This is a genomic window from Azospira sp. MPR-E4 (genome assembly GCF_058809645.1).
In genome coordinates, this window is the sequence record NZ_JBXAST010000007.1 from 56,067 (window position 1) to 96,814 (window position 40,748).

At 65.6% G+C, this 40,748-nt stretch carries 40 protein-coding genes (1 of these 40 only partly in view); 14 read left to right on the forward strand and 26 right to left on the reverse strand.

Annotated elements, in window-relative coordinates; all coding sequences use genetic code 11:
• A protein-coding gene (locus tag AC1RTA_RS03870; protein ID WP_287874349.1) for an ABC transporter ATP-binding protein crosses the window boundary here: on the forward strand, positions 1–531 show its 3' portion. Its footprint begins 234 nt before the window's first position; the window shows 531 of its 765 coding nt (coding positions 235–765); its start codon lies beyond the left edge, outside the window; it ends in the stop codon at positions 529–531.
• A gap of 107 nt (positions 532–638) precedes the next feature.
• Here AC1RTA_RS03870 and AC1RTA_RS03875 read toward each other — a convergent pair whose 3' ends face one another.
• A complete protein-coding gene (locus tag AC1RTA_RS03875) occupies positions 639–2,579 on the reverse strand; it encodes a sigma-54-dependent Fis family transcriptional regulator (RefSeq protein WP_492784000.1) in 1,941 nt (646 codons plus the stop codon).
• 300 nt (positions 2,580–2,879) lie between these two features.
• Here AC1RTA_RS03875 and adh point away from each other — a divergent pair, with 300 nt between their 5' ends.
• From adh to AC1RTA_RS03890, 3 genes are all read left to right on the forward strand, one after another.
• On the forward strand, positions 2,880–4,400 hold the full coding sequence (adh, locus tag AC1RTA_RS03880; RefSeq protein ID WP_014236560.1) for an aldehyde dehydrogenase: 1,521 nt from the start codon (positions 2,880–2,882) through the stop codon (positions 4,398–4,400).
• Positions 4,401–4,598: 198 nt separating this feature from the next.
• The gene (locus AC1RTA_RS03885) at positions 4,599–6,599 is read left to right on the forward strand and encodes an FIST N-terminal domain-containing protein (RefSeq protein WP_492784001.1); all 2,001 of its coding nucleotides are present in this window, start codon (positions 4,599–4,601) and stop codon (positions 6,597–6,599) included.
• 158 nt (positions 6,600–6,757) lie between these two features.
• On the forward strand, positions 6,758–8,254 hold the full coding sequence (locus AC1RTA_RS03890; RefSeq protein ID WP_492784002.1) for a protein adenylyltransferase SelO: 1,497 nt from the start codon (positions 6,758–6,760) through the stop codon (positions 8,252–8,254).
• A 139-nt stretch (positions 8,255–8,393) separates the two neighbouring features.
• Here AC1RTA_RS03890 and AC1RTA_RS03895 read toward each other — a convergent pair whose 3' ends face one another.
• The gene (locus AC1RTA_RS03895) at positions 8,394–8,981 is read right to left on the reverse strand and encodes a hypothetical protein (RefSeq protein ID WP_492784003.1); all 588 of its coding nucleotides are present in this window, start codon (positions 8,979–8,981) and stop codon (positions 8,394–8,396) included.
• A gap of 113 nt (positions 8,982–9,094) precedes the next feature.
• Entirely contained in the window at positions 9,095–9,850 is a 756-nt protein-coding gene (locus tag AC1RTA_RS03900; RefSeq protein ID WP_492784004.1) for a hypothetical protein, read from the reverse strand.
• Between the two features lie 219 nt (positions 9,851–10,069).
• On the opposite strand from AC1RTA_RS03900, the gene AC1RTA_RS03905 reads away from it, so the two are divergent.
• A complete protein-coding gene (locus tag AC1RTA_RS03905) occupies positions 10,070–11,026 on the forward strand; it encodes an IS110 family RNA-guided transposase (protein WP_492784022.1) in 957 nt (318 codons plus the stop codon).
• Between the two features lie 67 nt (positions 11,027–11,093).
• Here AC1RTA_RS03905 and AC1RTA_RS03910 read toward each other — a convergent pair whose 3' ends face one another.
• The 3 genes from AC1RTA_RS03910 to AC1RTA_RS03920 form a co-directional block, all read right to left on the reverse strand.
• On the reverse strand, positions 11,094–11,858 hold the full coding sequence (locus tag AC1RTA_RS03910; RefSeq protein WP_492784005.1) for a hypothetical protein: 765 nt from the start codon (positions 11,856–11,858) through the stop codon (positions 11,094–11,096).
• Positions 11,859–11,969: 111 nt separating this feature from the next.
• Positions 11,970–12,431 (reverse strand): hypothetical protein, encoded by a 462-nt coding sequence (locus AC1RTA_RS03915; RefSeq protein WP_492784006.1) that lies wholly within the window; start codon positions 12,429–12,431, stop codon positions 11,970–11,972.
• Positions 12,432–12,537: 106 nt separating this feature from the next.
• Positions 12,538–12,975: a hypothetical protein gene (locus tag AC1RTA_RS03920; protein WP_492784007.1), complete on the reverse strand. Its 438-nt coding sequence runs from the start codon at positions 12,973–12,975 to the stop codon at positions 12,538–12,540.
• Between the two features lie 288 nt (positions 12,976–13,263).
• Between AC1RTA_RS03920 and AC1RTA_RS03925 the strand changes: the two genes are divergently transcribed.
• Genes AC1RTA_RS03925 through AC1RTA_RS03935 form a run of 3 tightly spaced genes read left to right on the forward strand, consistent with a single transcriptional unit; the run spans position 13,264 to position 17,033 of the window.
• Positions 13,264–14,424, forward strand: coding sequence for an ABC transporter permease (locus AC1RTA_RS03925; RefSeq protein WP_492784008.1), 1,161 nt, complete (start codon positions 13,264–13,266; stop codon positions 14,422–14,424).
• A 2-nt stretch (positions 14,425–14,426) separates the two neighbouring features.
• The gene (locus tag AC1RTA_RS03930; RefSeq protein ID WP_014236563.1) at positions 14,427–15,605 is read left to right on the forward strand and encodes an ABC transporter permease; all 1,179 of its coding nucleotides are present in this window, start codon (positions 14,427–14,429) and stop codon (positions 15,603–15,605) included.
• Positions 15,606–15,653: 48 nt separating this feature from the next.
• The gene (locus AC1RTA_RS03935) at positions 15,654–17,033 is read left to right on the forward strand and encodes an NYN domain-containing protein (protein ID WP_492784009.1); all 1,380 of its coding nucleotides are present in this window, start codon (positions 15,654–15,656) and stop codon (positions 17,031–17,033) included.
• A gap of 212 nt (positions 17,034–17,245) precedes the next feature.
• Here AC1RTA_RS03935 and panD read toward each other — a convergent pair whose 3' ends face one another.
• The 11 genes from panD to AC1RTA_RS03990 all read right to left on the reverse strand — a co-directional run bounded on the left by panD (position 17,246) and on the right by AC1RTA_RS03990 (position 26,176).
• The gene (gene panD, locus AC1RTA_RS03940; RefSeq protein WP_268907599.1) at positions 17,246–17,614 is read right to left on the reverse strand and encodes an aspartate 1-decarboxylase; all 369 of its coding nucleotides are present in this window, start codon (positions 17,612–17,614) and stop codon (positions 17,246–17,248) included.
• A 90-nt stretch (positions 17,615–17,704) separates the two neighbouring features.
• Entirely contained in the window at positions 17,705–18,529 is an 825-nt protein-coding gene (panC, locus tag AC1RTA_RS03945) for a pantoate--beta-alanine ligase (RefSeq protein ID WP_492784010.1), read from the reverse strand.
• 56 nt (positions 18,530–18,585) lie between these two features.
• Positions 18,586–19,398 carry a 3-methyl-2-oxobutanoate hydroxymethyltransferase gene (panB, locus tag AC1RTA_RS03950; protein WP_014236567.1) on the reverse strand — a complete coding sequence of 271 codons (813 nt, stop codon included), beginning with the start codon at positions 19,396–19,398 and terminating at the stop codon, positions 18,586–18,588.
• 4 nt (positions 19,399–19,402) lie between these two features.
• Positions 19,403–20,077 carry a deoxynucleoside kinase gene (locus AC1RTA_RS03955; protein WP_492784011.1) on the reverse strand — a complete coding sequence of 225 codons (675 nt, stop codon included), beginning with the start codon at positions 20,075–20,077 and terminating at the stop codon, positions 19,403–19,405.
• 118 nt (positions 20,078–20,195) lie between these two features.
• On the reverse strand, positions 20,196–21,320 hold the full coding sequence (locus AC1RTA_RS03960; RefSeq protein ID WP_492784012.1) for a methyl-accepting chemotaxis protein: 1,125 nt from the start codon (positions 21,318–21,320) through the stop codon (positions 20,196–20,198).
• 105 nt (positions 21,321–21,425) lie between these two features.
• Positions 21,426–21,785 carry a DMT family protein gene (locus AC1RTA_RS03965; protein ID WP_130460104.1) on the reverse strand — a complete coding sequence of 120 codons (360 nt, stop codon included), beginning with the start codon at positions 21,783–21,785 and terminating at the stop codon, positions 21,426–21,428.
• Positions 21,782–22,255, reverse strand: coding sequence for a 2-amino-4-hydroxy-6-hydroxymethyldihydropteridine diphosphokinase (gene folK, locus AC1RTA_RS03970; RefSeq protein ID WP_130460103.1), 474 nt, complete (start codon positions 22,253–22,255; stop codon positions 21,782–21,784). The genes AC1RTA_RS03965 and folK overlap by 4 nt, the downstream gene beginning before the upstream one ends.
• A 15-nt stretch (positions 22,256–22,270) precedes the next feature.
• Entirely contained in the window at positions 22,271–23,656 is a 1,386-nt protein-coding gene (gene pcnB, locus AC1RTA_RS03975; RefSeq protein WP_492784013.1) for a polynucleotide adenylyltransferase PcnB, read from the reverse strand.
• A gap of 70 nt (positions 23,657–23,726) precedes the next feature.
• Positions 23,727–24,389 (reverse strand): histidinol-phosphatase, encoded by a 663-nt coding sequence (locus tag AC1RTA_RS03980; protein WP_130460101.1) that lies wholly within the window; start codon positions 24,387–24,389, stop codon positions 23,727–23,729.
• Between the two features lie 19 nt (positions 24,390–24,408).
• Positions 24,409–25,080 carry a DnaA regulatory inactivator Hda gene (gene hda, locus AC1RTA_RS03985; protein ID WP_043798932.1) on the reverse strand — a complete coding sequence of 224 codons (672 nt, stop codon included), beginning with the start codon at positions 25,078–25,080 and terminating at the stop codon, positions 24,409–24,411.
• 16 nt (positions 25,081–25,096) lie between these two features.
• The gene (locus AC1RTA_RS03990; protein ID WP_130460100.1) at positions 25,097–26,176 is read right to left on the reverse strand and encodes an AI-2E family transporter; all 1,080 of its coding nucleotides are present in this window, start codon (positions 26,174–26,176) and stop codon (positions 25,097–25,099) included.
• A 75-nt stretch (positions 26,177–26,251) separates the two neighbouring features.
• On the opposite strand from AC1RTA_RS03990, the gene purM reads away from it, so the two are divergent.
• A complete protein-coding gene (purM, locus tag AC1RTA_RS03995; RefSeq protein ID WP_492784014.1) occupies positions 26,252–27,301 on the forward strand; it encodes a phosphoribosylformylglycinamidine cyclo-ligase in 1,050 nt (349 codons plus the stop codon).
• An 86-nt stretch (positions 27,302–27,387) separates the two neighbouring features.
• Complete coding sequence (locus AC1RTA_RS04000) at positions 27,388–27,705, forward strand: c-type cytochrome (protein WP_492784015.1); 318 nt, start codon at positions 27,388–27,390, stop codon at positions 27,703–27,705.
• 72 nt (positions 27,706–27,777) lie between these two features.
• Here AC1RTA_RS04000 and AC1RTA_RS04005 read toward each other — a convergent pair whose 3' ends face one another.
• The 3 genes from AC1RTA_RS04005 to AC1RTA_RS04015 form a co-directional block, all read right to left on the reverse strand.
• Complete coding sequence (locus AC1RTA_RS04005; protein WP_492784016.1) at positions 27,778–28,251, reverse strand: TssQ family T6SS-associated lipoprotein; 474 nt, start codon at positions 28,249–28,251, stop codon at positions 27,778–27,780.
• Positions 28,248–29,582, reverse strand: a complete 1,335-nt coding sequence (locus AC1RTA_RS04010; protein ID WP_492784017.1) for a serine/threonine-protein kinase — start codon at positions 29,580–29,582, stop codon at positions 28,248–28,250. The genes AC1RTA_RS04005 and AC1RTA_RS04010 overlap by 4 nt, the downstream gene beginning before the upstream one ends.
• 131 nt (positions 29,583–29,713) lie before the next feature.
• Positions 29,714–31,156, reverse strand: coding sequence for a DHA2 family efflux MFS transporter permease subunit (locus AC1RTA_RS04015; protein ID WP_492784018.1), 1,443 nt, complete (start codon positions 31,154–31,156; stop codon positions 29,714–29,716).
• 64 nt (positions 31,157–31,220) lie between these two features.
• On the opposite strand from AC1RTA_RS04015, the gene AC1RTA_RS04020 reads away from it, so the two are divergent.
• A complete protein-coding gene (locus AC1RTA_RS04020) occupies positions 31,221–31,724 on the forward strand; it encodes a MarR family winged helix-turn-helix transcriptional regulator (RefSeq protein WP_492784019.1) in 504 nt (167 codons plus the stop codon).
• An 87-nt stretch (positions 31,725–31,811) separates the two neighbouring features.
• On the forward strand, positions 31,812–32,819 hold the full coding sequence (locus AC1RTA_RS04025; protein WP_130460096.1) for a sulfate ABC transporter substrate-binding protein: 1,008 nt from the start codon (positions 31,812–31,814) through the stop codon (positions 32,817–32,819).
• A gap of 73 nt (positions 32,820–32,892) precedes the next feature.
• On the opposite strand, the gene AC1RTA_RS04030 is transcribed toward AC1RTA_RS04025, so the two are convergent.
• The 6 genes from AC1RTA_RS04030 to AC1RTA_RS04055 all read right to left on the reverse strand — a co-directional run bounded on the left by AC1RTA_RS04030 (position 32,893) and on the right by AC1RTA_RS04055 (position 38,767).
• Positions 32,893–33,090 carry a hypothetical protein gene (locus tag AC1RTA_RS04030; RefSeq protein WP_014236614.1) on the reverse strand — a complete coding sequence of 66 codons (198 nt, stop codon included), beginning with the start codon at positions 33,088–33,090 and terminating at the stop codon, positions 32,893–32,895.
• 636 nt (positions 33,091–33,726) lie between these two features.
• Entirely contained in the window at positions 33,727–33,936 is a 210-nt protein-coding gene (locus tag AC1RTA_RS04035; RefSeq protein WP_014236615.1) for a hypothetical protein, read from the reverse strand.
• Between the two features lie 165 nt (positions 33,937–34,101).
• On the reverse strand, positions 34,102–35,541 hold the full coding sequence (locus tag AC1RTA_RS04040) for an ATP-binding protein (protein WP_416243095.1): 1,440 nt from the start codon (positions 35,539–35,541) through the stop codon (positions 34,102–34,104).
• Positions 35,528–36,238, reverse strand: a complete 711-nt coding sequence (locus AC1RTA_RS04045) for a winged helix-turn-helix domain-containing protein (RefSeq protein ID WP_014236617.1) — start codon at positions 36,236–36,238, stop codon at positions 35,528–35,530. The genes AC1RTA_RS04040 and AC1RTA_RS04045 overlap by 14 nt, the downstream gene beginning before the upstream one ends.
• A gap of 31 nt (positions 36,239–36,269) precedes the next feature.
• The gene (locus tag AC1RTA_RS04050) at positions 36,270–36,557 is read right to left on the reverse strand and encodes a hypothetical protein (RefSeq protein WP_492784020.1); all 288 of its coding nucleotides are present in this window, start codon (positions 36,555–36,557) and stop codon (positions 36,270–36,272) included.
• Positions 36,554–38,767 (reverse strand): putative bifunctional diguanylate cyclase/phosphodiesterase, encoded by a 2,214-nt coding sequence (locus AC1RTA_RS04055; protein ID WP_416243094.1) that lies wholly within the window; start codon positions 38,765–38,767, stop codon positions 36,554–36,556. The genes AC1RTA_RS04050 and AC1RTA_RS04055 overlap by 4 nt, the downstream gene beginning before the upstream one ends.
• A gap of 146 nt (positions 38,768–38,913) precedes the next feature.
• Here AC1RTA_RS04055 and AC1RTA_RS04060 point away from each other — a divergent pair, with 146 nt between their 5' ends.
• Positions 38,914–40,128: a DesA family fatty acid desaturase gene (locus AC1RTA_RS04060; protein ID WP_492784021.1), complete on the forward strand. Its 1,215-nt coding sequence runs from the start codon at positions 38,914–38,916 to the stop codon at positions 40,126–40,128.
• A gap of 76 nt (positions 40,129–40,204) precedes the next feature.
• Positions 40,205–40,696, forward strand: coding sequence for a disulfide bond formation protein B (locus AC1RTA_RS04065; RefSeq protein WP_416243092.1), 492 nt, complete (start codon positions 40,205–40,207; stop codon positions 40,694–40,696).
• Positions 40,697–40,748 lie beyond the last annotated feature (52 nt).

Genomic DNA, 40,748 nt, shown 5'->3' on the forward strand with positions numbered 1-40,748 from the left:
GGCATCGATCGGCCCGACTCCGGCACCCTCAGCGTCGCCGGCCAGGACATCGCCGCCCTGGAAGAGGCCGAGCTGGCAGCCTGGCGGGCGGAAAACGTGGGCTTCATCTTCCAGTTCTACAACCTGATGCCGGTGCTGACCGCCCTGGAAAACGTGGAACTGCCCCTGTTGCTGAAAAACCTCGGCAAGGCTGAGCGGCGGGAGCGGGCCGAACTGGCCCTTTCCATGGTGGGCCTGGCGGACCGCATGGACCACACGCCCAACGAGCTTTCCGGCGGCCAGCAGCAGCGGGTGGCCATCGCCCGGGCCCTCATCACCGACCCGACCCTGATCGTGGCCGACGAACCCACCGGCGACCTGGACCGGGAGTCGGCCGGCGACATCCTGCACCTCCTGCAGCGCCTCAACGACGAGCTGGGCAAAACCATCGTCATGGTCACCCACGACCAGCGGGCGGCGGAATCGGCCCACGCCATCATGCATCTGGAAAAGGGCGAACTCTCCGCCCGCCAGGAAATCCGTCCGCGCTGATCCCCGCACCGGGGCCTGCCCCGGGAGCCAATGAAAACGGGCCTGTCCGGCATGCCATGCCGCACAGGCCCGTCCTTATTGGGTGTCAGGCCGGCCGTCTTGGGCGTCTACGAAACTTCCCCCGTGGCGCCGGCCTTCAGCTTGCGGTACAGGGTATTGCGGCTGATGCCCAGGCGCCGGGCCGCTTCCGACAGATTGCCCCGGGCCGCGGCCACGGCCCGCTGGATGGCCAGGCGGGAGACTTCCTGCAGCCGGTCCGGCGCCGGCTCCGCCATCGTCGCGGCGGCGTCGGCGGCAAGGGGGCGCTGCTGCAGTTCCTCCGCCAGGTCGTCCGGCAGGTGGGGCCAGTCGATGCATTCCTCGTCCGCCTCGAGCAGGGCGGTGGCGGTGCGCAGGGCGTTGGCCAGTTGCCGCAGGTTGCCCGGCCAGGCGTAGTCGGCGAAGGCCCGGGCCACTGCCGGGGCCAGGGCCAGGCTGCGCCCGGGGGCCATTTCCGCCAGCAGCCGCGCCACCAGGGCGGAAAAGTCGCTGCGCTCGCGCAGGGCCGGCAGGGTCAGGGTGAGACCGTTGAGGCGGTAATACAGGTCGGCGCGGAAGCGGCCCGCTTCCACCTCCTGGCGTAGGGGCCGGTGGGTGGCGCAGACCAGGGCGAAATCCACCGCCACCGGCTTGCCGCTGCCCAGGGGCGTCACCTGGCGTTCCTGCAGCACCCGCAGCAGGCGGCTCTGCAGGTTGAGGGGCATGTCGCCGATCTCGTCCAGGAACAGGGTGCCGCCGTGGGCTTCGCGCAGGCGGCCGGGGCTGCCTTCCTTGCGGGCGCCGCTGAAGGCGCCGGGGGCGTAGCCGAAGAGTTCGGCCTCGATCAGGTTTTCCGGCAGGGCGGCGCAGTTCACGGCGACGAAGGGGCCCTCCCGGTGGGGGCTGCTGCGGTGGATGGCCTGGGCCAGCAGTTCCTTGCCGACCCCGGATTCGCCGTGGAGCAGGAGGGGAATGGGTTTGCCTGCCACCTTGCGGGCCTTGTCCAGGGCCGCTTTCAGCCGGGTATCGCCTGTATCCAGCGCAGCCAGGGCATCCTGGGGCGGGGTGCTCGCCGCGGCAGTGCCGACGGGGATGGGCGCCTTGCCGGCGTGGATCTGCAGGAACAGCCTGCCGCCGCGCCGGGTGTTCACCAGCAGGGCCTGCTGGCCCTGGCGCCGGCCCCAGTCGAGCAGGTCTTCGCTGCGGCTGTCCAGCACCCGCTCCAGGGGCGTCGCCCCCAGGTCCGCCGGCTGCAGGCCGAGCATGGCCAGGGCGGCCCGGTTGGCGCCGACGATCCAGCCGTCTTCCGAGAGGGCCAGCACCCCTTCGGCCACGGTGCCGATGCCTTCGGCCCGGGGATGCAGGTGCAGGCGGATGTGGCGGCGGTGGCGGGAGAGCAGCAGCCGGTTTTCGATCATCTGGGCGGCGGTGCGCACCAGGCCCTGGGTGTGGGGGTGGTGGCTGCGGTGGTCGCCGGAGATGTCCAGGGCGCCGAGGAGCTTGCCGGACGGATCGAGGATGGGGGCGGCGGCGCAGGTGAGGAAGGTGTTGCGTTCGAGGAAGTGCTCGGCGCCGTGGATTTCCACCGCCGCACCTTCGGCCAGGGCGGTGCCGATGGCGTTGGTGCCCCGGTGCTGCTCGTGCCAGGAGGCGCCGGGGGCCAGGGCCACCCGCTCGGCCTTGCCGAGGAAGTCCGGGTCCCCCAGGGCATGCACCAGCAGGCCCCGGTTGTCGGCCAGCACCACCATGCTGTGGGAGGCCTGGACCTGGGCGTAGAGGTATTCCATGACCGGCTCGGCGTGGGCGACGAATTCCTGGTGGCGCTCCAGGGCCTGGCGCAGGTGCTGTTCGGAGAGGCGCGGCGTTTCCGGGTTGCGGCCCACCGGCTCCAGGCCGGCGCCGCGACTGCGGTGCCAGGAGCGCAGCAGGCGCTCGTCCACCAGGCCGGGGGGGAGCTCGCCCTGCTCGAGAAACAGGCGTCGGGCCTGGCGCAGCAAGGGAGCGCCAGCCCGCGGGTGCGGATGGTTCATCAATGTCTCCTTCGCTCCGGCCTCTTACGGGTCGGATGGTGTGGTCCGGCGAGTATAGCCCTCTGTTTCCCCGGTGCAATGCTTTCCCCGGAAGTGTCCGACCGGGTGTGTCATTTTGGTACAGCTGTGCCGGGACGGGACGTGCCACGGGGCGGCGGCCGCCGCCGGCGGCAGGGGGCGGTGCCATAGGAATCAATGGCTTGGGCTTGGGTGGCGGCGCTGGCACGGCCCTTGATAAGGAGAAGGCGGGCTCCCTTTCTGGAGCCTTGTTCGATCCCCATAAAAACGGAAGGAGACACCATGCTTTACGCGACCCCCGGCAGCGCCGGCGCCAAACACCAGTACAAGGCCCGCTACGACAACTTCATCGGCGGCAAGTGGGTGGCCCCGGTCAAGGGCCAGTACTTCGACGTCATCACCCCCATCACCGGCAAGCCCTACACCCAGGCCGCCCAATCCGGCGCCGAGGACATTGAGCTGGCCCTGGACGCCGCCCACGCCGCCGCCGACAAGTGGGGCAAGACCTCCGCCACCGAACGCTCCAACATCCTCTTGAAGATCGCCGACCGCATCGAGGCCAACCTGGAAATGCTGGCCTACGTGGAGACGGTGGACAACGGCAAGGCCATCCGCGAAACCCTCAACGCCGACATTCCCCTGGCCGCCGACCACTTCCGCTACTTCGCCGGCTGTCTGCGCTCCCAGGAAGGCTCCATCAGCGAGATCGACGAAAACACCATCGCCTACCACTTCCACGAACCCCTCGGCGTGGTGGGCCAGATCATCCCGTGGAACTTCCCCATCCTGATGGCCGCCTGGAAGCTGGCCCCGGCCCTGGGCGCCGGCAACTGCGTGGTCTTGAAGCCCGCCGAATCCACCCCCATCAGCATCCTGGTGCTGGCCGAGCTGATCGCCGACCTGCTGCCCCCGGGCGTGCTCAACATCGTCAACGGCTACGGCCGCGACGCCGGCATGGCCCTGGCTTCCAGCAAGCGCATCGCCAAGATCGCCTTCACCGGCTCCACCGCCACCGGCCGGGTCATCGCCCAGGCTGCCGCCAACAGCCTCATTCCCGCCACCCTGGAACTGGGCGGCAAGTCCCCCAACATCTTCTTCGCCGACGTGGCCGCCGCCGACGACGACTTCTTCGACAAGGCCATCGAAGGCCTGGTGCTGTTCGCCTTCAACCAGGGCGAAGTGTGCACCTGCCCCAGCCGGGCCCTGATCCACGAATCCATCTACGACCACTTCATGGAACGGGTGCTGGCCCGGGTCAAGGCCATCAAGCAGGGCAGCCCCCTCGACACCGACTCCATGATGGGCGCCCAGGCCTCCCAGATGCAGATGGACAAGATCATGTCCTACCTGGCCATCGGCAAGGAAGAGGGCGCCCAATGCCTGGTGGGCGGCGACCGGGCCCGCCTCGGTGGCGAGCTGGCCGAGGGCTATTACATCCAGCCGACGCTGTTCAAGGGTCACAACAAGATGCGCATCTTCCAGGAGGAAATCTTCGGCCCGGTGCTGGCCGTGACCACCTTCAAGACCGAAGCCGAAGCCCTGGAAATCGCCAACGACACCCCCTACGGCCTTGGCGCCGGGGTGTGGAGCCGGGACGGCAACACCGCCTACCGCATGGGCCGCGGCATCAAGGCCGGCCGGGTGTGGACCAACTGCTACCACGCCTACCCGGCCCACGCCACCTTCGGCGGCTACAAGGAATCGGGCATCGGTCGCGAGACCCACAAGATGATGCTGGACCACTACCAGCAGACCAAGAACCTGCTGGTGAGCTACAGCCCCAAGGCGTTGGGCTTCTTCTAAAACGTCTCCTCCCTTGGCAGGGGCGCGGCCGGTGCGGGCTGCGCCCTTTTTTTATGGGGGAGGCCATCCGCCTGGGGGGGCAGGTTCCACGCCGAAGCGAACGGAATACAATGAAACCCTGATGGGCGTGAGCGTGCCCGACATGGGACAAAAGAGGCCGACTGCCCGCTGAACATAAAAAGTTGATTGGGGGTTCTCATGTTTAAGCTACGTCGCAAGCTTCCCGGTGTGGTGACGTTGGTCGGTCGCAGCAGCGAACTGGCCGGCCTGCTGGAGCGGGAAGATGTCGCACCGACCCTGGTGCTTGGCTTTGTCTCTCCCCATGCGGATATCGATGCCGTGGCCCAGGTGCTGCGCCGCCGCTACCCGTCTACGCCTCTATCCCTGTGCTCCACCAGCGGCGAACTGTGCAGCGGCAGCGGCGGCCTCTATTGCGATACCGGCAACAGCTGGGATCGGGTGGTGGTCCAGCTGTTCGACGAGTCCCTGGTGGCGCGGGCCCAGGTGGTGGCGGTGCCTCTGGGGTCGGAGGATCTGCGCTCCGGTAGCATCGCCCTGTCGGCGAGTGAGCGGGTGGCGCGCATGGTGGCAGCCCTCGGGCGGGTGTCGGTGGATCTGGATATCGATTACCGGGACACCCTGGCCTATGTGCTGCTGGACGGCCTGTCCAATTCCGAATCCTTCTTCATGGAAGCCCTGTACGAGTCGGGGCGCTTTCCCTGTCTGTTCGTGGGCGGCTCCGCCGGCGGCAAGCTGACTTTCGATCACACCTGGATCCACGACGGCAAGCAACGCCTGGAGAACCATGCCCTCATCGCCTTCATGAAGCTGGCGCCGGAGGTACGCTTCGGGGTCTTCAAGAGCCAGAATTTCGAGACGGCAGGGCGCAGTTTCCATGTGTTCAAGGCATCGGTGGAGCGTCGGGCCATTGCCTCGGTGCTGGACCAGAACGGCCGCATCGTGCCCTTCATCGAGGCCCTGTGCGGTGCCCTGGGGTGCTCTGCCGGGGATCTGGAAGCCAAGCTGGCGGACTATTCCTTTGCCATCCGGGTGGGCAACGACCTGTTCGTGCGTTCTGTTTCCGCCATCGATCCGGCTGCCAACGAAGTGCGCTTTTTCTGCGACGTGGCGCCTGGTGAAGAACTGCAACTGGTACGCCGCACCAGTCTGGTGGAGCAGACCAGCCGGGACTTCCAGACTTTTCTCCAGGGCAAGCCAGGGCGGCCCGTCGCCGGCATCCTCAACGACTGCATCCTGCGCCGCCTCAACAATAGCCGGGAGCTGGGCGCCATGGCCCGGGTCATGGATGGCGTGCCGGTAGCCGGTTTTTCCACTTTCGGCGAAATCCTCGGCCTCAACCTCAACCAGACCCTGACGGCCGTATTCTTCTTCCGGGTGGCGGCTGGCGAACGCTTTCGCGATCCCTATGTGGATGATTTCCCCGTGCGTTACGGGGAGTTCAAGGCCTTCTTCCTGCGTCGGCGCATTGCCGAATACTCCGGCTTGTCCCGGGCCGTGGTGCGGCAGGTGGCCGACTACGAGAGCGGCCTCTTCGACAGCCAGTACGATCCCAGCCAATTCACCGGCGGTTTTGCCGAAGTGGTGTCCGGCCTCAATGCCCTGGGAGTCCAGCTGTGCCAGGCCCGAACCCAGCAGGAAGAGACTTCTGCCCATCTCAGCTCCAGTGCCGATGATCTCTACGGCTCGGTAGAGCAGTTGTCCCGTAGTGTTGGCGAGCAGCGGCGTGTGGTGGGCGAAGCGGAAGACATGGTGGAGCGGCTCTCTGCCGAATCCCTGCGCGTGGCATCCAGCGCCCGGGATCTGGCCGAGGCCGGCAGCCATATTCGCAGCGTGGTGGAACTGATCCAGCAGATTGCCGACCAGACCAACCTGCTGGCCCTCAATGCCGCCATCGAAGCTGCCCGGGCTGGCGAACAGGGCCGCGGTTTTGCCGTGGTGGCGGACGAAGTGCGCAAGCTGGCCGAGAAGTCCCGCCTCAGCGCCGACGAGATTGGGGTGGAAGTGGACCGGCTGGCCAAGGATATCGGCGATGTGGCGCAATCCATTGAACTCAATTCCGGCGATGTTGCCCGCCTCGCCCCCATTCTCACCAGCCTTTCGACCATTAGTGCCGAGTCCGATACGGCCGCCCAGCATACCCGTAGCGTGGCCGATGCCCTCAAGGGCTTGATTCCCTGAGCCGACAGCAGCGCAGCCTTGCCGTGGATGGCGGGTGGAAACTTTTCCCGGGGGCTGCACTCTACCTGCGGCGCCCCGGACTCTTCGCCTGATGCCGACGCCCCGGCCTGCCCGGGGCGTACCTCTCCCTACTTTCGCCGGGCGCCCGAGTTTCCGCCATGCCCGACTTCAGTTTTCCCTTCGATAACAGCTACGCCCGGGACCTGCCCGGTTTCGCCGTGCCCTGGCAGCCTGCTACCGTTCCGGCCCCCCGGCTGCTGCACTTCAACCCCGGCCTGGCCCGGGAGCTGGGCCTGCCCCTGGAGGAGGCCACGCCGGATCAGCTGGCCGCCCTGTTCTCCGGCAACGCCCTGCCGGAGGGCGCCAGCCCCATCGCCCAGGCCTACGCCGGCCACCAGTTCGGCCAGTTCTCGCCCCAGCTGGGTGACGGCCGGGCCCTGCTGCTGGGGGAGGTGATCGACGGCCAGGGCCGCCGCCGCGACATCGCCTTCAAGGGCTCGGGTCGAACCCCCTTCTCCCGCAACGGCGATGGCAAGGCCGCCGTGGGCCCCATGCTGCGGGAGGTGCTGATCGGCGAAGCCATGTACGCCCTGGGCATTCCCAGCACCCGGGCCTTGGCCGTGGTGGCCACCGGCGAGCCGGTGCGGCGGCAGCGGCCCCTGCCCGGCGCCGTCCTCACCCGGGTGGCGGACAGCCATCTGCGGGTCGGCACGTTCCAGTTCTTTGCCGCCCACGCCGGCCCGGCCCAGGTGCGGCAACTGGCCGACTACACCATCGCCCGCCATTACCCGGAACTGGCCGGGGCGGAGAATGGGTATCTGGAATTGCTGCGGGCCGTGGCCGAGAGCCAGGCCGCCCTGGTGGCCCGGTGGATGGCGGTGGGCTTCATCCACGGCGTCATGAACACGGACAACATGAGTCTCGCCGGCGAAACCATCGACTACGGCCCCTGCGCCTTCATGGAGGCCTACGACCCGGGGGCCGTGTTCAGCTCCATCGACCGCCAGGGCCGCTACGCCTACGACCAGCAAGCGGACATTGCCGCCTGGAACCTGGCCCGCTTCGCCGAAACCCTGCTGCCTCTCATCGACGCCGACATGGAACGGGCCGTGGCGCGGGCCACAGCCATCATCGAAGCCTTCCCTACCCGCTACCAAGAGCATTGGCAGGCTGCCCTGAAAGCCAAGCTGGGCCTGCCTGACAGCGGAGCGGAGGCCGAGGCCCTGGGCGCCGACTGGCTGGCCCTGCTGCAAGCCCAGTCCGTGGATTTCACCCTGGCCTGGCGTTATCTGGGAGAAGCGGCCGCAGGCCGGGAGGAGCGGCTAAGAACGCTGTTCGCCGATGGGGCCGCCCTCGCCGCCTGGCTGCAACGCTGGCGCCGGCAGTGCGCTGCCGCCGACGGGGAGGGTGGCGAGGCCCGCGTAGCCGGGGCCGCCCGGGCCGCCGCCATGGCCCGGCACAATCCCTGGCTCATTCCCCGCAACCACCAGGTGGAAGCGGCCCTTGATGCCGCCGAGCAGGGCGATCTCGCCCCCTTCCACCGTTTGCTCGGCGCCCTGGCCGAGCCCTACCGGGAACAGCCCCGCTACGCCGACCTGGCCGAACCGGCACCCCGGGAATTCATGCGGACGTTTCAGACGTTTTGCGGGACGTGAGCCGTGTTACTTCAAGGGGGGAGCGGGTAAACCTGCACGTTGAGAACGTTCTTCCAGCCATAATTGGCTGGTAGTTCGGCTTTGAACTCGCAGAGCCGGCTTTCCGGCGAAGCGCCTCTTTTGACCGAAGGGTTAGGCCTTACTCCCAAAATTTGTACCAAGGTTTTGTCGCCGCGACAGGTTTAGATGCTGCGGAGGCATGGGGTGGCACTGTTTTGCTCCCTTCGACAAACCCAAAAACTGCAACATTAAAGCCTGTTTCAGCCCCAATTTGAGGCGCGCATTCTTTAACGATGAATGCAGTAGCTAATGCCGCAGATTGAGCAGCTTGCTCAAGTGTTAGGCCGTTTTCACGGCAAATATTTAAGGCCTCGCTCTGTAGTTGAGTAAGCGTGCTCAGAATATCCAAGTGCGGCTCTTGCCCTCTCTGGTCTTGCTGTCCACCTAGCTTAGACTGATCCATAGAAACGTTCGACGCAGAAAGAAACGCCGCCATGGTGTTGACAAGCATTGAGCCGTTTTCGTTTGCCTCATCTGAAAGAAGTACATTTCCAGGCTCCAAGCCATCAAGTTGAAAATTGAAAGAGCGCAGCAAAAGGCTTCCAGCCAAGCGTGCCGATGATGAAATTGCTGTTTCGGGATGAATGGCGCGATTGCTGCCAACCTTAGCGGTCACCAAGTCGACCAACTCACCCGTGGCCTTGTTTTGTTGCGGCGTGATATTCACCAAAATTCTCCTAGAAGCCTAGCGTAGAAGTGGGGGGCAGCCGAGCATGGCGAGGGCGCCAACAAGCGCAGCTTGTTAGCTGTTCCTCTCGACTGGCATGTTAGGTATGTGTATCAGCAAAGAAGAAATTCCTTGCTTGGCGTTTCGATGACAAGAAGTAGAATCTCGTCCGTATTAGCTTTGAAGGAACTGTTGAAGCGGAAATTCGTTTCTAGGAGATCAACCCGCTTTGCCATGCGAGGAAAGCCTTCGTCATTGCATTTTTGGTACAGCTCATTTGCACCAGCGCCAGAGTTAAAAAAAAGCTCCCATTTTTTGTCGAAATCCGCATGTTGAATTTGCTTTACCTCGCTATCAAGCTGCAGCAATTCATTTTTGATAATTTCCTTCCATCGATCTGCCAGCTCATAGCTAAGCCCATATTGAAGTAGGCGTTTGCTATATGAACGCGCCCCTAGGGTTGTGTATGCTGAGGTTAGCAGTAGAAAAGATCGCGACACGCCTTCTTGCAGGATTCTCTTGGTGGAAAGAGTTGGAAAGACATCCGAATCCTTCGCAAGCCGCAAGTAGTAACGAGCAAGATCCGTAGCGTGGTCGAACCGTGAGGTGCGATACAGAATGTCGGCCAAATAAACTCGTGGGAGATGAAGAGAGTTCGGAAAGCGGTCTACAAATATTTCAAGAAGATCAAAAGCCGACGAGATTTCGCGCTCATACATTGAGGAAGCGATCCATGCCAAAACGTGCTCTTCCGTTTTCTTATTTGTGAAGGCTTCGCGAGCAATAGATGCGGCTTTGCTAGGAAGGCCCTCGGCGAGAGCTCCTCTAATACGCTCTTCGTAGCTTTCTTTTTTTCCGAAACCGAACATTGAGTTTCCTGAGTGCCTTGTATGTTCATTCCACCGATTCCATAAATGAATCGGAGTAATTGTCGGGGTTTATGCCCCGGCGGGTTTTGGGGCGTGGTAGCTCGTTGAAGCCTGGGGTCATGAACCCGTACGTTAGCGTTGAGCGCCACGCCTGCTTGTCTTTTAACCCGAACAGTTGCTGGGGCCATGAGCCCGGATTTGCAAGGTAGGGTGGCTGACATGATAAATGAATCATTTGTAGGAATCGACGTATCGAAAGCCTGGCTCGATGTGGGCTTCCTTGCTACTGGCAGTGCTGAACGGCTGGCGCATGACGAGGTGGGGATAGCGGGCTTGTGCCAACGCCTGTGCGAACAGCCTCCCACCTTAGTGGTGATGGAAGCGACGGGTGGGCTTGAGACAGCCCTGGCCAGCGCACTGGCGGCGGCCGGTGTGCCGGTAGCCGTGGTCAATCCTCGGCAGGTACGGGACTACGCCAAGGCGTGTGGGCGACTGGTCAAGACCGACCGGATTGATGCCCTGATTCTGGCTGCTTTTGCGCAAGCGATCCGGCCGCAGGTGCGAGTTCTGAAGGATGAAGAGACACAAGCCCTGGCTGCGCTGCTGGCACGGCGGCGCCAGCTCATCGACATGCGTGTGCAGGAAAAGCTGCGGATGGATCGGGCGGAGGTAGTGCAGCGGACGAGTTTGAAGGAACACATTGCCTGGCTCGATGAACGCATTGCTGCACTGGATATTGATCTGACGCATCGCCTGCGGACGAGCGAGGTCTGGCGCGAGAAAGACGATCTGCTGCAAGCCATTCCAGGGGTAGGCAAAGTGACGCGCATGACTTTGCTGGCGGAATTGCCCGAACTCGGAAAGCTGGACCGTAAGGAAATTGCAGCACTGGCGGGGCTCGCACCGTTCAATCGTGACAGCGGCAAACATCGTGGCGAGCGTGTGATCTGGGGTGGCAGGGCGCAGGTACGTCAGGTGCTCTACATGGCGGTTTTGTCAGCTACGCGCAACAACCCGCCAATCCGGGAGTTTTATCAGCGCCTCTGTGCTCAAGGCAAACCGAAGAAGGTGGCGCTGACCGCCTGCATGCGCAAACTGCTGACTGTGATCAATGCCGTAGTCAAAAACAACACCCCCTGGTGCGCTTCAGGGCTTGACCTTCAACACAGTTGCTAACGTTTGACGTGAGCGGCGGAGGGCATTTGCAAGCGCAGCTTGCAAACCGTCCCTCTCGACGGAATTGTTAGGCCGCGTCTCGCTCCTCAATGATGAGCTTCTGAATCTCTCGGAATACGTCATCGGCGAGATTGTTATTGCCACCCGACATCGCTAGGATTTCATCGTGCGAAACCCACTGAAGGGTGTTCCGGTGGGCGACCTTTAGCATGCTCTGACGCTTCTGCATCTGAAGTACGTCATCCATCGAGCGAAGCTGCAAAGGCGGGGACTCAGTCGATACCTCCGAAAGACGCGACACGTGTCGCTCAAGGAGTTCCATGGTTGGCGTGCCATACGGAAAATATGTGCTATCGATCGATGGCGGACCGGAGATCATGCCGGCTGCCTCGGCATTGCTTGTAATCAGTTGTCGGCCATCTTCAAACTCAGTTTCAAAACTGACGCAGTGACGAGTAACCATCGCTTGTAGAAACGATACTGGGGCATCGACAAGTCGAAGGTTGAAAAGACCGCGAACTAGCGCTTTCACCCTGCGCCATATCCGCGGTTTGACCTGATAGTACTGAGCTATAACATGCCCGTCGGCCGAGAGCATATTTCTGATCATGGTGCGGGCAAGAACGGTCGTCGGAGAATTTGAGACTTCGGGTATTTCTAGATCTCCAAGTACTTTGAAGCCAAGGGGTTGGAGGTCGTCGACAAATGCAGAGTAGGCGCTCAGGTTGAGATGTCCAAACTCATGCTCATCCGCGGGGATCATGGAGTGTGGCTTGCTGAACTGCCTGCGCATATCGACAAGGATATCCCTAGCAGCTTTTAATGCTGACATTCTATCTCCTATGGTTGAGCGGCCTAACGTTTGAATTCACCGGACCTGCGCGGTTTTTCGCGCAGGTCCGGTGGAACGCAGTGTTAGCACTCGTTGGCGACATTGTCTGGCTCACGGTTTCTTGAAGCGCTCCAGCGCCGACGCAAATCTTCTTCTTTCGCTCGTGTCCGATTCCCCAGCAAGGATAGTTTCACCGGCTTGAACGATAAGTTCTTTCGGTGTAGGCATTGTGCGAAGCCACAAGCGACGAGCGAAATACAGAGAAACAAGCGAAAGCAGGGCTGTGACCAATGCGGGAACGAGAATGTCGCGAGCAAGCATGACGAGCGAAATGACTGCCGCGATTCCGCCGATACCAAGCAAAAGATCAATGCGGCTTCTGCGCTTTTTATCCAAGTGTGCAGTTGGATGAATGACGTAAAACAAGCCGAGCGGCACAAGGACGAAGACTGTTGCGGCACGAGTGATCGTGTGTGAGAGCGCGCGGTCACTTTGCTCGAAGAGCGGCGACACGATATATGCACCAAGCACCGTGACGCTAATCAGTAGAAGGATGAGCAAGCTGCGTTTCATGAGTGCTAACGTTTAGCTTGTGGGGCCGCCTGGCGCCGTAGGCGACGGGGAACCGAGAAGCGCAGCTTCTCGGCGGTCCCCTCGAAGCGCGGGTTAGGGCGCAGGGTCATAGTGGGTCCGGCCCAACGGATGAGGAAGCAGAAGTTGTTTGATGGCGCCCATATGAAGCGCAACCGAAAATGCCCAGTATGCCGACCGGGAGCAATAGCACCCACTGCGGGAGCTTGAATAAGAGCGTACCGCCTGCCCCAGCGAAACCGATGACGACGAAGACGGCGCCGAAGGCCAACCATAGCCATGAGATGAACAGCGCGAGTAGGCGAGCGGGCTGCCGATGGCGCGGCAAGGCGCTGATAAACAGCGCGATGGCCGAGAAGACGAGCGCACAAGATACGAGGTGCCAGCAGGCATAGAGCAAGAAGCTTACCTCGGGCGCAAGCGGTGAACTGAGCAACGGGGAGGTAATCTCTGCGGTACCGACGAAGACATGAACGCACGCGGTGAAGGCCGCGAGTAAGGAGGCAATAAGCAAGAGCCGGTTCATGGGATGCGCCCTAACAGTTATTAAACGGACCCGTTGGGTCCGTATATGTATTGATATACACGCAGCAATTATGCTTTCAGAATTGCCTGTGGAGCAAGGAAGTGGCCTCCGATAGGTTCGTATAACAACGCCGATAATGCGGACGCCAAGAAGGTTGCTCAGATGTCCGCTATCAGAACAAATTCTCAATAGCAGCTCCTGGCCGAGAGCCGTCAAATGACATCATGTCATCGCAACTACGACCTTAGCCTTCCCCGCCTATAATGACTCCCTCACCCGGAGTCCCCCGTGCTTTTCATCCTCCTCAATCTCGTCCTCCGCAACGCCTTCCGGCATAAGCTGCGCACCTTGTTGACCCTGGTGGGGTTGATGGTGGCGGTGTTGTCTTTTGGGCTGTTGTCCACGGTGGTGGATGCCTGGTACGCCGGGACGGAAGGGGCGTCCAATGCCCGGCTGGTGACGCGCAATTCCATTTCCCTGGTCTTTCCCCTGCCTTTGACCTACAAGCAGAAGATCCGCCAGATCGACGGGGTCAAGGCCATCACCACGGCCAACTGGTTCGGCGGCATCTACAAGGAGCCGAAGAACTTCTTTCCCCAGTTCGCGGTGGACCCCAACTACCTGGAGCTGTACCCGGAATATCTGCTCAGCGACGACGAGCGCACCGCCTTCGCCCGGGACCGCAAGGGGGCCATCGTCGGGCGCAAGCTGGCGGCCCAGTACGGCTTCAAGGTGGGGGACGTGGTGCAGTTGAAGGGCACCATCTTTCCCGGCACCTGGGAATTCGTCATCCGCGGCATCTACACCGGGCGGGACGCCAAGACGGACGTGGCCCAGATGCTGTTCCACTGGGACTACCTGAACGAGGTGGCCAAGGTGCGCTATCCGCGGCGGCAGAACCAGGTGGGGGTCTATGTGGTGACCATCGACGACCCGGGGCGGGCGGCGGAGCTGTCGCGCCTCATCGATGCCGAGTTCCGCAACAGCGCGGCGGAAACCCTGACGGAGACGGAGAAGGCCTTCCAGCTTTCCTTCGTCTCCATGACCGAGGCCATCGTCGTCGCCATCCGCATCGTTTCCTACGTGGTCATCGCCATCATCCTGGCGGTGATGGCCAACACCATGGCCATGACGGTGCGGGAGCGCACCAGTGAATATGCCACCCTGAAAGCCCTGGGCTTCGGCCCCGGCTTCGTGCAGGGGCTGATCTTCGGCGAGTCGGTGGCCATCGCCGCCATCGGCGGCGGTCTCGGCATCGCCCTGACCTTTCCCGCGGCGGCGGCCTTCGCCCAGGCCATGGGCACCCTGTTCCCCATTTTCTTCGTCTCCGGTACCACGGTGCTGCTGCAGGCCGCCTGCGCCTTGGGGGTGGGCCTCATCGCCGCCTGGTTCCCCAGCCGGCGGGCGGCCCGCATCCCGATCGTCGAAGGGCTGCGCAGCGTCGCTTGATCATGGCCATTCCCCTTTCCTATTCCCTGCGCAACCTGGCGGCACGCAAGCTGACCACGGCCCTCACCGCCGGCGGCATGGCCTTGGTGGTGTTCGTCTTCGCCACGGTGCTGATGCTGGATGCGGGGCTGAAGAAGACCCTGGTGGATACGGGCAGCCCGGACAACGTGGTGGTGACCCGCCGGGCCTCCGGCACCGAGGTGCAGAGCGGCATCGAGCGGGGGCCGGCGGCCATCGTCGAGAGCCTGCCCCAGGTGGCCCTGGGGGCCGGCGGCCTGCGCATGCTGTCGAAGGAGACGGTGGTGCTGATCTCCCTCAACAAGCGGGTGGCCGAGGGGGCGGCGGCCAAGCCTTCCAACGTCATCATCCGCGGCCTGTCGCCGGTGGGCCTGCAGCTGCGTCCCCAGGTGCGGCTGGTGGCGGGGCGGCCGTTCCGCCCCGGCTCCAACGAGATCGTCACCGGCCAGGCCATCGCCAGCCGCTTCAACGGCGCCGGCCTGGGCGAAACCATGCGCTTCGGCGCCCGGGACTGGGTGGTGGTGGGGGTCTTCGATGCGGGCGGCAGCGGCTTCGATTCGGAGGTGTGGGGCGATGCGGAGCAGCTGATGCAGGCCTTCCGCCGGCCGGTGTTCTCTTCCCTGATCTTCCGCCTCAACGACCCGGGCGCCTTCGCCGCGGTCAAGGCGGCCATCGAGGACGACCCGCGCCTGACCCTGGAAGCCAAGCGGGAAGCCCAGTTCTACGCCGACCAGTCGGAGGCCCTGTCCAAGTTCATCAGCATCCTGGGCATCACCCTGTCGGTGATTTTTTCCATCGGCGCCATCATCGGTGCCATGATCACCATGTATGCTGCGGTAGCCAACCGCACCGGCGAGATCGGCACCCTGCGGGCCCTGGGCTTCAACCGCCGGGCCATCCTGCTGGCCTTCCTCGCCGAATCCCTGGGCCTGGCGCTGCTGGGCGGGCTGGTGGGGCTGCTGTTGGCCTCCACCATGCAGCTGTTCACCATTTCCACCATGAACTGGCAGTCCTTCGCCGAACTGGCCTTCACCTTTTCCCTCGATGCGGGCATCGTCGTCAAGAGCCTGCTCTTTGCCCTGCTCATGGGCCTGCTGGGCGGCTTCTTGCCTGCCTTCCGGGCCGCCCGCATGAACATCGTCGAGGCCCTGCGCGCCGCCTGAGCGGTCCCCGGCCTTATACTTGATCCAATTCCTTACGGAGAAACACCCATGGCAGCTCCTGCCGATACCGTCAGCATGGCCCTGTTCTGCGACTTCGAGAACATCGCCCTGGGCGTGCGCGACGCCCAATACGAAAAATTCGACATCAAGCCGGTGCTGGAGCGCCTGCTGGTCAAAGGCTCCATCGTGGTCAAGAAGGCCTACTGCGACTGGGAGCGCTACAAGACCTTCAAGGCCACCATGCACGAGGCCAATTTCGAACTGATCGAAATCCCCCACGTGCGCCAGTCCGGCAAAAACTCCGCCGACATCCGCCTGGTGGTGGACGCTCTGGACCTCTGCTACACCAAGTCCCATGTGGACACCTTCGTCATCATCTCCGGCGATTCCGACTTCTCGCCCCTGGTCTCCAAGCTGCGGGAAAACGCCAAGCACGTCATCGGCGTCGGTGTGAAGCAGTCCACCTCGGACCTGCTCATCGCCAACTGCGACGAATTCATTTTCTACGACGATCTGGTGCGGGACCGGGAGGCCAAGCGGGCCGCCGCCAACCGCAAGGACCCGGCCAAGGAGGCGGCGCCCCGCCGTTCGCCGGAAGACGAGAAGAAGCGCAAGGACGATCAGGACGCCCGCCGCGCCAAGGGTATCGAGCTGGCCATGGCCACCTTCGAGGACCTCATGGCCGAGCGCAGCGACACCGAGAAGCTGTGGGCCTCGGTGCTGAAGGAGGCGATCAAGCGCCGCAATCCGGGCTTCAACGAGTCCTACTACGGCTTCCGCGCCTTCGGCAACCTGCTGGAAGAGGCCCAGAACCGGGGCCTGCTGGCCTTCGGCCGGGACGAGAAGTCCGGCGCCTACGTAGCCCGTCCGGGCAATGTGTCGGTGCGGGAAGTGACGCAACCGGAAGAAAGCCCTGCCGAGGCGCAGGCGCCGGCCGCCGAGACGGCGGAAGCGCCGGCCCGGGAAGGGCGCGGCGGCAACCGTCGGCGCGGCCGCGGCCGCGACGGCGCCAAGGAAAACGGCGTGAAGGATGGTCCCCGGGTCCAGGAAGCGGCAGCCGAGGCGCCCGCCCCGACTGCGGCCCCCGCTCCGGTAGTGGTGGAAGCCGTGGCAGCGCCCGCTGTGGCCGCCCCGGTGGCAGTCGAAGCGGTCGCCGCCAGCCCGGCCGCGGCCAGGAAGCCTTCCGGCCGCGGCGAGTCTTCCGGGGCCCGCAGCGGCGCCCGTACCCGGGCCCGCAAGACGGCCGCCGCCCAGGAGATCGAAGCCGCCAAGAAGGCGCCGGCCAAGGCCAAGTCCGAACCCAAGGCCGCCGCCAAGGCTGCGCCCCAGGCGGAGGCAGCGCCTGCTGCTGCCGCCGAAGCCGCCGCCAAGCCCAAGACCCGGCGCGCCCCGGCCAAGCGGCCGGCGAAGAAGGCCGACGCCGAGTAGGGCACTATCAAGGGGATGCCCGCACAGGCAGGCGCTATGGGCCTGTCGGGCAGGCCTGCCTGAAGAGGCCCGTCCCTTCTGGGTTTGCGACCTCCGCTTCCGCCGTGTCTTGGCCGATGCAGCTCAGGGCCGGCCCCAAAAGAAAAAGCCGCGATTGCTCGCGGCTTTTTTTACCTTCTTTTACCCGAAAGGCCGGGTAAAAATCCGGTGTCTCAGGCGGCCTGGGCCGGAATCTTGTTGCCGATGCGGGCAATGCGATTCTGGGAATCGACGTAGATCAGCTGGGGTTCGTGCTTGGCCAGTTCCACTTCGGTGTAGGTGGCGAAGGTGGCGATGATCAGGATGTCGCCGGGCGCAGCCTTGCGGGCGGCGGAGCCGTTGACGGAAATGACGCCGGAGCCGCGTTCAGCCAGGATGGCGTAGGTGGTGAAGCGCTCGCCATTGTTCACGTTCCAGATGTCGATCTGTTCGTATTCCTTGATATTGGCCGCGTCCAGCAGGTCCTGGTCGATGGCACAGGAGCCTTCGTAATGCAGCTCCGAGTGGGTGGTGGTCACCCGGTGGAGCTTGGACTTGAGCATGGTTCTCTGCATGGCTTCACCCGTAGGCAAAAGGTAAGGGGAACGGCATTTTAACGGCTCACCGCCGTCTGTCAACGCCCAGTTTTTGAATTAAATCTCAAGATTATCAATGAGTCGCGTAACGCCGAGGCGCGCGGCGGCCAGCACCACCAGGGGTGCATCGGGACTGCCGGGAAGTTGGAGGTCGGCTTGCTGCCGCACCGCAACATAGTCCGCCTTCCAGCCGGCAGCGTCAAGGGCGGCCATGGCGGCCCGCTCCAGGGCCGGGTAGTCCCGGTTGCCGGCGCGGATGGCGTCCCGCAGCTTGTTCAGCTCCCGCGCCAGACGCGGTGCCTCGGCCCGTTCGGCGGGGGTCAGGTAGCCGTTGCGGGAGGACAGGGCCAGGCCGTCCTCGGCCCGCACCGTCTCGCCGCCCAGGATGCGGATGGGCAGGGCCAGCTGGCGCCCCATGTTGCGCAGGACCATCAGCTGCTGGTAGTCCTTCTTGCCGAAGAGGGCGGTCTGGGGCTGGACGATGTTGAACAGCTTCAGTACCACGGTGGCAACGCCGCGGAAATGGCCGGGGCGGAATTCGCCCTCGAGCCAGTTCTGGATTTCCGGCGGTTCCACCTGGTAGGTCTGGGGTTCCGGGTAGAGGTCGGCTTCTGTGGGGGCGAACAGCACGTCCACGCCGGCGGCTTGCAGCTTGGCGCAATCGGCCTCGAAGGTGCGCGGGTACTTGTCGAAGTCCTCGCCGGGGCCGAACTGCAGGCGATTGACGAAAATGCTGGCGACCACGGTCCGGCCGTGCCGGCGGGCCTGGGTCATGAGGGAAATGTGGCCCTCGTGCAGGTTGCCCATGGTGGGTACGAACACCACCTCGGGTTTGCCGGCAAGGGCGGCGCGCAGGTCGTCGACCCGGGAAAATATCTGCATGGCTGTTTCTCCTGATGGCCGGGCCGTACTTGGCGGCCCGTTGCCGGTGGGGTGACTCAGTAACAGTGTTCGGCGGCGGGGAAGGTACAGTCCTTCACCGCCGCCACGTAGGCGGCGATGGCGGCGGCCACGGAGGGCTGGCCGGTCATGAAGTTGCGCACGAAGCGGGCCTTGCGGCCGGGGGCGATGTCCAGCATGTCCTGCAGCACCAGCACCTGGCCGGAGCACTCCACGCTGGCGCCGATGCCGATGGTGGGGATCTGCAGGAGGGCGGTGACCTCGGCCGCCAGGGCCCGGGGAATGGCCTCCAGGACCACCATGCTGGCGCCGGCGGCCTGGATGGCCAGGGCGTCGGCCTTGAGCTGGGCTGCGCCGGCCTCGTCCTTGCCCTGGACCCGGTAGCCGCCCAGCTGGTGTACCGACTGGGGCGTCAGGCCGATGTGGCCGCATACCGGGATGCCGCGGTGGGTGAGGAAGCGCACCGTCTCGGCCATGTCCTCGCCGCCCTCGATCTTGACCATCTGGGCGCCGGCGGCCATCAGCTGCACGGCGTTGCGGAAGGCCAGCTCCGGGGTTTCCTGGTAGGTGCCGAAGGGCATGTCGGTGATGATCAGGGGGCGGTCGCAGCCCCGGGCCACCATGGCGGTGTGGTAGACCATGTCGGCCAGGGTCACCGGCAGGGTGGAATCGTGGCCCTGCACCACCATGCCGAGGGAATCGCCCACCAGCACGGTATCGACCCCGGCGTTGTCGCAGAGGCGGGCAAAGCTGGCGTCGTAGCAGGTCAGCATGGCGATTTTTTCGCCGGCGGCCTTGAGCTTGGCCATGTCGGTGATGGTCAGGCGGCGGGTCGTGGATTGGCTGGACATGGGTTCATTCTCCCCGGTTGAAGTATTCCCGGTGGCCGCGCATGGCGGCGAGCCGTTCCAGGAGGAGGTGGAAGTCGTGGTCCTGATCGACGAAGTTGAGTCGGTCGGAATTGACGATCATCACCGGCGCGGCATTGTAGCCGTAAAAAAAGCGGCTGTAGCTTTCCGCCAGCTGGGTTAGGTACACGTCGCCGATGCGCCGCTCCATGTCCAGGCCCCGCTTCTTCACCCGGGCGATGAGGTTTTCCGGGCTGGCCTGCAGGTAGATCACCAGGTCCGGCGATACTACCTGGGGTGCCAGGGTGTCGTAGATCTGGCGGTACAGCTTGTATTCGTCCTCGGCCAGGGTGAGGCGAGCGAAGATCGGGTCCTTCTCGAACAGGAAGTCGGAGACCACGGTCTGGCGGAAGATGTCCGGCTGGGCCAGGTCCCGCAGCTGGTCCTGGCGCTGGAAGAGGAAGAACAGCTGGGTCTGCAGGGCGTAGCGGCTGCGCTCCTGGTAGAAGCGGGTGAGGAAGGGGTTAAGTTCCGGCTGCTCCAGCAGCAGCTGGCATTCCTTGCTCTGGCCCAGGTGTTCGGCCAGACGCCGGGCCAGGCTGGTCTTGCCGACGCCGATGGGGCCTTCCACCACGATGTTGCGGGCGTGCTCGAGCAGGTTGCGGGCTGGGGTACCGGGCATGGGCGGCGGGATGGGGTGTGGGTCGGGACGGGAAAAAAAGCGCCGGGTCCAACCCGGCGGCTCTATGGTACGGCAGGCAGGTCCGGGAGGCCAGAGGGGCGGCCCGGACCGTCCGGCCTCAGTGTTCCAGGCAGAGCACGTCGGGGGATTGCTCCCCGGCCTGGGCCATGCGCTCCAGGCAGTCCAGGACCTCCTCGGAGGCCGCCTCCATGTGCTCCAGGAGGGCCACGCCGCCGTCGAAATCGCCCAGGCGCAGGCGTTCCAGGGCTTCCTTGCCGCTCTTGTGCACATTGATGTGGGGCGCTTCCAGGGCCCGGTAGCCGTCCAGCAGGGAGAAGCACTCCCGGCCCTCGCCCTCGTAGTACCACTTGCCCAGGCGGCAGGAGGTATGCACGGCGAAATCCTCCGGGCGTTTCTGGGAGGCGCCCATGAAGACCTTGTACACCTCGAACTTGAACACCAGGTGGTCCATCTTGGCCAGTTCGGTGAAGCTGCGCAGGGCGGCCACGGCCACGGCGGTCTCGATGTGACGGGAGAGGCCGATGATGTTGTCCAGGTTCTCCGTCGCCTGCTTGCCCTCGTGGCTGGAGTGGTCCGCCTCCTTGGCCAGGGAGGAGATGCTGGCGTGGGCCGAGACGGTGTCGTGGCGGATGGCGCTGACCAGGCCGGAAATCTCGTTGGTGGCGGTGGCGGTGCGTTCGGCCAGCTTGCGCACCTCATCGGCCACCACGGCAAAGCCGCGGCCCGCCTCGCCGGCCCGGGCCGCCTCGATGGCGGCGTTCAAGGCCAGCAGGTTGGTCTGGTCGGCGATTTCCTTGATCAGGTTGAGGATGCTGCCGATCTTCTCGGTGCTGGCATTGAGGCCTTCGACCTGGCCCATGGTGGTCTGGGACTGCAGGGCCAGCTGGCTCAGGTTGGCGCTGATGCCATGCATCTGGGCCTGGCTGTCGGTGGTGATGCGGCCGGCGGTGACGGCCTCTTCCTTTTCCGTCTTCAGGCTGTGGGCCATGGCGGCCATGGTGCCCTGGGACTTGGCCAGGCTGGAACCGAAGCGGTCCAGGTTGTGCAGCAGCTTTTCCCAGCCCCGGGCTACGGTTTCGGCGGTGTGGCACTTCTGCTCCAGGGTCTGCTGCTCGTTTTCCAGATTGGCCACCTGGGAGCGCAGGCTGGCGTTCTCGTTCTGCAGGGCGGCAAGGGCCGCTTCTAGTTCTCGTTGCCGCTGGTTGTTGCCGAACAATGCCACAGATATCTCCCTAAGTTATTTTGACTATTAGCAAAGGGAGATATTAATAGCCTTTATAAGAGTGTGGTTATGAAATAAGCCGCAAGCTGGCATTTCCTGACCGGATCAGCTGCGGAATATGAAGTAAACGGCCCCCAGCAGGCACAGGCCGGCCCACAGATAATCGAGCTTGAGGGGCTGGCCCATGTAGAAGACGACGAAGGGCACGAAGACGGTGAGGGTGATGGCTTCCTGCAGGATCTTCAGCTGGGCCAGGGTGAGATCGGTATGGCCGATGCGGTTGGCCGGCACCTGCAGCAGGTATTCGAAGAGGGCGATACCCCAGGAGATCAGGGCGGCGATCCACCAGGGCTTGTCCGCCAGGTTCTTCAGGTGGGCATACCAGGCGAAGGTCATGAAGACGTTGGAAGCGGAGAGCAGCAATACCGTCTTCCACAGCACCGGCAGTTCGGTCCACAGGCTCATAGTTTCTCGATCCGTTGGTTGGCCACCGCCGGCAGCCAGGCAGCGACGCTGCCGCGGCCGGGCAGGGCCAGGTCCGGAGCGATCTCCGCCAGGGGCACCAGGACGAAGGCGCGCAGATGCAGGCGCGGGTGGGGCAGGGTCAGTTCGGGGCCGTCCAGCACCTGGTCGTCGTAGAGCAGCAGGTCCAGGTCCAGGGTGCGGGGGGCGTTGCGGTAGCTGCGGGTGCGGCCGAAATGGGCTTCCACGGCGAACAGCCGGGACAGCAGCCCGGCCGGCGGCAGGGGGGTGTCCACCGCCGCCACGGCGTTGATGTAGTCGGGGCCGTCGGCGCCGATGGGGGCCGTGCGGTAGAGGGAGGAGGCGGCGACCAGGGCGATGTCGCCGTCGCCGGTGAGGTCCGCCAGGGCGGCGCGGACCTGGGCTGCCGGATCTTCCAGATTGGCGCCCAGGGCGATGAAGGCGCGATGCATGGAACTCGCCGCGGCCTAGTCGCCGCTGCCGCCTTCGCCCGCGCCGGCACCACCGCCGGCCGGCTTCTTGCGCCGACGCCGGCGCTTCTTGTCGCCCTTGGCCTCGGGCAGCAGCATGGCCTGGCGCTCTTCGCCTTCGGCGTTGAGGAAGCGGCGCCACCATTCGCCCAGCTCCTTGTCCACCTCGCCCGACTCGGCGCGCAGCAGCAGGAAATCGTAGCCGGCCTTGAAGCGGGGCTGTTCCAGCACGGCATAGGGCTTCTTGCCGGAGCGGGCCTCGAAGCGGGGCTGCAGGGCCCAGATGTCCTTGATGTCGCCGGCGATGCGGCGGGTGATGGCCAGCTTTTCCGCCTGCACGTCCAGCACCTCGTCCATGGCGGCGAAGAGGGCGGGGATGGGGCGCTCGCCGTTGGCCTTGTTCTTTTCCCACTGGCCCAGCACTTCGTGCCACAGCAGGGTGGCGAAGAGGAAGCCGGGGGAGGTGGGTTTGCCAGCCTGGACCCGCTCGTCGGTGTTGGCCAGGGCCAGCATGACGAAGCGTTCGCCCAGGGGCTGCTCCAGGATGACGTCGAGCAGGGGCAGCAGGCCGTGGTGCAGGCCCTCTTCCCGCAGCTGCTTGACGCAGCGCACGGCGTAGCCGGAGGTGAGCAGCTTGAGCATTTCGTCGAAGAGGCGGGCCGGCGGCACGTTTTCGATCAGCTCGGACATCTCCCGGATGGGACGCCGGGCGGCCGGGTCGATGGCCAGGTTCAGCTTGGCCCCCAGGCGCACCGCCCGCAGCATGCGCACCGGGTCTTCCCGGTAGCGCACCTTGGGGTCGCCGATCATGCGCAGGGTCTTCTGCTTGAGGTCGGCGACGCCGTGGTGGTAGTCGTGGATGGTCTCGTCGGCTGGGTCGTAGTACAGGGCATTGACGGTGAAGTCGCGGCGGGCCGCATCTTCCGCCATGGTGCCGAAGACGTTGTCGCGCAGCACCCGGCCGTGTTCGTCGGTGGGCGCGTTGCTGGCGTGGATGGCGCGGAAGGTGGTGACCTCCAGGGTCTCCGCCCCCATCATCACGTGCACGATCTGGAAGCGGCGGCCGATGATGCGGGAGCGGCGGAAACAGGCCCGCACCTGTTCCGGCGTGGCGTTGGTGGCCACGTCGAAATCCTTTGGCGGGATGCCTGCCAGCAGGTCGCGCACGGCGCCGCCCACCACGTAGGCCTTGTAGCCGGCCTTCTGCAGCCCTTCGACGGTGCGGCGGGCGCCGGAGCTGAGCTGCTCGCGGCGGATGCCGTGGTTCTTGACGGGGATGATGGCGGCGCTGTCGCCGTGGCCGCCGCTACGGGCGTTCCGGGTTTCGCTCTTGCCGGCGTTGTTCTTGCCGCCAAACACCCGGGAAATTAGTTTGCGGATCATGTAGGTTTTTTTATGCAATCTGGCGGTTCGTCCGCCTGAAAAAACAAGGCATTATATCCGTACGGGGCGGTTAGCGCAGGCTGATTACCGGCCAGCCGCGCCGTTCCGCCTCCGCCTTGAGGATGGGGTCCGGGTCCACCGCCACCGGGCGGCTGACCTTTTCCAGCAGGGGCAGGTCGTTGCGCGAGTCGCTGTAGAACCAGCTGTCGGCAAAGCTGCCCCAGTTGAGGCCCTGGGCTTCGAGCCAGTCTTCCACCCGGGTGATCTTGCCGTCCTGGAAGGACGGGGTGCCGCGCACGCCGCCGGTGAACTGGCCGTCCCGCTGTTCCGGGATGGTGGCGATGAGATGGTGGATGCCGAATTCCCGGGCGATGGGACCGGTGACGAAGGCGTTGGTGGCGGTCACCAGCAGCACCAGGTCGCCCCGCTGCAGGTGCTCCTGCACCTTGGCCCGGGCCTGGTCGGTCATGATCGGGCGGATGTTGCGGGCCATGAATTCCTGGTGCCAGGCGTCCAGCTGGGCGCGGGAGTGGCGGGCCAGGGGCTTCAGCTGGAAGTCGAGGAACTCGTAGATGTCCAGGGTACCGGCCTTGTACTGCTCGTAGAACTTCTCGTTCTGGGCGGCGTGGATTTCGCCGTCGAGGGCGCCCTGGCCGATGAGGAACTGGGCCCACTCGAAGTCGCTGTCGCCGGCCAGAAGGGTGTTGTCGAGATCAAAGAGTGCGAGATTCATCGTGCCTGTTTCGGAAGGGTTAGACGGTGGAGTCGCCGGCATGCTGCAGCACTTCGCGCAGCAGGGGCAGGGTGATGGGCCGCTTGTGCTCCAGGGAGTAGCGGTCCAGGGCCGCCAGCAGGGCGGCCAGGGTGCGCATGTCCCGGGAACTGCGGTTCATCAGGTAGGTGAGGGCTTCCCGGGAGAGCTTGAGTCCCCGGTCGGCGGCCTGGGCCGCCAGGGCCGCCAGCTTCTCCTCGTCGGAGAGGGGGCGCAGGCGGAAGATGAGGGCCGAGCCGAGGCGGGTGCGCAGGTCTTCCCGTAGTTGCAGGGCCGCCGGCGGCTGGTCGCTGGCCACCAGCAGCTTGCCCGGCCGGCCGTTTTCCACGGCCAGGCGCAGGCGGTTGAAATGGTTGAAGAGGGCGATCTGGCCGGCCTCGGCCAGGGCCTGCACGTTATCCACCGCCAGGCCCTCGGCCTCGGCCGGGGCGCCGGCCAGGAGCGGATCTTGGGCGCCGTCCACATAATGCAGCCCGGAGGCCTGCAGCAGGTGGCTCTTGCCGCTGCCCGCCTCGCCCCACAGCAGGAACAGGGGCTGGGGGCCGGAGAACCAGTCGGCCAGGGCCGCCAGGGCCTCCTCGTTGCCGTCGCCGACGAAGTTGGCCAGGGAGGGCGGAGACTCGGGCATCAGGTCCAGCAGCAATTGACGCATGGGGGGCAGCATGGGGTCAGGAGTTGAGGTAGAAGGGGCTGGCCTTGTAATGCCGCTGCAGTTCCCGCAGGCCCACCAGCAGGGCGGCGGAGGCGGGCAGGGCGATGAGGATGCCGAAGAAGCCGAACAGCTGGCCGAAGGCCATCAGGGCGAAGATCACCGCCACCGGATGCAGGCCGATGCGCTCGCCCACCAGCCAGGGGGTCAGCACCACGCTTTCGAGAATCTGGCCGCCGCCATAGACGATGGCCACCGCCAGCACCAGGCCGAGGCCCTGGAACTGCAGCAGGGCTGCCACCAGGGCCAGCAGCAGGCCGGTGGCGAAACCGACGTAGGGAATGAAAATGAGCAGGCCGGTGAGCAGGCCCACCGGCAGGGCGAATTCCAGCCCCGCCAGCCACAGGCCCAGGCTGTAGTAGAGGGCCAGCAGCAGCATCACCGCCAGCTGGCCGCGCAGGAACTCGGCCAGCACCGCATCCACTTCCCGGGCCAGACGCAGGGCCAGGTTGTGGAAGCGGCGCGGAATGAGGTCCTCGATACGGTGCAGGAGGCTGTCCCAGTCCTTCAGCAGGTAGAACATGACCACCGGCAGGAGCAGCAGGTTGGCGACGAAGGCCACCAGGGCCAGGCCGCTGCTGCCGAGGGTGGTCAGCACGTGGCCGAGGATCTGCTGGGCCGCGTCCTGGTTCTTGCGCACCAGGGCGTTGAAGCTGGCCGGGTCCAGGGGCAGGTCGATGCCCAGGCGCTTCTGCAGCCAGGGGTCGAGCTTGGTTTGCAGCAGGGTCAGGGTGGCCGGCAGGCGCTCGGCGATGAGGCTCACTTCCTTCTGCAGCAGGGGCACCAGGGTCAGGGCCAGCAGGGTGAGGGCGCCGATCAGGCCCAGGATCACCAGCAGGGCGGCCAGGGGGCGGGGTACCCGGTGGCGGGCCAGCCAGCCGGTGGCCGGGTTGCCGATGTAGGCCAGGATGGCGGCCAGCAGGAAGGGGGTGAGAATCGGGGAAAGGGCGAGCAGCAGCCAGACGCAGGCCGCGGCAAAGCCGAGCCAGAGCAGGGCCTGCAGTCTTTGGGTGCGGTTGTCGGGCCGATCTTCGGTCATTTGGGCTAAAATGCGGGTTTTCAATAGCTTTCCGGCGCCCATTCTATCACTCCGGATGCCAGGCCCTTCCCGACCATGACCCAAGATACCAGCAAGACCTCCCTTTCCTATCGTGACGCCGGCGTGGATATCGACGCCGGCGATGCCCTCGTCGAGCGCATCAAGCCTTTCGCCAAGAAGACCATGCGGGAAGGCGTGCTGGCCGGCATCGGCGGCTTCGGCGCCCTTTTCGAAGTGCCGAAGAAGTACAAGGAGCCGGTGCTGGTGTCCGGTACCGACGGCGTCGGAACCAAGCTGAAGCTGGCTTTCCAGCTCAACCGCCACGACACCGTGGGCATCGACCTGGTGGCCATGAGCGTCAATGACATCCTGGTGCAGGGTGCCGAGCCCCTCTTCTTCCTCGACTACTTCGCTTGCGGCAAGCTCTCCGTGGATGCGGCGGCCGACGTCATCAAGGGCATCGCCACCGGCTGCGAACAGGCCGGCTGCGCCCTCATCGGCGGCGAGACCGCCGAGATGCCCGGCATGTACCCGGATGGTGAATACGATCTGGCCGGTTTCGCCGTCGGCGCCGCCGAAAAGAGCAAGCTCATCGACGGCAAGTCTATCGTCCCCGGCGACGTGGTGCTGGGCCTGGGCTCCCACGGCGCCCACTCCAACGGCTACTCCCTGGTGCGCAAGATCATCGAGCGTTCCGGCGCCGACTTCAACGCCAAGTTCGACGGCGAGGCCACCCTGGCCGATGCCGTGATGGCCCCCACCCGCATCTACGTCAAGCCTCTGCTGGCCCTGTTGCAGACCCTGCCGGTCAAGGGCATGGCCCACATCACCGGCGGCGGCCTGACCGAGAACGTGCCCCGGGTGCTGCCGGAAAATACCGTGGCCATCCTGGACAAGTCCTCCTGGCTGCGTCCCAAGCTGTTCGACTGGCTGCAGGCCGAAGGCAATGTCAGCGACGACGAAATGCACCGGGTTTTCAACTGCGGCATCGGCATGGTGGTGGTGGTGGCCCAGGAGCACGCCCGCCAGGCCGTCCAGCTGCTGCAGGCTGCCGGCGAGAAAGTGTGGCAGATCGGCGACATCCGCGCCCGTCAGGGCGACGAGGCCCAGACCCAGGTGAACTGAGCCTCACCGCATACAGGACTTGCCCGGGCTGCGGTGTCCGGGCAAGCTACGGTTTCCCCATAAAAAAAACCGCTTGGAGGTAAGAAGTGAGCAAATCCGCTGTCATCGTTACCGGCCTGATCCTGGCCGCCGGCCTGTCCGCCAATCTGGCCCAGGCTTCCGAAGAACTGGCCAAGGCCAAGCTGTGCGTCGGCTGCCACCAGGTCTCCGCCAAGGTTCTGGGCCCTGCCTACAAGGACGTGGCCCAGAAGTACGCCGGCGTGAAAACCGCCGAAGCCGATCTGGCGAAGAAGATTCGCGGCGGCAGCAAGGGCGTCTGGGGCGGTGCCGAAATGCCGCCCAACCCGGCCATTTCCGAGGTCGACGCCACCACCCTGGCCAAATGGATTCTCAGCCTGAAGTGAAGTTGGGCTGATTCCGACAAAGCCAACAAAAAAGCCGGCAATCGCCGGCTTTTTTGCGTCTGCAGGAAAAGCCTACTTGGCCTTTTTCTTGGTGCTTTCCGCCTTCACCTCGAGGAAGGCCGGGCCCCAGATGGGGTGGCCGGATTCGGCCTTGGTCAGGCTGAGCTTGGGGTAGGCGGCCAGGCCCTTGCGGAAGTTGGCCTTGCAGCTGTCCACCTGGCGGGAGGCGCAGGCGATGAAGGCCAGGTGCTTGTAGGCCCGGGCCTGGTCGATGCGGTTGGGCAGGCCCAGGTCCAGGGCCTGTTGCAGGGTCTGGCCGGCGCTCTTGTAGTCGCCGTTTTCGTAGGCGCTGATGCCCCGGGCCAGTTCGCTCTCGGCCTTGCGCGCGGTCGGCGTCTTCACCGGTTCGGCCGGCTTGGCCGCTTCGGGCGGGGGTGCCGGTTCGGCGGCCGGGGGCGGGGTGTTCTGGCTGGCGCAACCGGCCAGGGCCAGCAAGGAGGCAAGCAGCAGGGAGGAGAGGGATCGCATGGCGGTAGGTGTGCTCATTTGAATTTGTGCTTGATCTTGTAGGTGTCGCCGGCGCCCAGTTCCAGGGTCAGGCGATGGGGTTCGGACTGGCCGTTGCGGATTTCCACCTCGTGGTGGCCCGGCAGCAGCTCGATGCTTTCCAGGGGCGGCGAGATGCCCTTGGGTTCGCCGTCCACCACCACTTCGCCCCAGGGGGCGATGGCCAGGTCCACCCGGGCGGCGGGCTGGGGTTCGGGGGCCGCGGTACTGGCCGCAGGGGCAGGCGTGGCGCCGTTGCCGGCACTGCGTTCCGTAGGCAGCAGGGCGAATGCGCCGCCGGCGATGGCCACCGCGGCGACGCCCAGCCACAGCGCCTTGCCGCGGCGGGCCGGCGGCGAGGCCGGTGCTTCCTGGGGCGCAGGGGAGAGGCTGAGGGGGTTGGTGTCCGTGAACGGGTGGGCCAGCAGCATGGTCGGATCTTCCGACGGGCTGGGCGGAATGCGCGGCTGAGGCTGGGCCTGGGCGGCCAGGCCGAGGACCGGGCCGGGGGAGCCGAGCTCGGCGTAGCGGCGCAGGTCGGCGGCCAGTTCGCCGGCGGTCTGGTAGCGTTCCTCCGGCGACTTGGCCAGGGCCTTGGCCAGGATGGCCTCGAAGCCCGGCGGCAGTTCCGGCATGAGCCGGGTGGGCAGCACCGGGCCTTCGTTGATGACCCGGTACATGATGGTGGTGACCGTTTCGCCGTCGAAGGGGGCGACGCCGGTGAGCCACTGGTAGAGCACCACGCCGAGGGAGAAGATGTCGGCCCGGCCGTCCACCGGATGGCCCATGATCTGCTCCGGCGCCATGTACTTGGGCGTGCCCAGCATGTGGCCGGTCATGGTCTTGCTGCCGGTCTGCAGCTGGGCGATGCCGAAATCGGTGATTTTCACGGCGCCGTCGGCCAGCACCATGAGGTTGGCCGGCTTGATGTCCCGGTGCACCACGCCCTGGCGGTGGGCGTAGTCCAGGCCGTCGGCAACGGCGGCCATCATGTCGGCGATGCGGGTATAGGGCAGGGGGCCGGCTTCGCTGATGAAGCGGCGCAGTTCCCGGCCTTCGAGGAATTCCATGGCCATGTAGGCCACGTCCTCCGCCTTGCCCGCGTCGTACAGGGTGACGATGGCCGGGTGGCTGAGGCGGGCGACCGACTTGGCCTCGCGGAAGAAGCGGCGCTCGAAGCTCTCCTTCTCGGACAGGCTGGCGTCGAACTTGATGGTCTTGATGGCCACGACCCGTTCCAGCAGGGGATCGAAGGCGCGGTACACCACGCCCATGGCTCCCTCGCCGAGTACTCCGTCGATACGGTAGCGGCCCAGTTGTTGAATGGTCATGCGCTTCTTACGGAAATTGGGGTCGGTCAATCCGGGACGGCAACAGCTCCCTCCACCCCGGGGTCCGAACTCTGACGGGCAAGTTTAACAGAACCTGTCCGCCCCCTGACCATCCCCAGCGCCGGGCCGGCTTAGCGTCCCGCGGCCGTGGCCGGTTTGCCCATGGCCAGGGCCCCGCCCAGGGCCAGGAAAAAGGCCAGGGCCACCAGGGCGAAGACCTCGGCGAAGGCCTGGGCGCTGCCGGCCGGCTGGCCCAGGTGGTTGCTGCGCCATTCCACATAGACGGCACCCAGGCTGATGCCTAGGGTGCCTCCCAGCTGCCGGGTGCAGTTGAGCAGGGCCGAGCCCTGGCCCACCAGGCGCTGGGCCAGGGGGCGCAGGGAGCCCAGGTTGAGGGCCGGCAGGATCAGGGCCAGGCCGATGCGGCCGATGACCACCGTGCCCATCAGGGTGGGCAGCAGGGGCAGGCCGAGGGAAATGCCGGCCAGCAGCGCCAGCAGGACGAAGGAGATGGCGAACAGCAGCAGTCCCAGGGCCGTCTGCCGATGGGGGCGGACCCGGTCCGCCAGGTAGCCGGCCCCCGGGGTCATGAGGGCCAGGGCGATGCCGCCGGGAAGCAGGGCCAGGCCCGCGGTGGCGGCGTTGTAGCCGAGGATGCTCTGCAGGAATACCGGCACCAGATAGGTGGAACCATAGAGGCCGACGCCGAAAATGAAGGACACCAGGGTGCCCATGGCGAAGGCCCGTTCGCCGAACAGTCCCAGGGCCAGGATCGGCCCGGGCACCCGGCGGGCGTGCCGCAGGAAGAGGGCGATGCCGGCGGTCGCCACCAGGGCGCCGATGCCGCTCTGGGGCGACAGCAGGCCGTGGGCGTGGAGGCCGCCGACGGTCTGCAGCAGGCTGAGGATGGCCAGAGTGAGCAGGGACAGGCCGGCCCAGTCGAAGGGGTGCTCGGCCCGGGCTGGCGGCTTGTGGGGCAGCAGCAGGTGGCCCGCCGCCAGGGCGGCGAGGCTGCCGGGCACGGTGATGAGGAAAATGGCGCGCCAGCCGAAATGGTCCACCAGGAAGCCGCCGGCAATGGGTGCCACCGCCGGCGCCAGGATGATGCCGAAACCCAGGATGCCCATGGCCCGGCCCTGGCGTTCCAGGGGAAAGAGGCGCAGCACCAGCAGGGTGCTCATGGGCTGCAGCAGGCCGGCGGCCAGGCCCTGGACGATGCGCATGGCCACCACCGAGTGGAAGTTCCAGGCCAGGGCGCCGCCCAGGCTGCCGATGCCGATCAGCAGCACGGCACCGAGGAAGACCCGGCGGAAGCTGTAACGCTCGATGAGCCAGGCGGTGGGCAGCATGGCCACGGTCATGGCGGCCATGTAACCGGTGACGGCCCACTGCACCCGGTCCTGGCCCAGGTGAAAGTCCGCCATGAGGGCGGGAATGGCCACGTTGAAAATGGTGGCGGAAAGCACGGCCGTGACCATGCCGCAGGCCATGGCCGCCAGGACCAGCCAGGGGTAACGTCCGCCATGGCGGGCCTGCAGGGCTTCCAGGCTGCGGGGAGAGCTTGAAAATGACACGGTGACTCCGGAGCGGGGGCTGAGTAAAATGATTGTATCAGTAAATAATTAGCATGCTAACTATATGTCAGACCACCAGCCTGAAGCGACGTTCCCGCCCCAACAGCGATTTTCCGTCCTGCTGCACCAGACGGCGGCCCTGTGGCGCACAGCCCTGGACCGGCGCCTGCGGCCCCTGGGCTTTTCCCAGGCCAGCTGGCGCGCCCTGATTGCCCTGCGGCGCCAGCCGGAAGGTTGCAATCAGGCCGTCCTGGCGGAGCGCCTGGGGATCGAGGCGCCCACCCTGGTGCGCCTCCTGGACCGCATGGAAAAGCAGGGCTGGCTGCAGCGCCAGTCCGATCCCCGGGACCGGCGCAGCAAGCGGGTGGTGCTCACTGCCGCCAGTCTGGAGCTGGCGGCGAGCATGGAAGCGACGGTGGAGGAGTTGCGGGCCGAACTGCTGGCGGGGCTGGAACCGGCCCAGCTGGAGGCCATGATCGACATCCTGGAAACGGTCCGGGAGCGGGCCGAAGGCCTGCTGGCCAAAGGAGCTGTCGATCCGGAGAGTGGGTCTGATATTCCTTTATAGATATAACCAATTTACAAAACAGTATTTCTTCTTATAAAAAGGGCGCCCTAGACTTCTCCCATCGCATATCACCTCCTGGGAGAAATCATGGCTCACCCCCGCAAGCTCATCGCCACCCTGGCAGCATCCCTGTCCCTGGCCTTCGCCGGCCAGGCCCTGGCCGACGCCACCCTGCTTAACGTTTCCTACGACCCCACCCGTGAGCTGTACCAGGACTTCAACGCCGCCTTCATCAAGCACTGGAAGGAAAAGACCGGCGAGACCCTGACCATCAAGCAGTCCCACGGCGGTTCCGGCAAGCAGGCCCGCTCCGTCATCGACGGCCTGGAGGCCGATGTGGTGACCCTGGCCCTGGCCGGCGACATCGATCCCCTGGCCGAGCGCGGCCTGCTCGCCGCCGACTACCAGAAGAAGCTGCCCCACAACGCCTCCCCCTACACCTCCACCATCGTCTTCCTGGTGCGCAAGGGCAATCCCAAGGGCATCAAGGACTGGAACGACCTGGTGAAGCCGGGCATCGGCGTCATCACCCCCAATCCCAAGACCTCCGGCGGCGCCCGCTGGAACTACCTGGCGGCCTGGGGCTTCGCCCTCAAGCAGCCGGGCGGCAACGACGCCAGCGCCAAGGACTTCGTCGCCCGGCTGTACAAGAACGTGCTGGTGCTGGATACGGGCGCCCGGGGCTCCACCACCACCTTCGTCGAGCGGGGCCAGGGCGATGTGCTGATTGCCTGGGAAAACGAGGCCTATCTGGCGGTGAAGGAACTGGGCCCGGACAAGTTCGACATCGTCACGCCTTCCCTCTCCATTCTGGCCGAGCCCCCGGTGGCCGTGGTGGACAAGAATGTGGACAAGCACGGCACCCGCAAGCAGGCCCAGGCCTACCTGGAATACCTCTACACCCCGGCCGGCCAGGAAATCGCTGCCCAGAACTACTACCGGCCCATCGATCCCAAGGTGGCGGCCAAGTACGCCAAGCAGTTCGGCAAGGTGAATCTCTTCACCATCGACCAGCTGTTCGGTGGCTGGACCAATGCCACCAAGGCCCACTTCGCCGACGGCGCCATCTACGACCAGATCCAGACCAAGCGCTGATTCTTCGGCACCACAAACAAGAAGCCCCGGCCTTCCTCAGGAAGGCCGGGGCTTCTTTTTGAATGATCGGGGCTTAGCGGCCGAGGGCCAGGTTGGTGCTGGCACGGCTGTCGTTGTCGCCGCGCTGCTGGGTGCGCTCCGTGGTGCGGCGTTCGTTGCCACTCTTGAAGGTTTCCGCAGCCAGATAGGCCCCCGCGGACGACAGGCAAAAGGCGCTGGCGGTAAGCAGCAGGATCTTGCGGGCATTGGCGGTCATGGTTTTGTCTTGCATGTGGATTCTCCCGGAGGCGAGGGCCTGGGCCCTTGTAGTTGTCGATGGGGTCATTCTAGGCAGGACCCCGGGTTGCGTCTGTCGCCTCCCTGTAGCGACCGGTAACGGCCCATGCGCTTTGATGACCGCGTGTGACAGCGTGACAAAAAAAGACCCCGCCGAGAGCGGCGGGGTTGGAGAGGAGGCCCATCCAGGGAGGGAGGGGATGGGTCTTGGGGGAGTCATGCGCTGTCAACGCATGGATGCATTCTAGGCAGGCCCGGCGGTGCCGTCTGTGGCGATTCCTGGGCCCTTGTGTAACGGTCTGTGGCGGTCCTCCTCTCCATTTGTAACAGCCCCCGGGATATGGCGGGAGACAGACCCGGAGCGGAAAATCCGGGCAAAAAAAACCCCACCGGGGGAGGTGGGGTGGAGAGGGTGCCCATCCGAAGGGGGGGAGGTGGATGGGACTTTGGGGGAGTCATGCGCTGTCAACGCAGAATCCATTCTAGGGAGCCCCCCGGCTGACGTCTGTGGCGATTGCAGGAGGGTTGTGTAACCGGGGGTGAGGGACTTTGACGGTTTGTAATGCCCCATGTGCGGCCTTGGCAGGCGAGGGGGCGGGGCCGTTCGGCAGTGGCGCGGGGAGCGGGGCGCTCAGCGCCGCCGCCAGAAGCGCCAGGCCATGACGGCGATGGCGAAGAGGGCGGTGGCCAGCAGGGCCTTGGGCAGGTTGGCGCGGCCTTCGGTGACCAGGTCGAAGCCCAGGATGCCGAGCAGGACGCCCAGGCTCTCCGCCGCCGGAAAGGTGGCCTTGAAACGGCGTTTGCAGCGCAGCAGGCAGTCGGGGACGGATGGGAGGGGCATTGAAGATGGGCTAGTGGAGCGGGCATACCGCGGACGGCCGTGGAGCCATCCGGCACGGTATGGGCTGCATTCTAGGCAGGACGCGGCCTGGCGTCATGGCCGCTAGCGTGAGCGTTTGTAACGCAATGTAACGCCAGCGGCCCCGGGCCGCCTGGGCACGGGCTTTCAGCCCGGCCAGGAGAGGGTGAAGCGGGCGCCGCCGAGACTGGACTCGCCGGCGCTGGCATGGCCGCCGTGGGCCTCCATGACCTGGCGCACGATGGCCAGGCCGAGTCCGTAGCCGCCGCTGGTGCGGTCCCGGGAGCGGTCGAGGCGGGTGAAGGCGTCGAAGATGCGCTCCCGTTCGTCCGCCGGTACGCCGATGCCGTCGTCCTCGACGTGGATCTGCACCAGGCCTTCCTGTACTTCGGCGCTGACCCGGACCCGGGTCTTGGCGTACTTGAAGGCGTTGCGCAGCAGGTTGCGCACGGCGTAGGGCATGGACTTGCGGTCCAGGCGGGCCATCAGGTTGGGCGGCAGATGGCCCAGGTCCACCTCCACCGCCAGTTGCCCGGCCAGGATGCGCAGGTCGTCCACCTCCTCCTCCAGCCAGGGCACCAGGGCGATGGAGGTGAGGTTGAGGGTGGGACGCTCCCGCTCGAAGCGGGCGTGGGTGAGACTGGAGTCGATCAGGTTGTCCAGCTCCTCCAGGTCCTCTTCCATGGTTTTCCAGTGACGCTGGCGTTCGTCGCGGCAGTCCGTGTCGGCCGCCATTTCCAGGGCGAAGCGGAGGCGGGCGATGGGGGTGCGCAGTTCATGGGAGATGGCGCTGGAAAGCTCCCGCTGGGCGGCGATGAGTTTTTGCACCCGCTCCGCCATGCCGTTGAGGGTGTCGGCCAAAAGCGCGAACAGGTTGCTGCGGGCCGCCGGGGCGCGGGTCTCGAAACGGCCCTCACCCAGGGCCCGGGCGGTCTGGCGCAGGGATTCCAGGTCGCGCCAGATGGGCCGGATCCAGATCCATACCAGGACGGCGAAGCCGAGGCCGATGGCGGTCCAGGTCATCAGCCGGATGCGCAGTTCCAGGGGGATGGCGCGCTGGTACTCCGGGTTCAGGTCGGGGGAAAGGGGGCCCACCACCAGAACTTTGTCGCCGCCGCGGATGCGGTGGAACATGATGTCCCGGTGGGAGTCGATGGCGATGTCGCCCAGTTCCAGCTTTTCCCTTTGCTTGGGCGGCAGGAGCACCTGGTCCAGGTCTTCCAGTACCAGGCGGTAGGCGAACTTCTCGTCCAGGGCCTTGATCTGCTTTTCCCACTGGTGCCGGGGATAGCGCTGCAGCTCGTCCTCGATGAGGACGATGGTGCCGCGCATGAAGCGCTTGGCGTAGTCGTCGGTGATGCCCTGCAGGGCCGTGGAAATGGCAAAGTCGGCGATCATGGCGATGCCGACGAAGGAGCCCATGGCCAGCAGGTAGAAATTGAAGAACAGCCGGGACAGGCTGTAGCGGGCGCGGGAGAGGCGGGCGAAGCGCTGTTCCGACTCCCGCCGTTCCTTGCCCGGGCTGTTGTCCTCCGGCGCTGCTTCTACCTCCTGTTCCGGCAGGCGGCGGGGGTCAATTCCAGTCATGCCGGGAGAACAGGTAGCCCTTGCCGCGCACGGTCTTGATGCGGGCCGGATTGTCCGGATCGTCCCCCAGCTTCTTGCGCAGGCGGGAGATGCGGGCGTCGATGGAGCGGTCCAGGCCGTCGAAGCCGATGCCCCGCAGGCGCTGCAGCAGGTCGTCCCGGGACAGCACGGTGCCGGCGTGGCAGGCCAGCAGCCAGAGCAGGTCGAACTCGGCGGTAGTCAGGTCGATGGCCGCATCGCCCAGTTCGGCGCTGCGGGTGGCCTGGTTGATGCGGAAACGGCCGAACACCAGCTCGTCGCCGGCCCCGCCGCCTTCGCTGCCCTCGCTGGGGCCGGCCCGGCGCAACAGGGCCCGCACCCGGGCCAGCAGCACCCGGGGCTGCACCGGCTTGGAGATGAAGTCGTCGGCACCCAACTCGAGGCCGAGGATCTGGTCCATGTCCTCGTCCCGGGCGGTGAGCATGAGGATCACGCCCTGGTAATGGGGGCGCACGGTGCGGCAGACCTCGAAACCGTCCTTGCCGGGCAGCATCACGTCCAGCACCACCACGTCCGGATTGTCGGCGGGAATGCGGGTGCAGGCCGTGTCGCCCCGGGGTTCGATGGCGACTTCGAAGTCGTTCTTGCTCAGGTATTCGGCGGTCAGCTCGGCGAGGCGCTCGTCGTCCTCGACCAGAAGAATGCGGGGGGCGGCCATGACGCTCCAGGCGGAAGGGGAAAACGCGAGTTTACCCCGACTTTGGCGGCTGGGTGTCCTTGCCGTTGGCGCCCCCCGCGGCACCGCTCCGTTTGCGCCGCTCCGGATGGCCGGCAGCGGGCTCGGGCAGGGTGATGAGCAGACACTGGCCGTCGGGCAGGGAGACGGCGATGCTGTCCCGGCCACCGGGGCCGCTCTCCTTGCAGTGATAGAGGCTGAGGGCGGGGGTGGCCAGGGAATCCTTGATCTGCCGCGGGTGCAGGTGTTCGGCCAGGGCTTCCCGGTCCACCAGGGCCCAGTGCAGGGTCTTGCCGCTCATGCCAGGTCCCCGTCCGGCGCCGCTTCCGCATCGGCCAGGGTCTTGCCCTGGCGCAGCAGCAGGGCGTAGTCACCGGCGGGCACGGCCCGGCTGAAGAAGTAGCCCTGGAACTCGTCACAGCCGTGCTGGCGCAGCAGGGCCAGCTGTTCGGCCGTTTCCACGCCTTCGGCCACCACATTGAGCCCCAGGCTGTGGGCCATGGCGATGACGGCGCTGGCGATGGCCGCGTCGTCGGCGTTGGAGTTGATGTCGCGCACGAAGGAGCGGTCGATCTTCAGGCAGTCGATGGGGAAGCGCTTGAGGTAGGAGAGGCTGGAGTAGCCGGTGCCGAAGTCGTCCAGGGACAGGGTCACGCCCAGGTCCTTTAGCTCCCGCAGGGTCAGGGCGGCGTGGTCGGTGTCGTGCATGACCATGGATTCGGTCAATTCGATGTCCAGCATCTCGCCGGGCACCTGGTATTCCTCCAGCAGCCGGCGCACCGTCTCCCCCAGGTTTTCCTGGCGGAACTGGCGGGCGGAGATGTTGATGGCCACCTTCAGGGGCGGCAGGCCTTCCTCGCGCCAGGCACGGATCTGCCGGCACACCAGTTCGATGACCTTTTCCCCTAGGGGAATGATGAGGCCCGATTCCTCGGCCAGGGGGATGAACTCGTTGGGGTTGATCTGGCCGATGCGCGGGTGCATCCAGCGCAGCAGGGCCTCGGCACCGACGATGGTGCCCTGCTGCAGGGAAACCTTGGGCTGGTAGTAGACCTGGAATTCGTCGGTCTCCAGGGCTCGGCGCAGGTTGCCCTCCATGTCCAGCCGGTCCAGGGCCATGCTGCTCATTTCCGGCAGGTAGAAGCGGTAGTTGTTGCGGCCGTATTCCTTGACCCGGTACATGGCCACGTCGGCGTTGCGCAGCAGGATGTCTCCCGTTTCCCCGTCCCGGGGAAACAGGCTGACGCCGATGGAGGCGGTGACGAACAGCTCCTTGCCTTCGACGAACAAGGGCTGGGCCAGGGCCCGCTGAATCTTGCCGGCCACCACGGCCACGTCGTCCGCGTCCAGGATGTCGCCGACGACGATGACGAACTCGTCGCCCCCCAGGCGGGCCACCGTGTCGGTGTCGCGCACGGCCGCCTGCAGCCGCTCGGCCACGGTCTTCAGCAGCTTGTCGGCCGGGGCGTGGCCGAGGCCGTCGTTGATCACCTTGAAGCGGTCCAGGTCGAGCAGCATGACGCCCACCAGGCGCCTGTCCCGGCGCGCCAGGGCGATGGCCTGGCTGATGCGGTCGGCCAGCAGGCTGCGATTGGCCAGGCCGGTGAGGACGTCGTGGGTGGCCTGGTATTCCAGCTGTTCCTGGTAGTGGATGCGATCGGAGACGTCGTTGATGACGGAGACGAAATGGGTGGTGCTCTGGCCCGACTCGTCCAGCACCGGTGCCAGGTGCAGCTCGTTCCAGAACAGGCTGCCGTCCTTGCGGTAGTTGCGCAGGATGGCGTGGCCCTCGCGCCGGTCCCGCAGGGCAGCGCGGATTTCGTTGAGACCCTTCTGCTGCAGGTCGTCCCGCACCAGGAAGCGGCCGTTGCGCCCCTGCACTTCGGCAGCGCTGTAGCCGGTGATGCGCTCGAAGGCCGGGTTCACATAGGTGATGGGGTGGTCCAGCTGGGTGGCGGAAGTGATCATGATGCCGTTGCTGGAGGACTCCACGGCCCGGTCCCTCAGCCGCAGGGCCTCGCCGGCGTCCTGGCGGGCGGCGGCTTCGGCCTCGCTGGTGCAGCGGCGCACCGCCAGGGCCAGGGCCAGCAGGGTGGCGATGTCCCGCAGCAGCTGGTGTTCCTCCGGCGAAAACAGGGCGCGGGCGGCGGCATAGATGCGCAGCCGGCCCAGGGCCTTGCCTCCGGCTTCCAGGGGCAGGGACAGGGAGCCGGCAAAGGCGGAAAACTGGGGGAACCGATCCAGGTCCTGCCAGTCTGACGGGAGCATGGCGCCGGCTGCCGCATCGGCGCCGAGGCGGGCTGCTACCAGCCGGTGGCTGCCGTTTTCCAGCAGACCGACGCAGGCCAGGCTGTAGCCGCCGCAGCCGGTCAGGCTGTCGCAGATGCGGGCCGCCAAGTCCGCTTCGCTGCCGGCTGCACCGGCGGCGGCATGGCAATGGGCCAGCAGGGCAAGCAGACGCCGCAGCTGGTCTTCACCGCTGACGTCCTCATTTGGGTGTTGCGGGGACAAGAGGTCTCCTCCTCATTGTGTACTGCTTGTTTTTGTCGGGGCAGTGTAACAAATGCCCCGCCGCCTGGTTGTTGCGCTGCGCCATGGAAATGGCTGCGAATCAGGCGCTTGGCGTCATTCATCCTTTTCAAGGGGTAGTTCCAACCATGGCCTTTGCCGATATCCTGTCGTCCCTCCTAGCCTTTCTCCGTTCCGGCGCCCTCGACCTGCCCTGGTGGGGCGTGCTGCTGGCGGCCCTGGGCATGACTCATGTGACCATCGTCGCCGTCACCGTTTTCCTGCACCGCCACCAGGCCCACCGGGCCCTGGATCTGGGGCCCCTGCCTTCCCATTTCTTCCGCTTCTGGCTGTGGCTGACCACCGGCATGGTGACCAAGGAATGGACTGCCATCCACCGCAAGCACCATGCCAAGTGTGAAACCGCCGAGGATCCCCATAGTCCCCAGGTGAAGGGCCTGTGGAAGGTCCTCTCCGAAGGCGCCGAACTGTACCGGGCCGAGGCCGCCAATGCCGAAACCCTGGCCCGCTATGGTCACGGCACGCCGGACGACTGGCTGGAGCGCCACGTCTATGCCCGGCATCCGGTGCTCGGTGTGGCCCTTATGCTGGTGCTGGACGTGCTGCTCTTCGGCGCCGCCGGCATCACCGTGTGGGCGGTGCAGATGGCCTGGATTCCCTTCTGGGCGGCGGGGGTGGTCAATGGCTTAGCCCACTTCTGGGGCTACCGCAACTTCGCCTGCGCCGACGCCTCCACCAATCTCTGGCCCCTGGGGCTGGTCATCGGCGGCGAGGAGTTGCACAACAACCACCATGCCTTCGCCACTTCCGCCCGCTTCTCCGCCAAGTGGTACGAGGTGGACATTGGCTGGGGCTACATCCGCCTGATGAGCGCCCTGGGCCTGGCCCGGGTGAAGAAGGTGGCGCCCCGGCCCCGGCTGCGTTCCCTGCGGCCCCAGGTGGACGACCATACCCTGCAGGCCCTCATCACCCACCGTTACGATCTCATGACCCGTTACGCCAAATCCCTGCGCCAGGCCTACGAGGCCGAGTTGCGGGCCCTCCGTGGGCGTCTCGATGCGGTGGAGTTGAGGCGGGCCCGGGACGCGCGGCGCTGGCTGGCCGGCGACCTGGGACGGATGCCGGCGGAGATGCGCCAGCGCTTCGACGCCCTGGTCCAGGGCAGCGGTTCGTTGCAGACCCTGGTGGCCATGCGGGTGGAACTGAGCGCGGTGTGGGAGCGCAGCAACGCCAGCCGGGAGCAGTTGCTGGCCCACCTGCAGGACTGGTGCCGTCGGGCCGAAAGCAGCGGCATCCGCCAGCTGGAGGAGATGTCCCTGCGTCTGCGCCGCTACGCCATTTGAGCCGGAGCGGCCAACGCTGGCACAATGACGGGGCGCCCTGCGGGGTGCCCTTTTCTTCAGGAAAGTCCGATCCCCTATGTCCCTGCTCAACCGTCTGGCCGGACGTCCCGGCTATTTGCTTCTCGCTGTGGGCTGCATCGCCCTGGTCTCCGCCGGCCTGGTAATCCAGGAGTTTGACCGCCTGCAGCCCTGTCCCCTGTGCATTTTCCAGCGCGTGCTCTACCTGCTGGTGGCCGCCCTGGCCCTGGGCGGGGCATTGTTGCCCCGGCTGCGCTGGCTGTGGCTCGGTCTGATCGGCGTCACCGCTGTCGGCGGCATGGCCACGGCCCTGTACCAGACCTGGCTGCAATGGGTGGCCGACCCGGCCCTGGAGTGTGCCTACGGCGATCCCAGCCTGATCGAGCGCCTGGTGGACTGGCTGGGCATGCAGTACCCGCCCCTGTTCATGGCCACCGGCTTCTGTTCGGCCCGGGACTGGACCTTCCTGCAGCTTTCCATGGCCAACTGGTCCGTGCTCTGCTTTGCCGGGGTGCTGGTCAGTCTGCTGGTCATCGGCCGCCGTCGCTGATCGCCGGCCGTTTCCTGCCGCAAACAAAAAGCCCGCTTCGGCGGGCTTTTTG

Bases quoted from the DNA above. Each gene is read 5' to 3' on its own strand.
- AC1RTA_RS03875 (WP_492784000.1), bottom strand. From the start codon at position 2,579: ATGAACCATCCGCACCCGCGGGCTGGCGCTCCCTTGCTGCGCCAGGCC.
- adh (WP_014236560.1), top strand. From the start codon at position 2,880: ATGCTTTACGCGACCCCCGGCAGCGCCGGCGCCAAACACCAGTACAAG.
- AC1RTA_RS03885 (WP_492784001.1), top strand. From the start codon at position 4,599: ATGTTTAAGCTACGTCGCAAGCTTCCCGGTGTGGTGACGTTGGTCGGT.
- AC1RTA_RS03890 (WP_492784002.1), top strand. From the start codon at position 6,758: ATGCCCGACTTCAGTTTTCCCTTCGATAACAGCTACGCCCGGGACCTG.
- AC1RTA_RS03900 (WP_492784004.1), bottom strand. From the start codon at position 9,850: ATGTTCGGTTTCGGAAAAAAAGAAAGCTACGAAGAGCGTATTAGAGGA.
- AC1RTA_RS03905 (WP_492784022.1), top strand. From the start codon at position 10,070: ATGATAAATGAATCATTTGTAGGAATCGACGTATCGAAAGCCTGGCTC.
- AC1RTA_RS03910 (WP_492784005.1), bottom strand. From the start codon at position 11,858: ATGTCAGCATTAAAAGCTGCTAGGGATATCCTTGTCGATATGCGCAGG.
- AC1RTA_RS03915 (WP_492784006.1), bottom strand. From the start codon at position 12,431: ATGAAACGCAGCTTGCTCATCCTTCTACTGATTAGCGTCACGGTGCTT.
- AC1RTA_RS03920 (WP_492784007.1), bottom strand. From the start codon at position 12,975: ATGAACCGGCTCTTGCTTATTGCCTCCTTACTCGCGGCCTTCACCGCG.
- AC1RTA_RS03930 (WP_014236563.1), top strand. From the start codon at position 14,427: ATGGCCATTCCCCTTTCCTATTCCCTGCGCAACCTGGCGGCACGCAAG.
- AC1RTA_RS03935 (WP_492784009.1), top strand. From the start codon at position 15,654: ATGGCAGCTCCTGCCGATACCGTCAGCATGGCCCTGTTCTGCGACTTC.
- panD (WP_268907599.1), bottom strand. From the start codon at position 17,614: ATGCTCAAGTCCAAGCTCCACCGGGTGACCACCACCCACTCGGAGCTG.
- panC (WP_492784010.1), bottom strand. From the start codon at position 18,529: ATGCAGATATTTTCCCGGGTCGACGACCTGCGCGCCGCCCTTGCCGGC.
- panB (WP_014236567.1), bottom strand. From the start codon at position 19,398: ATGTCCAGCCAATCCACGACCCGCCGCCTGACCATCACCGACATGGCC.
- AC1RTA_RS03955 (WP_492784011.1), bottom strand. From the start codon at position 20,077: ATGCCCGGTACCCCAGCCCGCAACCTGCTCGAGCACGCCCGCAACATC.
- AC1RTA_RS03965 (WP_130460104.1), bottom strand. From the start codon at position 21,785: ATGAGCCTGTGGACCGAACTGCCGGTGCTGTGGAAGACGGTATTGCTG.
- folK (WP_130460103.1), bottom strand. From the start codon at position 22,255: ATGCATCGCGCCTTCATCGCCCTGGGCGCCAATCTGGAAGATCCGGCA.
- pcnB (WP_492784013.1), bottom strand. From the start codon at position 23,656: ATGATCCGCAAACTAATTTCCCGGGTGTTTGGCGGCAAGAACAACGCC.
- AC1RTA_RS03980 (WP_130460101.1), bottom strand. From the start codon at position 24,389: ATGAATCTCGCACTCTTTGATCTCGACAACACCCTTCTGGCCGGCGAC.
- hda (WP_043798932.1), bottom strand. From the start codon at position 25,080: ATGCGTCAATTGCTGCTGGACCTGATGCCCGAGTCTCCGCCCTCCCTG.
- AC1RTA_RS03990 (WP_130460100.1), bottom strand. From the start codon at position 26,176: ATGACCGAAGATCGGCCCGACAACCGCACCCAAAGACTGCAGGCCCTG.
- purM (WP_492784014.1), top strand. From the start codon at position 26,252: ATGACCCAAGATACCAGCAAGACCTCCCTTTCCTATCGTGACGCCGGC.
- AC1RTA_RS04005 (WP_492784016.1), bottom strand. From the start codon at position 28,251: ATGAGCACACCTACCGCCATGCGATCCCTCTCCTCCCTGCTGCTTGCC.
- AC1RTA_RS04010 (WP_492784017.1), bottom strand. From the start codon at position 29,582: ATGACCATTCAACAACTGGGCCGCTACCGTATCGACGGAGTACTCGGC.
- AC1RTA_RS04020 (WP_492784019.1), top strand. From the start codon at position 31,221: ATGTCAGACCACCAGCCTGAAGCGACGTTCCCGCCCCAACAGCGATTT.
- AC1RTA_RS04025 (WP_130460096.1), top strand. From the start codon at position 31,812: ATGGCTCACCCCCGCAAGCTCATCGCCACCCTGGCAGCATCCCTGTCC.
- AC1RTA_RS04030 (WP_014236614.1), bottom strand. From the start codon at position 33,090: ATGCAAGACAAAACCATGACCGCCAATGCCCGCAAGATCCTGCTGCTT.
- AC1RTA_RS04035 (WP_014236615.1), bottom strand. From the start codon at position 33,936: ATGCCCCTCCCATCCGTCCCCGACTGCCTGCTGCGCTGCAAACGCCGT.
- AC1RTA_RS04040 (WP_416243095.1), bottom strand. From the start codon at position 35,541: ATGACTGGAATTGACCCCCGCCGCCTGCCGGAACAGGAGGTAGAAGCA.
- AC1RTA_RS04045 (WP_014236617.1), bottom strand. From the start codon at position 36,238: ATGGCCGCCCCCCGCATTCTTCTGGTCGAGGACGACGAGCGCCTCGCC.
- AC1RTA_RS04050 (WP_492784020.1), bottom strand. From the start codon at position 36,557: ATGAGCGGCAAGACCCTGCACTGGGCCCTGGTGGACCGGGAAGCCCTG.
- AC1RTA_RS04060 (WP_492784021.1), top strand. From the start codon at position 38,914: ATGGCCTTTGCCGATATCCTGTCGTCCCTCCTAGCCTTTCTCCGTTCC.
- AC1RTA_RS04065 (WP_416243092.1), top strand. From the start codon at position 40,205: ATGTCCCTGCTCAACCGTCTGGCCGGACGTCCCGGCTATTTGCTTCTC.